Genomic DNA, 48,817 nt, shown 5'->3' with positions numbered 1-48,817 from the left:
CCCCCCCGAGGAACAGGCCAAAGCAAACACGCCGCCCGATCTGAGCAGCGCACCGGGCCTCCGCAACGCCACGATCCTCGACAGCGACGTCACCTACCGCTCGGCCAATGGCGCGTCCTACAGAACCACGCTTGAAAAGGTCACGTTCGCCTCCACCAGCGACAGCAGCCCGTTCACCATGACCCTGACCGGGGCCTATAACGACACCCCCGTCAGCATTTCCGCCGAAATGGAGCCCATCAGCGACCTCCGCAAAACACCCCACCGCCCCTACGCCACCACGGCCCATGTCACCTCCGGCGACATGACCTCGGACTTCACAGGCACCCTCACGGATCCAATGAATTTCGAAGGCGTGGAAGGCCACACCACCGTCACCACCCCCACCTCCGACACCTTGTTCAGCGTCGCCGGAATCACAGGCGACCACGCCCCCGTCAAACTCGCCCTGTCCGGCGATTTCAGCCATTCCGGCGATGACTGGCACTTCACCAAAGCGCACGGCACCATCCAGTCCAGCACGATGGAAAGCGGCGACTTCACCCTGATCGAAGGCAACCATGGCAAACCCGATGACGTCACAGCCAAAACCGGCTTCGGGCGCCTCGACATCAACGGCCTGATGCCCATCCTCGCCCCGCCGGGCGCAAAGGGCACCAAAAAAGGCCCCTCCACCCTGCACGCGGACCTTCTGCTCATCACGCCCCCCGATCCGGACCCGTTGGTCCATTTCGAGCTGACCGCCCGCCAGCTGATCTACAACGCGCTCAATTTTACCAACCTTCGGATTCAGGCCGCCCAGACCTCCAACCGGATCGAAGTTCCCCTTCTGCGACTGGACTATATCGGCGCGTCCCTCAGCGCCGATGGCCGCATCGAAGCCGATGGAAAATCGTCCCGCGTCGCAGCAGACGTGGTCCTGACGCATGGCGACATCGACCGCCTGCGCCGCGTCGCAGGTCTCGCGCCCGTTCCGGTCAAAGGCAGCCTGAACTTCCGCATCACTGCCAGTTCCAAGAACGTCCATACCCTCAACGAAGCCATCAGCCGCGCCGACATGACCGCCGCCGTCAGTATGGAAAAAGGTGAAATCGCAAAGGAAATCGTCGAGGCCGCCTCAATGGATCTGCGCCTGCTGTTCCGTCACGCCAAGGGTGTGACCCCCATCACCTGCCTGCTCGGCGTGCTTCAGATGCATCAGGGCATCGGCACGGTCATCCCGCTCCGCTTGCGCACAGGTGAAGGGACGATCGCGGCCAAAGCGAATTTCGACCTCAACCGCAGATGGCTCGATCTCGTCTTCGCCAGCCGCCCCTTCTCGACGAGCTTCTTCGCGCTCGATGTTCCCGTGCGCGTCAGCGGCCCCTTCGACGCCCCGACCCTCTCCCTCGCCACATGGTCGAAGGTCGGGCGCGACATGCTCGCGGATTCCAACGCGGTCACAAACCTTCCTCCCGCCCTTCAGGGTTTCGCAGCCTCAAACGCCTGCGCCCGCCCCACGCGTTAAGGCCCAATTTGCACCTCATCCTGCCCCCGGCTATGCACGTCGGACCGTAAAAGAGAGGGTCCAGAGATGCGTATTGCAATGGTCGGTGGCGGATATGTCGGTCTCGTCTCGGGTGCCTGCTTCGCCGAGTTCGGAGCGGACGTCGCCATCGTGGAGCGGGACCCGAAAAAGCTCACGGCCCTCCATGACGGGCGCATCCCGATCTACGAACCCGGACTGGACGCCCTCGTCAGCAGCAACGTCGCTTCCAGCCGCCTGACCTTCGGAGACGATCTCGGCGCGGCCATGGAAAACGCCGATGCCGTGTTCATTGCGGTCGGCACCCCCACCCGGCGCGGCGACGGCCACGCGGACCTCACCTATGTCTATGCGGCCGCGGAAGAAATCGCCCGCGCCGCCCGGACGGACCTTCTGGTCGTCACGAAATCGACCGTCCCCGTCGGCACGGGCCGCGAAGTCGCCCGCATCCTCCGCCAAACCCGCCCGGACCTGACCTTCGACGTGGCCTCAAACCCCGAATTCCTGCGCGAAGGCAATGCGATCGACGATTTCATGCGCCCGGACCGGGTCATCGTCGGCATCGACCGCTCCGGCCCGGATGGCGGCAACCGCGCGCAGAGCCTGATCGAACAGCTCTATCGCCCCCTCACAGCCATTCAGGCCCCGATCGTCCTGACGGATCTGGAAACGGCAGAACTGACCAAATACGCTGCCAACGCCTTCCTCGCGATGAAGGTCACTTTCATCAACGAAATGGCCGATCTGTGCGAAAAGGTCGGGGGCAACATCCATGACGTTGCCCGCGGCATGGGCCTCGACCAGCGGATCGGCAGCCGCTTCCTCAGCCCCGGACCGGGCTATGGTGGCTCCTGCTTCCCCAAGGACACCCGCGCCCTGACCGCCATCGCACAGGACGCCGGCGCCCCCACAAAACTCGTGGAAGCCACGGTCGCCATCAACGAAGCCCGCAAAACCGGCATGGCCGAGCGCATCATCACACAGGCGGGCGGAACCCTTGAAGGCAAAACGGTCGGCATTCTCGGCCTGACCTTCAAACCCGATACGGACGACATGCGCGAAGCCGCGTCCCTGCCCATCCTCGCCCGCCTGCACGACGCAGGGGCAACCCTTCAGGTCTTCGACCCCGAAGGCATGGACGCCGCCCGCTCACTCCTGCCTGACGGCGTGCGCTACTGCGAAGACGCTCTGTCAGCCGCGCAGGACGCCGATGTCGTAGTCGTCCTAACGGAATGGAACATGTTCCGCGCGCTCGACCCCCTCCGCCTGCGTGACGCCATGCGCGGCAACGCCATCGCGGATCTGCGCAATATCTGGAGCCCCGACCTCATGCGCGAGGCCGGGTTCGATTACCAGTCCATCGGCCGTCCCTAAAGGAACGGCCTTAAGAACCTGCCTTAGCGGGCCTGAGCTTCAGCCCGGGCCGCAGCGCGATCCACCGGCGCAAACGTCCCGTTCTTCAGACGCCGCTCGAGTTCCTCAAGCGACTGCCCCTTGGTCTCGGGCACATAGCGCAGCACGAACCAGAACGCGAAGGCATTGACGGCGGCAAACAGCCAGAACGTCCATCCCGCACCCAGAACCTGCACCAGAGACAGCGTCGTCAGCGAAATCACCAGATCCGCGCCCCAGTGCCCACCGGCCACAAGGCTCATGCCCTTACTGCGGCAGGACAGCGGATAAACTTCCGCACCCACCAGCCAGATCGCAACCGACAGACTGCCCGTATTGAAAATGGTGTAGGCCATCACGGCAGCGACCGTGATCCATGCCCCGACACCACCCGTCAGATGCATCGCAAACGCCGTCCCCAGAACGACGAGCGCCACCACGGCTCCCGGCAGCAGACGCAGCAGCAGCGTGCGCCGTCCCCAGTTATCAACGGCCCAGCCGCCAAACACCGTCGCAAACACCATGCCCACACCCACGGCCACGGATGTCAGCAACGCCGAATCCTGACCGAAACCCGCATCGGCAAAAATCGTCGGCGCGTAATACATGACCGCATTGATGCCCGTGAACTGGCACAGCAGCGCAATGCCCACCGAAGCCATCAGCGCAGGCCGCACCCACGGCTTTGCCAGCTCGGACCAAGGCGCCTGCACATCGTGGTTCTCAAGAATGCCGTCCAGTTCCCGATCCGCAATCTCGTCGGTCGCACGCACCCGCCGCAGAACCATCCGTGCCTCTTCGGTCTGACCGTTCAGAGCCAGCCAGCGCGGACTATTGGGCAGAAACGCCATGCCCAGAAACAGGATCAGCGCCGGAAGCATCCCGATGCCGAACATCAGACGCCAGCTCGAATCTCGCAGAAGATAGCCGGTGATAAAGGAAATCGTCACACCGGACACCACCGCAAGCTGAAAGCCCACGACAAGGCGACCACGACGCTCGGGAGGGGAGATCTCAGCGATATAGATCGGCACGATCTGCGACGCCCCGCCAATCGCCAGCCCCAGAATAAGCCGAGCAAGAATCAGAACAGCGACGCTATGCGCCGAGGCCACAATAACCGTCCCCACAAGGAACAGCGCCGCCGCAATCATTACCGTCCGCCGACGCCCGAGCCGGTCAGAAATTCCACCCGCCACCAGACACCCGATCAGAGCGCCCAGAATAATGGCGGATGTCACGACTTCCGCGCCAAGCGTATCCAGATGAAACTCATTGCGAAGCTGGAGCAGCGCGGAGGAAATGATGCCGGTATCATACCCGAACAGCAGCCCGCCCGTTGCCGAAATCGTTGCAATGAAATTCGTCAGAGCATTCCCGCTCAACCTCATGGACCCGTTCGTGCCCTGCATCATAAAACCTTCCGCCGCGAAGCCGCAGACCGTTATTGTGTAAACAATCCGTCCTCTTTAACGCTCCATCTCACGGAAGTAACATCACAAAAGTGACGGTTTTCGTTTTTTGCGTGAAATTTTTCGTGTCCACGTCCTTTCCCCAGACATGAAAAAACCCCCTTCCCAAATGGAAAGGGGGTCTGACGCCACATCAGCAGCAAAAAGAGCCTTACGGCTGAACAATCCGCAGGATAAACGCCGTCAGGGTGTTGACGGCATCATGCTCCAGACGGTCCGCAGCCAGACGCAGCTCCGGCGACACCGGCGCCTCGTAAGGGGCAGAAACACCCGTAAACTCCGGGATTTTCCCCGAACGCGCCGCCGCATACAGCCCTTTGGGATCCCGCTTTTCGCAGGTCTGCAGCGGTGTATCGACGAAGACTTCATGGAAGTTCTCGCCCACGATCTGCCGCGCCTGCGCCCGGTCCGCCTCAAGCGGAGACACCAGCGCCACGATCACGACCTGCCCGCTTTCGGCCAGAATTTTCGCCACATGCGCCGCACGACGGATATTTTCCCGGCGGTCTTCCGGCGAGAACCCAAGATCGCTGCACAGCCCGGCCCGCAGCGTGTCCCCATCCAGAACGGTCGCGTTGATCACCTGTTCCGAAAGCGCCAGCTCTGCCGCCCGTGCCACCGTGCTCTTGCCAGACCCCGGCAGCCCCGTCAGCCAGAACACACCGCTCTTGTGGCCCCGCGTCTGGACCTGACGGGCCGCAGACACACGGCTGGCTGTCGGATGAATGGCATGTTCGCCGTCCGCCAGTTCAGCCGGACCAATCAGTGGCGCACCGCCGACGATGCGCTGGTAACGATCCACCAGAACACCACGCCCGTCGCCAAAGCCCGGCGCGAACGGATCGAACAGCACGGCATGCGATGCCGCCAGCGTAATTTCCGCAAATCCGTCCGGCGGCACACTGTCGCCTTCGCGCAGGGTCAGGTCTTCCAGATCCACCACGGCATCGATGGACGCCACCGTCACGTCATGCTCGGCCGTCGCCAGACGTAGCGTAAAGCTCTCACCCACCCGCAGCGGCTCACCGCGCAGCCAGAACAGACGCGTGCGAATCCGGGCCGAACGCTCCGGCATCGCAGCCTTGTCATCCGCCGGGAACAGCAGATCGCCCCGATCCGGCACCAGATCCGGCTCCAGACGCAGCGCGATGGACTCGCCCGCACCCGCAACAGGAAGCTCCGGCGCATGCCAGCGGCAGACTTCCGCCACCGTCGCAACCTGCCCCTGCGCCCCGATCGTCAGACGATCGCCCGCACGCACCGTGCCACGCTCGATCCGCCCCGCCACATAGCGCACGCCATCAAAACGATAGACATCCTGCACCGGCATCCGGAACGGCAACGCAGCCCGCGAGGCCGGCGGCGGCACATTGGCCAGCGCCTCCACCAACGTCGGCCCCTTGTACCAGAGCGCCCGCTCGGAACGGCTGGCGATGTTATCACCATCGCGCGCGGAGGCCGGAACAACCGCCTCAACCTCGATTTCCAGACGGCCCAGAAGCTGACGCACGTCGGACTCGACCTTGACGATCTTCGCTTCGTCAAAGTCCAGAAGATCGGATTTGTTGAGCAGCACGATCACATGACGAATGCCGATCAGACGCAGCAGCATGGCATGACGCCGCGTCTGCTCCTGAGCGCCCTCCTTGGCATCGACGACCAGCACGGCGGCCTCAGCGTCGGCGGCCCCGGTAATCATGTTGCGCAGGAACTGGCGATGGCCCGGCGCGTCCACAATCACGAATTCCCGCGATCCCAGACGAAACGGAATGCGCGTGGAATCAACCGTCACGCCCTGATCGCGCTCGATCTGAAGGGAATCGAGCAGGAAGCTCCACTCCACCGCCAGCCCACGCTTGCGGCTGCTCTCGACGATCTGCGCCAGCTTGCCGTCCTGAAGGCTGTCGGTGTCATACAGCAGACGCCCGATCAGCGAGGACTTGCCATGGTCGACATGCCCGACAATGACGATAGGTGTTGCCGCAGCACGATGGGTCTCGGAATACTGTCCGATCACGATATTATCGCCCATTGTCACAGATACCCCGCCACACGCAGACGCTCGAACACGTCTTCGGATTCATGATCCATCGCACGCCCCGCACGCTCGGACGTCCGGCTGGTTTCCAGTTCGGCAATCACTTCCGCCACGGTGGACGCATTGCTCTCGATCGGATTGGTGATGTCCTGATCGCCCAGCGAGCGATACCGCTTGCCGTCTTTCGCGAAATACAGATCCACCAGCGGGATGTTCTCGCGCTCGATGTAGCGCCAGATGTCGATCTCGCGCCATGACAGCAGCGGATGGACGCGGATATGCATGCCGTCTTCATACGGCGTCGCATACTGGTCCCAGAACTCGGGCGGCTGGTTACGCACGTCCCAGCGATGCCCCGCACCACGTGGGCTGAACACGCGCTCTTTCGCCCGCGTCGCCTGCTCGTCACGACGGATACCCGCAATAACGCCCCGCAGCTTGTGCTTCTCGATCATCGCGGCCAGACCAGCCGTCTTGCGCGCGGCAGAGCGGGCGGCAGGCGGAAGCGACGGGTCGATTTCCTCAACCGGCGGGCAGTAGCCCAGCAGCAGGTCAAGATCCCATTTCTTCGTATATTCGTCGCGGAACGCATACATTTCCGGGAATTTCTTCTCGGTATCGACATGCATGACCGGGAACGGCACACGTCCCATGAACGCCTTGCGCGCCAGCCACACCATCACATTGCTGTCCTTGCCCAGCGACCACAGCAGGGACAGGGGCTTCAGCTTGCGATAGGCCTCGCGCAGAATGAAAATGCTCTGGGCCTCAAGCTGGTCCAGATCATCCATGATGCGTGGTTGTGCCAAGCTTGTGGTGGTGGACTGATCCCGCGACAGGATCGGTGTCTGCGTCATTATCCGCTCCGTAGTCATGCCGGCCTGTGAATGCCACATTCCGTCTTGGCCAGACCGGCCCACCGGCCCGCCCGTCCATCTTCACCATCCTTGACCGCCCTTGTGCACGGAGCACAACCGATCGAGGTGTAACCTTTTGCAACCAGGGGATGCCGCGGCAGATCCCGGCGCTGCATCTGCGCCTCGATCTGCGCCGGGCCCCATCCCGCCAGCGGGTTGAGCTTCACGCTGCCATCAGGCTGCGGGTCCAGAACCGGCAACGCCGTGCGCGTTGCGGACTGGCTGCGCTTGCGCCCCGTAATCCAGACATCGAATTCCGGCAGCACCAGATCCAGCGGCTCAACCTTGCGCAGCACACAGCACGCATCCGGATCGAACGCAGCCAACTGGTCCTGCGGATCACGGTCATGCAACGCTTTGGGCGTGGGCGAGAGGGTCCGCACATCAGACAGACCCAGATTGCGCACCAGAAGGTCGCGATACTCCAGCGTTTCAGGAAAATGCCGCTTCGTATCCAGAAAAAACACCGGAACAGACGGATCGATCTGCGCCACCAGATCCAGCAGAACCGCCGACTCCGCCCCGAAAGACGACACAACAGCCACACGCCCGCGCAGCCGTGTCAGCGTCTCCTGCAAAATCCGGTCTTCCGGGACCTGCCGAAGATGATCCAGTTCCGTCCGTGAAAGAGACATGTGTCGCACCTGCCTGTGTCCAGATCAGTTCGACCGCTCAGGCGGCCTGCCAGAGACATAGGCGCACACCTGCCAAAAATAAACTATTTTGTTTGATATAACTTTTTTGTTTAGTTTTAATTATTCATCACACAAATTGGCTTGAGACCATACAAAATGGCCTCAGACGCCATTTCTGAATGAAGTGAAATGCGCGCCCGCCCCGACGGCCCCACCCAAAACATCATCTGGCACGGTTCCTGCATCAGAGGGTTTCATGGACACGCCCTCACTCCTTCACGCCAAGCGCCTTCCGCGCCTCCTTGTCGGCCAGCCCGTGCAGCCGCAGATGATGGCGGAACTGGTAGTAGGTCAGACCCAGCAGTTCCGCAGCGCGCCGCTGGCTGAACTGCGCCTCGCGCAAAGCAGCTTCCAGCAGACTGCGTTCATGCGTCCTGACATCCGCCCCGAAATCACGCGGAAACGTCAACGCCTCTCCCCCAGCCGGAGCAGCCGGGGCCGCCGCCGTGACCACGCGCTGAACCTGCGCGTCCTTCCAGTCCGGCACAACGAACGGGTCCAGCACGATGTCGTCCAGCGCCTTTTCCGGCCGATCCATCCTGTAAACGCTGCGCTCCACCACGTTGCGCAATTCACGGACGTTGCCGGGCCAGTCATAGGCCTGCAACCGCTCCAGAGCGCGCTCCGTGAACCCCGCAAACATCTTTCGCCCCAGTTCCGCACTCATGCGGGTGGCAAAATGCTCGGCCAGCAGGGAAATATCCTCCGGGCGCGCCCGCAGCGGCGGAATATTCACAACATCGAAGGCCAGCCGGTCCAGAAGATCCGCCCGGAAGCGCCCTTCCCGCGCCATGGCGGGCAGATCCGCATTGGTCGCCCCGATCAGCCGCACATCCACCCGGATGGTCTCGCTGCCGCCCACACGCTCAAAACTGCCATATTCAATCACCCGGAGCAGCTTTTCCTGCACAGCCTGCGACGCGGTACCGATCTCGTCCAGAAACATCGTGCCCCCGTCCGCCCGCTCAAAGCGCGACAGACGCCGCTTCTGCGCGCCGGTGAACGCCCCCGCCTCATGGCCGAACAGTTCGCTGTCCAGGAGCGCTTCGGGCAAGGCCGCGCAGTTGAGCTTCACCAGAGGCCGGTCCCACCGGTCCGACAGCAGGGCCAAACGCGCCGCCACCAGTTCCTTGCCGGTCCCGCGCTCTCCGATCACCAGAACCGGACGCCGCAGGGGCGCCAGACGGGAGACCTGATCCAGCATCCCCAGAAATGCCGGAGCCCGCCCGATCGGGGTCGGCACCTCGTCCATATCGGTGCTTCTCGCCATTTTATGGTCTCTCACGCCCCCGTTCAGGTCTTCAGTTCATAACACCCTCAAAACAGCATCACTGACAAGAGCAGGGATCTGTCCTAAGTCTCTTCAACAGGAAGGAAAGCATCATGGGTATTTTTTCTCGCCTCGCCGATATCGTGAACTCCAATCTGAATGCGATTCTCGCCAATGCCGAGGACCCGCAGAAAATGATCCGTCTGGTCATTCAGGAAATGGAAGACACGCTGGTCGAGGTCCGCAGTCAGGCCGTCCGCACGATCGCCGAGCGCAAGCAGCTCGAACGCCGCGTCCGCACCATGATGCACGAAGAAGACGAATGGCACCGCAAGGCCGGTCTCGCCATCGAACGGGACCGCGACGATCTCGCCCGTGCGGCGCTGGCCGCCCGCCACAGCGTGGAACAGTCGCGCGAAGCACTGGAACAGCAGATCGCCCAGATCTCGGACGGGCTGGACCAGCAGAACGACGACATCTCCAAACTTCAGGCCAAGATCGCCGACGCCAAATCCCGCGAAAAGGCGCTCTCCATCCGCGCCCGCACCGCACAGGGCCGCCTGAAAACCCGCGAAAAACTCTACGACACCCGCATCGACGACACGCTGAACCGCTTCGATCAGGTGGAACGCGCTCTTGATGAGCTTGAAGGCAAGGCAGAGGCGTATGATCTGGGCCGCCGCACCGGCCACCCCACACTTCAGGAGGAACTCGCAGCCCTTGAAACCGATGCCGTCGTGGAAAACGAATTCGAAGCCCTCAAGCGCCGTGTGGCCGAAAAGAAAAGCGCAGGCTGAGAAAAGGCTGACCGAAAGGCCCAAGGCATGAATTCGTCCATCTTCCCCTTCCTTGTTCCCATCACAGCCATCATCTGCTGGTCTGTCGTCAGCATGGTCAAACATGCCAACGGCTCACCAAAAGGCACGCCACAGCCAGACCCCATGCTTCAGGCCGCCCTGACACAGGCCGAAGCCCATGCTACGCGTCTGGAAGAAAGGATCGACCAGCTCGAACGCATCCTCGACGAGGATATCCCGGGCTGGAGAGCAAGGAACGCACGATGACACGCCGCCCCGTCCTCTTTTCCGGCCGCCGCCCGGCGCTTCTGGCCCTGCTGGCGGGTACCGTCCTGCTGTCGCCCGCAGCCCACGCCGCGCGCATGACCCTGTCCGGAGAGGATCTGGACCTGTCGATCCCCTGCACCGGACAGGTCAGGGTCGTGGTCGATCCCAACATGAAGGACGGGGCAACACTTGATTCAAGCAGCCTCGCACAGGTCTCCATGCATACCGGCAAAGAAGAAGCGCAAAGCCGCATCTCCATCGCCACGAAGTCCTGCGCCCCCAACGGAAAGCTGACAATCAGCATCTCCCCCAGCACCGGCCTGACGATCCACGACAGCCACGACACGCATTTCGTCATCGCCGGAAAGCTCGCCTCCCTGGACGCCAGCCTCGATTCCGCCACCATGGACATCGAAAACACCCAGTCCCTAGACCTGGACATGCAGGGCGCCTCCAGCGTCCACATCCACTCCCTCGAACGTGCCGCCCAGATCGTGGCCTCCGGCACCTCGACCCTGACGGCTGATACGGCGCAGCTCGCGGCGCTTTCGGTGCAGTTGACGCAGAATGCGGGCATGACGCTCTCTGGGGGCACCATCGACGCCCTGACGCTGATTACGGCCGATCAGGCCAGCGCCACCATTCTGGCTCACGCCACAGTGGCGACGGTCGCAGCCAACGGAACAGGCGACGTCAATATCGAGGCCGTCACGGGCCCGATGGTCCGTTCGGGCAAAGGCACCGTTCGGGTCGGCGCGGAGAATGGCGTGATCTATCGCCCCACACCGCCACCACCGGCTGCCGTACCGACACCTCCTCCCGCAGCGCCGCAGCCCTCCCTTCCGGTCCAGACGCCCCCTGCCAGCGCGACCACGACCGTTCCGGCCCCCGTGGTCACGCCTCCGGCTGCTTCCGCGCCCGTCATGCAGGCACCTGTGGTTCAGCCCCCTACGGTTCAGGCCCTAACCACGCCAACCGTGGTTCCGGCTCCCGCGCCTGTCCGCCAGCCTTCCGCGCCTGACAGCCCTGCCATCCCGCAGGCGCCCAGCGTTCCGGCTCCCTCAAAAGACGCCGCGTCGAAGGCGCCGCAAACAGCGCAGGCGCCTGCCAGCCTTCCTGTCACAAGCGCGCCCGCCCAGACCGCACCGCAGACAACGATTCCGGCCCCCGCAGTGACTCCCGCCGCCCCGGCAGCAAATCCGACCACGTCCCCGACGACCGGAAAGAGCGCTCAGAACGGCGCTCAGGGAGAATAGGGATGCGCCACCATCTGTATGCGCGCCTGACTCTGCTCGCGCTTCTAAGCTGCGGTGCTGCGCCCGCGCCACCAGCCCCTCCGGCACCTCCCTCGCCTCCAGCCCCGCCGTCCTTCAACGTGTCCTCAACAAGCAGCCCTGACACGCTCGTCATCCCGGCGACATGTCTTGAAAACCTGTCCGTCGTGAGCGGCCCGAATGCGCATATCGTCTCCGGCAGCGGCAGCCTGAAAAAACATGGGGAACGCCTGACTTTCACCACCACTCCGCAGGACTGCGCGGCTCAGGACAGTGCGACCGTCATGGTTCCGGCCCGGACCAGCCTCGATATCCAGTCCTCCCACAACCATACGACGCTCTATCGCATCACCGGCGTCAACGGCGACGTCACGGCGGAGAGCGGACACGGCGATCTCGACATCGATCAGGCCAGCGGCCTGAACCTGACGATGACAGGCCCCGGAGACGTCTCGGTCGGGCGGGTGACGGGGCGGATGACCGTGCAAAGCCTGTCCAGCGGCGACCTGCAAATCGGTGATATCGCGGCCTCAAGTGCCAGCATCACGGCCATGTCTTCGGGCGATATCCGGGTCAGTCGGGGGAGCGCGGATGTTCTGACGGTCCGGGATTATGGCTCGGCCAATATTACGCTGAACGCCACGGCCCGCGATGCGGATCTGACCCTCCTCGGCAGCGGCGACATCACGCTTCAGAAGGTGAGCGAAACGCTGAAGAAGCGTCCGATCGGGTCCGGCACGCTCTCCGTGGAGGACACAGCCGGTGCGAGGATCACGACCGTGACCACACCGGACGGGTCCGCCATCCTCTCCGATGCGACACGCAAGGTTCTTGACCATCTCGATATCCATATGGATACGCCTGAGATCACTTTCGGCAACACATCCACTGTCCATCATTCCAGCGGTCATGGGGTGATTGGGCTGCTGCTGAAAATCTTTCTCATCATCTGGGCCGTGCGTCTTTTCCGACGCTATCGCCGGACAGGCGTTATTCCGTTCCGGGGAACACTGGACAAGGCCGCCGCAGGATATGCGGAGGGTGTGCGAAGCTGGTCCCGGCACCGCGCGGCATGGCAGGAAACACCCGCCGCCAGCGCGACAGCCGTGGTCAGGGATGCCGTGCTCGGTTTCCGGCGTCCGCAGCCCGAAGCCGCGGAAGATTTCTCCCACTCCGTCCCGCCGGGCCATCCGTTGGCCCGACTTCAGGATCGGCTGGCGCGCATGGAGCGCAGGCTCGGCCTGATCGAACGCTGCGTTACATCCTCCGATTTCAGTCTGGAGCGGCAGTTCCGGGATCTGGAGCGGACCGATGGCCGACGCGCCTGAATGCAGGACGGAAACTTTGACGTCCGGATGCAGGCAGGGTAGGGGCTGAAGGGTGAATGCCGTTCTTGACCCCATAGCGGCCCTTGGCCGCGCCGCTCTCGGCCTTATCAAGCAGGCAGGTGCTCTGGCCCTGTTCGCGCTGGAGGCTCTGTCGCATCTGGTGCGACCGCCCTTTTACTGGCGGATTTTCTTCTCCAGCCTGATCGAGACGGGGTTCTTCTCTCTCCCCGTCGTGGCGCTGACGGCCCTGTTTTCAGGGGCCGTGATCGCGCTTCAGTCCTATGTGGGCTTCGGGCAGTATCATGTGCAAAGCGCGATTGCCGGGATCGTCGTCCTTGCCGTGACCCGCGAGCTTGGCCCTGTTCTGGCTGGACTGATGGTCGCCGGGCGCGTAGGCGCGGCCATGTCCGCACAGATCGGCACCATGCGCGTGACCGACCAGATCGACGCGCTCACCACGCTCTCCACCGACCCGATGAAATATCTCGTGACGCCGCGCCTTCTGGCCGGAACGCTCGCGCTGCCCTGTCTCGTGCTGGTCGCCGATATTCTGGGTGTCATGGGTGGCTTCACGGTTTCGGTCGCCAAGCTCGGTTTTTCGCCCTCGACCTACATCACGGCCACGCTGGATTCGCTCAAGACGATGGATGTCGTCGTCGGCCTCGTCAAAGCGGCGGTGTTCGGATTCCTGATCGCGCTTCTGGGCTGCTATAACGGCTATAACAGCCGCGGCGGCGCAGAGGGCGTGGGCTCGGCCACGACAGCCGCCGTCGTGGGGGCCTCCATCCTGCTCCTGCTGTTCGATTATCTCCTGACAGATCTGTTCTTTTCACAATGAGCACGCCCCCCGTAAGCACTTCCCCGGACACTCCCTTGGGCACCCCGAAGATCCGCATCCGGGGTCTGCACAAGGCTTTCGGCTCCAAGATCGTGCTTGATGGCGTGGATCTTGATGTCGAAGCTGGCACGTCCATGGTCATCATCGGCGGGTCCGGCTCCGGGAAATCCGTTCTGCTGCGCTGCATTCTCGGTCTGATAGAGCCCGATGCCGGGACGATCGAGATCGACGGCGAAAACCTGCTGACGGCTTCGCGTTCCAAGCAGGATGCCCTGCGTCGGCAGATCGGCATGCTGTTCCAGAACGGTGCCCTGTTCGACAGCATGAGCGTTGGCGAGAACGTGGCGTTCGGCGTTCGCGCCAAACATTCCGACCGCAATGGCGCGACCCCGTCCCGCACGCAGGCACTGCAAATAGCCGGAGGTCTGCTCGAACAAGTGGGGCTGGACCCGTCCGTTGGCGAACTCAGTCCGTCTGAGCTTTCGGGCGGTATGCAGAAACGCGTGGGGCTGGCGCGCGCCATTGCGGGCAGTCCCAACATCATGTTCTTCGACGAACCCACGACCGGACTGGACCCGATCATGGGCGCCGTCATTGACGGGCTGATCGTGGACTGCGTGCAGAAACTCGGCTCCACCGCCATTGCCATCACTCACGATATGGCCTCGGCCCAGCGGATCGGAAACCGCGCGGCGATGCTCTATCGCGGGAAGCTGATCTGGCAGGGCGAAGCGTCCGAGCTCATGAATTCGGGCAACGCCATGGTGGATCAGTTCACCCATGGCCGACGCGAAGGCCCCATCACCATGGAGCTGCGCAAATGAGCCTCCTGCCCCGTTTCCCGAAAACCGATCCCATTATCTGGAAGCGCATCGGGCTGAGCTATCTGATCGCCCTGCCGCTCCTGTTCATCATGTTCCGCCATCAGCCGGCCCATCCGAACATGGTGCTTCAGCTTCTCGGTTTTCTGCTGATTATTGTGGTCTCGCGGCTTCTGGCGCGGTTGATTCTGCGGACGCGGGAGTAAGGATTCCGGGCTCTGCTTGGGCCCGGCAGGGATCTTGATCCCTGCACCCTGATTCTAAAGGTTTCCAAAGGTCGCGACCTTTGGTGGGGTCCGGGGCAAAGCCCCGGCTGGATCAAGAGCTAGGCACTCCTTATATACTGGGTTTGTTCCCCTCAAATCGAAGAGACCAGCCTTGGCCAAGAAGCCGACCACCCGTTACGTCTGCCAGAACTGCGGCGCCACCTCTCCGAAATGGAACGGGAAGTGCGAGGCCTGCGGCGAATGGAACACGCTAGTTGAGGAGACGGTCGAGCCGACGGCCCGCAAGACCGGAAAGCTGAGTTCAGGGCGTCTGCAAACCGTCCGGCTGGATGGCGAAACACGGCCGCCCCCGCGCATCACGACAAGCATTGCCGAACTGGACCGCGTTCTAGGCGGAGGTCTTGTCCCGGCGTCCGTCGTGCTGGTCGGCGGTGATCCGGGCATCGGCAAATCCACGCTGATGCTCCAGACGACCTGTGCGCTGGCGCGGTCAGGGCATCGCGTCCTGTATGTTTCGGGCGAAGAATCGGTGGACCAGATCCGCATCCGCGCCCAGCGGCTGGGTCTGGACCGCGATCCCAAAATGCTGGACTCGCTGGATCTTGCCGCTTCGATCAATGTTGGCGAGATCGTGGGCTCTCTGGAGCAGGACCGGGCGCATACGGTCGTCGTTATCGATTCCATCCAGACGATGTGGCTGGAGAGCGTGGAAAGCTCACCGGGCTCCGTCTCGCAGGTGCGGGCGAGTGCGTTTGAGCTGATCCGGCTGGCCAAGACGCTCGGTTTTGCGCTGATCCTGATCGGGCATGTCACGAAGGAAGGCTCCCTCGCCGGGCCGCGCGTTCTGGAACACATGGTCGATGCGGTCATGTATTTCGAGGGTGATCGCGGGCATCAGTTCCGCATTCTCCGTGCGGCCAAAAACCGCTTCGGCGCGACCGACGAAATCGGCGTTTTCGCCATGACCGATATTGGCCTGACCGAAGTGCCCAATCCTTCCGCGCTGTTTCTGGCGGAGCGGCGCGGCAATATCGCGGGATCGGCCGTTTTTGCCGGGTTGGAAGGCACGCGCCCGGTCCTGCTGGAAATTCAGGCACTGCTGTCTCCCAAGGCCGGAGATGGGGCGCCGCGCCGGGCTGTTGTGGGCTGGGACACGTCGCGGCTGAATATGCTGCTGGCTGTCCTGGATTCGCGCTGTGGCCTCAAGCTTGCAAACATGGACGTCTATCTGAACATCGCAGGCGGCCTGCGCGTGAACGAACCGGCTGCTGATATGGCTGTGGCCGCGGCCCTTGTGTCCGCCGCCACGGGCCATCCGACCTCCCCTAGTGCCGCCTATTTCGGCGAAGTCGGCCTTTCCGGCGAAATCAGACAGGTCAGTCAGGCCGATCTGCGTCTGAAGGAAGTCGCCAAGCTGGGCTTTGGCGAGGCCATTCTGCCCCGGCGCGTCTCGGCGGCGTCCGCGCGGGTCAAGCCGCCCGCAGGCCTGAAGCTCCGCGAAATCGGGCATCTGACGGATCTGGTCGGGCTGTTTTCCGACAAGGACGAATAACAGAAGCTCTCAGAAGCGGAAGACGACATTGGACTGGGCGTAGCTTCCGCTTTTGCCGCCCGCCGCATGCAGACCGTTCGAGGCCATGAACCGTGCGCCATAGATCTGCCAGGTCAGATGCCGGTTGAGCTGGAGCTTGAGGGACGCCTGCGGCACCACGCCGATATAGCCGCCGTGATAGGTTTTCGAGAATGTGTACGGGCCGGACGAGTTCCAGATCGCGCCATCCGCGTTCTCCCGCCACATGAACGGCACCTTGAACTGGATGCTCGCAAAGCCTTTCCACGGCGTGACGCTCAGGACTGGCGAGAGGCTGACGAGGTTGGAGGGCTGGATGTAGGTCGTGGTGTCCAGATAGTTCGTCTGCGGGTTGAAAGGCGCCATATAGGTGCGGACCGGGCCGTCCGTTCCGTTGGCCCCGCCGGAATACAGATCTGCCTGAACGCCGATGAACGGATGCAGGGGCGAGGGCGTATGCCGGTATCCCACGATCGTATTGACCGAATAGGCCTGCACATCGCTCTTCTTCGCGCTGCCGGATTTCTGGAACGTCCCGTCCTGATAGAGGCCGCCGAACGAATATTCGAAAGATGCGGCGGTACCGTACCAACGGAAACCGACATTCCCGCGTGAGGACGTGCCTTTCAGGGCACCGGATGCAAGCGGGACGACGGACAGGCTGCCGCCATAGCGGTAACCGTAATAGAAAATATCCAGAAAGGAATGAACCGTCTCGCTACCGATGGAAAACTGCGGCACGAGAGCCGTGATGTCTCCGCCATAAAGGCGCGTGTTGTAATCTTCCGTATCGTGAAACATCAGGGTCGCGTCGGTTTTGGTCTGGACGAAATCGAACGCATCCACGCGGATATTGGGCCAGATCGCATAAATGCGGCCGCCATTCCACGACAACGGCACGTTGGGCGTTTCGCGGTTATACAGGACGTAAGACGGCGCATCGAGAAACTGCTGACGGCCAAACATGAAGCCTGTCTGCGCGCCCGCGAGCTTGCCCTTGAACTCGATGAAAGCCTGCTGGAGATCCAGCCGTTTGCGGTACGTCGTATTGTAGCCGAAGCCTTTCCAGCCCCCCGCATCCGCATTGATGAGCTGCCCGAACAGCCGGACGTGTTCGCCTAAATGCAGGTCCGCGCCATACAGGTTCCGCACACCGAAACGCCCCGAATTGCTGTTGCCCTTTTTGCCCAGAAAAGGTGCCTCCTCGTACCAGTTGCGCAGACGCGTCTCGCCGGAAAAGGACAGCCAGATCGTCCTCGCATCGTTCAGTGCGATGAACTTCAGCGGATCGAACGGATCGTCGCGCCGACTCTTGTCGCGCAGAAAGCTCCAGTCTTCCGCCCAAGGGGCTACACCGTAACGTCCGACCGGCCCGAAGCCCGCTGATTCGCCGTTGCCGTAACTGAACGCACCCCACGGACCCTGCCGCCCCTGCGGCGCATGGTTCTGACTGGCCACAACACGGCGCGGCTGGCCTACGACGCCGGCATGGGGATAGTTCTGGATGGGGGGACGTTCTGTGGAGAGAACGTGGATCCATTCTTCCGAGTGTGCGGTCGGGGCGGTGGACGAATCGGCTGCCGCTGCCAGTCGGGAGGTGCAGATTCCAAGCGCCATCATAGCCAGAATGGACCGATTCCGATATGAATGATGACGTAACATGCCCTGAAAACTCCAGACGGGGTTGTCAGAACATTATGCAGCAACAAAAAAACATCAATCCTGATAGTTTTAAATAAAAATAACTATTTTTTTTAGTATTTAATTCAGTCGGGCAATGTCCATCTGCCCCCGCGTCAGATCCCGCAGCCAGTCCGTGATGGCATCCGCCTCTTCGACTGGCACGGCCAGCGTCATCCACGCGCCTTCGGCGTCGAACTCGCATTCGGTCCGGCTTGCCCGCCAGCTTTCGATCTTGGACTCCACCATCGCATAGCTGGAAAACGGGCAGTGAAAGCGCAACGGCACGGTTTCAATCCGCTCAATCCGTTCTGCCTCGCGCAGACAGGCCGACGCCGCGCCGCCATAAGCCCGCACCAGCCCCCCGGCCCCGAGCTGCACGCCACCATACCAGCGCATGACGACGATCATGACATTGTCGAAATCCTGCCCTTCGATGGCGGACAGAATGGGCCGCCCCGCCGTCCCACCGGGTTCGCCGTCATCGCTGCATCGGAAGCGCTGACCGGTTTTGAACGCCCAGCAGTTATGGGTCGCCTCCAGCACGGCGACGTCACGAAAGAAGGCCATGGCGGCGGCTTCGTCTTCCACAGGAGCTGCGGAAGCCCGGAAAACGCTGTTCTTAATCACACTTTCGTAGGTCGCGAGGCCGGGCAGAGTCCATGTCATGGCTTTCCTTCTGCATCAGGATCGCCGAAATGTCAGGATGGGGTAGGGAAACGCTGCCCGTTCTGTTAAGGGTAGCCCCCATGTTTTCGGATCTGACCGGTCGGCTGAATGCCGTCTGCGCGCGTCGTGCGCCCCTCGTTCTGGCGCTGTTTGCACTGCTCTGTGCCGCCTGCGTTGCCCTGAGTGTCACACGCATCAGCGTGACGACGGACACGAGCAAGATGTTTGCCAACAGCCTGCCGTGGAAAAAGCGGAGCATGGAGCTGACGCGCCTGTTCCCGCAGGACAGCAACCAGCTCGTCGCCATCCTCGACAGCCGCATCCCCGAACAGGGACGCATCGCGGCACGGGAGCTTGCGGCCACGCTTTCGCAGGACCACACGCATTTCAAGACGGTCAGTCTCCCCGGCGACAACCCTTTCTATAACAGTCACGGCTTCCTGTTCCTCGATACGAAGGATCTGGAACCGCTGCTGGATTCGATCGTCTCCGCGCAGCCCTTTCTGGGCACACTGGCCGCCGATCCGTCTGCGCGAGGGCTGTTCGGCGCACTTGGCCTGATCGGTGAGGGTATCAAGGCCGGTCAGGGCATCCCCAGCGGCTTCAACGGCGCGCTGGACGGCTTCGCAACTTCTCTGACACAAGCCGCGGACGGCCATCCGCAGGACATGTCCTGGCAGAACCTGCTCATCGGCAAGCTGGCGGAACTGGGCTCGCGATACGAATTTGTCGTCACGCAACCCAAGCTCGATTACAGCTCCTTCCAGCCCGGCGAAGGCGCCACGACCGCCATGCGTCAGGCGATCAATAATCTGGAATTCGTGAAAACGAAGCAGGCCACCGGCATCATCACCGGTGAAGTGAAGCTGTCGGACGAGGAGTTCTCCACCGTCGCGCACGGCATGGTGCTGGGGCTCATCATTTCATTGGTTCTGGTCGCAGTCTGGCTGATCCTCGCGGTCCATTCCCCGCGCGTCATTCTTCCGATCCTGCTGACCCTCATCGCTGGCCTGCTGCTGACGACTGGCTTTGCCGCACTGGCTGTGGGTGAGCTGAATCTGATCTCGGTGGCCTTCGCCATCCTGTTCGTCGGCATCGCGGTCGATTTCGCGATCCAGTACAGCGTGCGCTTACGCGGACAGCGCAACGCGGACGGCTCGTACCCGTCCCTGCATGACGCCATCGTCCTGACGGGGCAGGAAAGCGGCGCGCAGATCCTTGTCGCAGCCCTCGCCACGGCAGCGGGCTTCCTCGCTTTCTATCCGACGAGCTTTATAGGTGTGGCGCAGCTCGGGCTGATCGCAGGTTTCGGCATGCTGATCGCCTTTTTCTGCACCATGACGCTTCTGCCCGCCCTGCTGTCCGTCTTTCGCGCGAAGCTGGGTAGCGGAGAGCCGGGCTTTGCGTTCATGGCGCCTGCGGACGCGTTCCTGCGCCACAAACGTCACAAGGTTGTCGGCATCTTCGCACTACTGGGCATCGTGGGGCTGGCCCTCATGCCGCTCCTGAAGTTCGACGCCGACCCGCTGCACACCAAGGACCCCAACACCGAGGGAATGCGGGCGCTCCATTTGCTGGAAGCCAATCCGCTCACGACGCCCTACAGCGCGCAGGTCCTGACCCCGAACCTGACGGACGCGGCGAAAGAGGCCGCAGAGTTCTCGAAGCTTCCCAGCGTGCATGACGTGCTGTGGCTTGGCGCGCTGGTTCCCGATGACCAGAAAACCAAGCTGGCCATGATCGAGGACACCGCCTCTATCCTCCTGCCGACCATCACGGTGGCCAATCCTGAACCCGCGCCGGACGCTGCCGCCATCCGCGCTGCCGCCATCGCTGCCGTGCAGAAGCTGGACGCCGTAAAGGAGCAGCTTCCCGCACCGCTGGAAAAGATCCGTCAGGCTTTGCACACGCTCTCCACGGCCCCGGACAGCACGCTGCTTCAGGCCAGCACCGCCCTGACGCGCTTCCTGCCGGACGAGCTTTCGATGCTGCGGATGGCCCTTCAGCCCACGCCCGTCACGATGGAAAACATTCCGCAGGATGTGCGCCGCGACTATGTCCTGCCTGATGGCCGCGCACGACTGACAATCCATCCCAAGGGACAGATGTCCGAAACACCGGTGCTGCACCGCTTCGTCAGCGAACTGCGTTCGGTCAATCCGGATGTCGCCGGCCCCGCGATGGAAATCACGGAAAGCGCCAATACAATCGTGCATGCCTTCAAGGTGGCGGCCATCTGCGCCCTCATCATGATCGCCATCATCCTGCTGGTCGTGCTGCGCCGCCTACTGGATGCCGCCCTTGTCATGGCACCGCTGCTGATGTCGACCCTCCTGACCGTCATCCTGATCGTCACGGTGCCGGAGACGCTGAACTACGCCAACATCATCGCCCTGCCGCTGCTTCTGGGTGTGGGCGTGTCGTTCAACATCTATTTCGTCATGAACTGGCGCGAGGGCGTCAAAGGCCCGCTGACGTCTCCCACGGCGCGTGCGGTGCTGTTCTCCGCCCTGACCACCGCAACGGCTTTCGGCTCCCTCGCCCGCTCGGGCCATCCGGGCACGGCGAGCATGGGACGACTGCTTCTGATGTCGCTCGGCTGCACCCTGCTCTGCACGATGGTATTCGTCCCGGCCCTGCTACCCAAACGCCCCACCGACGAGGCCTGATCACAGGCCTCCTCTGCTGACACGGTTTGCCGCAATGTGACGGGCATTCTGGCAACCGTGCGTTTCCTCAGGGGTTGAGATCTTCTGCAACGGAGGATCGCCCCTTGACCACAGAACATTCAGGCCTGCCGCGTGGCATCGACCATGTCGGCGTCACCGTCCCGGACATCAACGCCGCCATCCGCTTTCTTGAGGAAGCGTTCGGGGCAGTTGCCCTCTACCGAAACGTTACCCGCACCGCGCCGCAGAAAGGCCCGGAGACAGAAAAAATTCTCGGCCTTCCGGGGGGCACTGTCGTCATCGAAATGTGTATGATGGCACTCGGTCATGGGCCGGGCATCGAACTGTTCGAAATGAAAGGTCCTGACCAGCGCGAGGCCGCGCGCCCGTGCGACTGGGGCCTTCAGCATTTCGCCGTCTATGTCGATGACATCCACGCCGCCTACCACCGTTTCCGCGAAGCGGGCGGCACACTTCTGACCGAACCACAGGGCCAGCCCTCTCTCGAAGCCGCACCGGGCAACATGTTCTGCTACGGGCGTACGCCCTGGGGCATGATCGTGGAACTGGTCTGCACGCCACATCAGGAACGCTTCAACGACATCGCCCCCATGGACCGATATCAGCCACCCGCGCTGAAAGGATCAGACGCATGACACGCTTTCTTCCCCTAGCTGCGGCACTCCTCGTCGTAACGGCCTTCGGTGCCGCACACGCTGCTGATCCCACTCCGCCAACGGCCTGGTATTGGCATAACTGGACGGACCATGACGGCATCAGTCACATGACCCGCTGCCCGTTCCATAATTACGATCTGAAAACCATGTCCAAACCCGCAGGGCCGCAATGGCAGGACCATGTGCATGAAGGCAATGCCCGGATCATTTCCACCGTGCAACCCGCGCACTGGGACGGAAGCTGGCACCCCGACCCTAAAGTCCAGTGGATCATCCCGCTGAAGGGCTCCTGGTACGTGACGGCCATGGATGGAAAAAAGGTCGTCATGGGACCCGGGGACGTCTCCCTCGGCGAAGACCAGATGAGTCGCAAGGACGCAAAAGGCCATATCGGTCATTTCGCGGGCAATATCGGCGACGGCCCCGTCACCCTGATGGTCATCCAGACGGACGAACAGCCGACCACAGATCAACCCTGCCGTTTTCATTAGGGTTTAGAAATGGTCGTACATTCTGTCGTCAAAAAGTACGACCATCTCTAAAGACAGCAGCCAACGTAAAACCGTAACAACCTTTATGATTCGTTATTAATGAGCAAAAACGGCCCTCGAATCGTTTTTCCTTTGTTTTCTGGTAGGTTCAGGGGAAGAAAAATCTTCCATATGAACGATTATAAATCGCTACTAAGTTACTTTTCGGATTTTATGAAGAATGCCCGATAGTACCTAGATATCAAAAAAGAATTCCATATATACATGAGGATTATTTTTTAGCATTAAAAGAAAAAATATAGATGGATGAAATAATTTTAATTTATCGGTTATTTAGAATATTTTCCTCGATATATATAAATATCATTTAGTTTTTATATTTATTTAAATCATATTGGTTTTTATATTTATTTTTTATATTTATATTTACTTTATTCTTTCTGAATTTATTTGAAATAAAACTCCGAAATACGAAAATGTGACATAAGCGCAACGCCTTTCATGACATGTGTCAAGCATGTTGCATTTTCGTAGCAGAAGCATTGCACACCGTTTCGATTTTCGATGAACATGTCGCCAGAGATACAAAAATTTCATGCGACCTTATCGAGAAGGGACAACGGCCGCGATGACCACCTCTGTGCAACATTCACTCAAAAGACGCACACCTGCGCCCCGGACAGTCGTCCGGATGTTCCTGATGGCCGGCATTTCCTACAGCGTTCTGCCCAGCATCAGCGCTCATGCACAGACCACAACGACAGCCCCTACAAAACATGCTGCCGTTCATAAGAGTGCTACCAAGAAAAAGGCACATACAAAAACCGCCACCGCAACGACCGCCCCAACGGCGGCAGCTCCGGTCGTCGCTCCAGTCACGGCAACAGCAGCAACCAGCACCAACAGTAAGGTCATGCGAGACGCCGAAGCGTCTGCTGAAGCTGAAAATCTGAAGGTTTCTGAAACGGTTACGGTCACTGGCACGCGTCTGTCGCAGACGCGTCTGACAAACGTCATGGCTGGTACGTCACTGTCTGCAGACCAGATCAAGAAGCGCGGATACACCGATATCGGCATCGCGCTGATGCGTGAAAACCCGGCTTTCGGCGTCGGCGACAATACGCCAATCGGTGCCCAAGGCAGCTTCGGCGCCGGTCAGTCCTTCACCTCCCTGCTCAACTTGGGCAGTGACCGGACCCTGACGCTAATCGATGGTATGCGCATGGTAGGTGGCTCGACGGCCTCTCTGTACGGCGCGGGCTCGGGCTCCCAGGTCGACGTCAGCGCCGTTCCGACCTCTCTTCTAAAGGGTGTGGACACCAAGCTTGGTGGCGCTGGCGCTGCTTATGGCGCGGACGCCGTTGCCGGTGTGGTTAACTACCAGCTTGATGATCACTTCACGGGTGTGGACTTCAATGCTCAGGGCAACTGGAGCCAGAAGCTCGACGCCCCCGGCGAAAAAATTACCTTCAAAGTCGGCCATGACTTCGATCACGGCAAGGGAGGCATGGTCTTTGACGTTGAATACCGCAATCAGGGCGGTATGCTGGACAATGACCGTATCAACCTGACCGGTCGTGACCGGATCGGCTATGTCCGCGCACCGTACGGCAGCACAAACTCTCCCTATATCTATAATTTCGACAAGGCTTCCCGCAACATCACTGCTACCGTAACCGGTATTCCACAGCTGACGGGCGAAAGTGTTCCCATCTCGTATGGCAAAGTTGTGGATGGCATTTCGAATGCCGCAGGTCAGCCACTGATGTTCAGCCGGAACGGGCAGTCTCTCGTTCCTGTCACGTGGAACTACGCAACAAAAAGCTCAACAACTGTGGTAGGGGGTAACGGAACTGCCCTTCAGGACTACGGCCAGCTCTTCACCCCGACCAACAAGCTCAACCTGACACTGCTCGGTCATTACGATATCACCGATCATATTCATGCAACGTGGCAAGGCTGGTACGCTCGCGGAACAGCGTCCAGTGAGGTCGCACAGGGCACCTGGAGCACGCCATCATTCAATGAGCCACTGACTCTGGAGAATTATCACAACGATGGTGCCGTAACAGGCGCTTACCAGCTCAGCACGAACAATCCGTTTCTGACATCTGCTGAACAGACAACGATCAAGAACGCACTTGCCGCCAAAGGTCTGCCGACCGACACATTCTATATGTCGCGTCTGAATCAGGACCTGGACGGCGGGATGTTCCAAACAACGATGCAGATGTTCCGCTTCCAGGGCGGCCTGAATGGTGACTTCGACGCCGTCGGTCGTCACTTCAACTGGAAAGTCCAGGGCGAATACAGCCGCTACCTGAACGATACATGGGCACCGTCCATCGTAGCACAGAACCTCATCAATGCGGTTAATTCCACAACGGATGCGAACGGTAACATCATCTGCTCCCCCGGCTACACCAACGCACCTGTAAAGACTCGCAGTGCTACCTGCGCACCGTTCAATCCTTTCGGTACGGGTCAGTCTTCGCCAGCAGCCGTGAATTACATAACGGCAGATGCCCATCAGAAAAATGCCAACGCACAGCGTGATATTCAGGGCGAAATTTCCAGCACAGTCATGCGGCTCCCCGCAGGCGACGTGAAATGGGATATCGGTTATGAACATCGTCGTGAGGGTTATCGCTTCACTCCCGATGCGTTCTCCCGCGGGTGGCTACAGAGCGACGGTTCGTATCTGCAATACGGCAACGCAACCTCACTTCCTCCCACCGGTGGCGCATATCACACGCATGAAGTTTTCGGTGAACTTGACGTTCCTCTGATCTCTCCCAGCATGCATGTCCCCGGCGCCTACAGCCTGTCCGCCACAGCGAACGGCCGTTACATCAACAACAGCATGACCGGCGGCTACTGGACGTACATGTTCGGTGGAGCATGGTGGCCGACACAGGACTTCGGCCTGAGCGGCAACTATGCACGCTCCGTGCGTAACCCATCTGTGACCGAACTATTCGCGCCCCGGAGCACAGACTATGAGTATGGTACCGACCCCTGCTCGACAGCGGGGATCGGCGCTGGCCCAAATCCTGCCATCCGTGCAGCAAACTGCGCAAAGGCCGGAATCAGCCAGCCTTTTGAATCCGACTTTAATAACTTCTCCATCACAGGCACGGCTGGCGGCAACAACAAGCTGAAGAACGAAGTCTCAACCAGCTATACAGGCAGCCTGGAACTTCGCCCGCACTTTATCCGCGGCTTTGACTTCACCGGCTCTTTCGTGGATGTAAAAATCAATAATGCGATCACGTATCTTGGCGCGGAAGATGTCATGGACGCGTGCTATGACTCGACGTCCTATGGTCCGAGCAACGCTTATTGCAATCTGTTCCAGCGTAATTCATCAACACATCAGCTTGAAAACTACCAAGTCGGCTACTACAATATTGCCAACTATGAGACGCAGGCCCTTCAGGCCCATCTCGAATACAACACATCCCTCACGCGTGTTGGCCTGCCTGCTTCTGCTGGTTCTGTTGGCCTCACAGGCACATATGTCCACTACCTGAAGAGCCAACAGTCGTATCTGGGCAGCAGCTATCTTCTGTCTGGTACAACGAGTGCACCAAACGACAGCTTCACGCTGAATGCCAACTACATTCGCGGCCCGCTCTCGGTTCAGTGGCAGACGATCTGGTATGGTCCAACAAAATATGCCGTTCAGGTTCCGTCTAACTATTATGCTGCTAACAACCGTCCTTCCTGGACTTACTTCAACCTGACGCTGGGCTATGACATCACCAAGAACTTCAGCGCCAACTTCATGGTGAACAACATCACCAATGCGCTGCCGAAATATCCCGGTACGGTCAGCCTGAATCGCTACTATGATGCGATCATTGGCCGTTCGTTCCAGATGAACCTCGGCGTTCATTTCTGATCCTGCGATCAGAGGGAACTTTGGAAAAGAGGGGCTTCGGCCCCTCTTTTTTTGTCTCTAATCCGACATAAAAAACGGGACGGATTTTCATCCACCCCGTTTTGGTTTTCAGTGATTCTACAAGATTCAACCCGTTTCTTTGGGCGTATGCTTGATCCTGATGTTGTAGCCCCTGAGCATTCCGTACCAGTAGAGTTTCGGAAAGACTTCCGTCTTGAGGAACCATGCGAAACGGCTGGGTTTGCGCTGGTCATACGGGAAACTCGGCGCAACCTTGCCGCCATACAGGAACTCGGCCAGCACAACCTTCCCATAAGACACCGTCAGCGGGCAGGCGCCATAGCCATCATAGCTACCCGTCTGCGGGCGACCGTCGAGCGAAGCCAGCAGGTTTTCCACAACGACGGGAGCCTGTTCGCGAGCAGCCGCGGCGGTCTTGGCGTTGCTGGTGCCCAGGACGTCTCCGGCACCGAAAATATTGTCATAGGTCTTGTGACGCAGACTGGCCGGATCGACGTCCAGCCACCCGGCTTCATTGGCCAGCGGGCTTGCCTGGATGAAATCCGGCGCACTCTGGGGCGGCACGACATGCAGCATGTCGAATGGACGCACGACGGTCTCGTCCGTCCCGACAATCTGAAACGTGGCCTCGCGCTTCTCGCCATCCACCTTGATCAGGTTTTCCTGCTTGTGCAAGTTCACACCGTAATAGTCGATCTGGCGCTGAAGCGACGGGACATAATAGGACACGCCGAACAGCGCATTGCCCGCCATTGAGAAATCGACATCGGTGCGGTGGAGCGAACCTTCGCGGCGCCAGTGATCGCAGGCCAGATAGACGATTTTCTGCGGTGCGCCCGCGCATTTGATGGGCATGGGCGGCTGCGTGAACAGCGCCTTGCCGCCATCGAGATGGCGGATGCATTCCCATGTATAGGCGACTGTTTCGCGTGAATAGTTGGACGTCACGCCATTGCGGCCCAGCGTCTCGGACAGGCCTTCGATCTTGTCCCAGTCAAGCTGAAGACCGGGGCACACAATCAAGCGGCGGTATTCCACGACGCGGCCGCTTTTCAGTGTCACGGTGTTGGATTCGGGCTGGAAGCTCTCAACGCTGTCCCGCAACCATTCGACATTGCGCGGGATCAGCCCGCCTTCCTGCCGCAACGTTTCGGGAAGCGTCATCACACCAGCACCCACCAGCGTCCAGCCGGGCTGATAGGCATGGGTCGTGGACGGCTCGATAATGGCGATCGAGAGATTGACGCGTTCACGTCTGAGTTGGGCTGCGATGGTGATGCCAGCGGCACCACCGCCGACGATGACGACTGAGAAACGATCCTGATGTGTCGGGTCTGCCATGTTCGGGTCCTCCAACGTCATGATGTGACGGCAAAGACGTTAGTCCAGAAGGGCAAGTCTTTCCGTAAGCAGGGAATAGAAGGCGTCTGCATCAACGTCATTGATCCATAACGCGTTCGGAACGCGATTGGTTACGTTCCACAGATCCACAACACTCTGACCCACGCATAGCGGCGCGTCGACCTCGATCTCCACATTGCAGCGCAGCCCTGCAAAAAGCTGCGGCCACAACAGGAAGCCGATAGTGAGCGGATCGTGCAGCGCACCGCCCTCCCAGCCATATTTCTGCTTCTCGAACCGGTCTTCCGCCCCCAGCATCCGCACGACCATGTCCGTCACGGGCGAGCCAACCGCCGCAATCGGCTTCAGGCGGGCCGGTGTGGCGATGGCGCGATGCGTCACATCCAACGGCAGAAGCGTGATGGGGATGCCGGAACGCATGACGATGCGGGCGGCATGAGGGTCCACGAAGAAGTTAAATTCAGCGGTCGGCGTGATGTTGCCACCCTCGCGCTGGGCACCGCCCATGGCCACAATTCCTGCGATCCGGGACGCGATATCCGGCGCATGGGTCAGGGCCAGCGCCAGATTCGTCATCGGGCCGAGGCAGACCAGCGTGATCGTACCTTCCGGCTCACGACGCAGCAGGTCCACGAGGTAGGTTGCGGCATCAATCGCCTGCGGACGCAGCGTCGGCTCCGGCAGATTGGCGCCCGCCATGCCCGTTTCGCCGTGCACATGCTCGGCGCTGATGGGGGCGCGATGCAGCGGACGCGCGGCGCCCGCGAACACCGGAATATCGGTCCGGCCCGTCAGTTCGAGCAGGGCGCAGGCATTTTTCGTCGTCAGGGCGACGGGTACATTGCCAGCGACAGTCGTGATGGCCTCGACCGCCAGTTCCGGCGAGGCCAGCGCCAGCAGGATGGCCACGGCATCGTCCTGACCCGGATCGGTGTCGATAACGATGCGGCGGGGTGCGGTCCCGGTGGAGCTGGCCTGTGTCATCATGCGTCTTCTTCGGAATCCTTGATCCAGACCTCAACCGGCCCCGTGACCTTGATCGTCATCGGACGGCCACGACGGTCCATGGCTTTGCCGACGGCCAGACGCACCCAGCCTTCGCTGATGCAGTATTCCTCGACGGTGGTGCGCTCTTCGCCCTTGAAGCGGACGCCGATGCCGCGCGACAGCAGTTCTTCGTTGTAATACGGGCTGTCGGGGCTGGCGGAGAGACGATCGGGAATGGTGTCGGTCATGGCTATCCTCGTTGTATCAGATCCGATCAGGTCGGACCGGCGCGTCAATGGTCTTCTCTGTAGCGCCGGATGGGCGGCTCTCCAAGTCCGACACCGAACGCAACGCCGGATATGGCCGCTCCCACAGGACGCGGAGCGCTGCTATGAGGGATGCTTCTTGTCGGAGACAGACCGCCCATGCCGTACCGCTCTTTTCGCCATAAACCGCTGACCACCCTGACGTCGCTCGTCATGCTTCTGACAGCCGGAGCCGCCCTGTCCGGCTGCGCCTCGGATGACGACGGCGACAACTGGTCCGTCAGCGCGCCCGTCTCGGCCGGGCAGGCGATCCGGCTGGATTCCGTGCCGTCCCATGAACCGGCTTCCGTCTATCGCCTGACCTACCGCAGCACGGATGCGCGCAACCCGCATCAGCTCGTGCGCGTGTCGGCACAGGTTCTGGTCCCGCGCGGTCCGGCTCCGGCGGGGGGCTGGCCTGTTCTGGCCTGGGCGCATGGAGAGAGCGGCCTGCACCTGACCTGCGCGCCGTCCGTGATGGGAATCGGCACCGTTCAAGCCCGTTTCTATGACGGATGGCTGCGTCAGGGCTTTGCGATCGTCGCGACCGACTATCCCGGCATGGGCGAGCCGGGCGCACCGCTTCTGCTGAATGCGCGTTCGGAAGGCATGAGCGTGCTGGATTCTGTACGCGCGGCCCGCGAACGCCTTCCAGATCTGTCGGACAATGTGGTGCTGAACGGCCATGCACAGGGTGGGCAGGCGGCTTTGGCGGCTGCGGCCATGGCTTCGACCTATGCGCCGCATCTGCATATTCTGGGCACGATCGCCGCCGCGCCGCCCTATCTGGACGAACAGGCAGCGCAGGAACTTCTGCATCCCGCCAATCCGCACAGCTTCTCCCCCGCCGTGCCGGAACTTCTGACGCTCGGGGAGTCGCTGGTCGAGGCCGATCCGTCCACCGACATCAACGAGGCCTTCACGCCCCGGGGGCAGCGCCTTTTGCATGATGCGGGCTCCATGTGCGCTTCGGATTTCTTCCCGATCGCCAAACGCTCCGGCCTGACGCCCGCAACCCTGCTCGAACCCGAAGCGGGCCGCGTGCTGGCCCCGGCATTTGACTGGGCGAAATATCCGGGCTTCTCCCTGCCCTCACCTGTTCTGATCGAATCAGGCGCGCAGGATCTGCACACCTCCACAAGCCAGCAGAAACGCCTTGTCGCGCGTCTCTGTGCCGCTGGAACGCCCGTAACACACCGGATTCATGACGCCAGCCATAACGGCACACTTGCCGCCATGATTACGGAAGCCCACAGCTTCGCCGGGCAGCTTCTTGCGGGCACCAAACCCCGTTCGGACTGTAATTCCGCGAAGTAACCTGACGGAGAAGAGATGTTTTCGCCCCTTCGGGGGTCGCATCCCGGAAACACTCTGTTAAAATCGGCCCCATGAATATCCTGATTACAGGGGCCGCATCCGGGATCGGACGCGGTCTTGCCCTGAAACTGGCCCGTCCGGGCGTTTCCCTGCATCTGTGCGATCACGCTGAAGATGGCTTGATGGAAACAGCCCGGCGCTGTGAGGGGCAGGGAGCCAGAGCGGTCCCAGCTGTGCTAGACACGCGCGATCGGCAGGGTATGGCCGACTGGGTTGCCGCCGCATCGCAAGAGCGGCTCGATATGGCGTTTCTCTGTGCGGGCATCACGGGCGGCCTGCCGCATACCGACAGCGACGGCCTACTTTTGGAGCGTGAAGAGCGCGTCCGCGACATGCTGGACATCAACCTGACTGGAACGCTCAATACGTTCTTTCCGGTTGTCGCGGCTATGCGCGGCCAAGAGCGGAATGGCGAAGACCTGCGCGGGCGGATCTGCGTTATGGCGTCCGTCGCGGGGTTCGTGTGTTACCCCGGCACGCCGTCCTATTCCGCATCCAAGGCCGCGCTGGACCGTTTCATCGTGGCCAATGCGGCCCGGCTGGGTAGTTTCGGCATCAGCCTGACCAGCGTATGCTGCGGATTTGTGGATACGGCCATGGTGAGGCAGAACCGCTTTGCCATGCCGGGTCTGGTGTCCACGGAAGAGGCCGTGCGCCGGATCCTGCGCGGAACGCTGCGACAGACGCGCCGGGTAATCTTTCCGGCATGGCTGGTCATGGGATCCCGCCTGATGGATCTTCTCCCGCCCCGCCTGGCAGAACGCTATTACGTCACCCAGCCCTCCGCCAAACCGGCAGGCATGCCGGACTTCTGACGGCCCGCACACTGAAGAACTGACATTTTGTGTCCTATCAGTAATGACCTGAAACGCGGTTTTGTGGATAAACTGACCGTATGAATTTCTGCCGCCTGTTCATAGACCGCCCGGTCGCGACGACACTGATGTCCATTGCCATCTTCATGGCGGGACTGATCTGCTATCCGCTCCTGCCCGTCGCCACGATGCCGGACATGACCACGACCTCCATCATGGTCGTGGCGACCCAGCCGGGCGCTGACCCACAGCAGATGGCAACCTCCGTCACAACGCCTCTGGAACGCAGGCTCGGGTCCATCGCGGATCTGGAAAGCATCGAATCCGACACCAGTGCCGGACAGGCCCAGATCTTTCTGGAATTCTCGTCGTCACGGAACATCGACGGCGCCCTGCGCGACACACAGGCGGCCCTGCGCGCCGCGCGCGCCGACCTGCCGACGGGGACCATGGATGCCGACCCGCAGGCCTTTAAAATGGATGGCGGCGGCTTCCCGGTCTATCTGATGAGCCTGACCGGGGACCAGAAAACACAGGCCGAGCTCTACGATATCGCCAATATCCGCATCAAGCCGCTGCTCGCCGAGGTCAAGGGCGTGGGGCGTGTGGAGGTCGTGGGGTCGACAAATCCCGCCGTGCGCGTCGAACTCAATCCCAACCCGCTCTATAAATGGGGCATCGGGCTTGAAGACATCCGCACCGCCCTTGCCTCGGCCAATGCCTTCACGCCCAAGGGTTTTATCGACAGCAATGGCCAGCGGATGATGCTGTCCACCAACGATCAGGCCGTCAACGCAGCCCAGTACCGGGACCTGATCATCGCATACCGCAACGACTTCTATCCCGTCCGGCTGAGCGACATCGCCACCGTCACGGACAGCGTGCAGGACGTTTATCAGACCAGCTACATCAACGGACACCGCGCCGTCACACTGGTCGTGACCGCCCAGCCCCATGCCAATACCGTGGCCATCGTGGACGGCATCAACGCCAACCTGACGCATCTGCGTGATGCGCTGCCTGCGGATGTCAATCTGGTCGTGGGCCTCGACACGTCCCGCTCCATCCGGGCATCGCTTGCGGATGCGCGACTGACGCTGATCCTGTCCGTCGTGCTGGTCGTGCTTGTGATTCTGCTGTTCTTCCGCAGATTCGTCACGACCCTTATCCCGGCCGTGACGGTCCCCATCGCGCTCTCCGGCACACTGGCGGCGATGGCGGCGTTCAACTTCACGCTGGATGTCCTGTCGCTCATGTCCCTGACCATTGCGGTCGGTTTCGTGGTCGATGACGCCATTGTCGTGCTGGAAAACATTGCCCGGCATATGGAGGAAGGAAAAGACCGTTACACGGCCAGTCTGGTCGGCTCTTCGGAGATCGGCTTTACGGTCCTGTCCATCAGCGCCTCGCTGGTCGCCGTCTTCATCCCGCTGCTGTTTTTGCCGGGCGGCGCGGGTTCGATCATGTTCGAGTTCTGCATGACGATGATTTCCGCCATCGTCATTTCCATGTGGCTCTCCCTCACGCTGACGCCGATGATGTGCGCGCGGATGCTGGAAATCGACCACGGCGATCAGCCCCGCAAAGGCTTGATCGGCTCTATCGCGTTCCTCACGGAAACCTCGCTGGACTGGACACTGAAACAGTACGGCCGCTCCATGCACTGGTGTCTGCGTCACCCGATCCTGATGGGTATGACGCTACCGCTGAGCTTCGTGGTGCTGATCGGCTCCATCGTGCTGATGCCCAAGGAATTCATCCCGTCACAGGACATGTCGCTACTGGCGGGACGCATCAAGGGCGACCCCACGATGTCCTTTCAGGAAATCGACCGGCGTTTGCGGGAAATCGGCGCCATCGCCCAGACGGACCCCGATGTCACATCCACCACCATTTTCAGCGACGATAAAAACAGCGGTGAGCTTTATATCCATCTGAAGGAAAAGGACGAGCGCGTCTCCGCCGAAACTATTCTGGACCGCATCCGCAAACGCGTGCCCAACGAACCCGGTGCGGACGTCTCGTTCTGGAGTGTGGGCGGCAGCAGTCAGGGCGGCAGCAGTTCCAAGAACACCGGCAGCTACCGCTACGTCCTGCGCGGAGACAACGTCTCGGACCTGTTCGGCTATATCCCGATCCTGCTGAACGCCCTGCGCGCCTCGGGAAAGCTGGTCAACATTTCGTCCACGACCGAGGGGCAGTCCGTCGCGGCCTACATCACCGTCCAGCGCGATACGGAAGCGCGCTATGGTGTCACTCCGCAGTTGATCCAGAACGTTCTGTATGATTCCTACGGTCAGGCCATCGTCTCCACGATCCACCTGCCCACGACCGAACACCGCGTGGTCATGGTGCTGGCGCCGAAATACCGGATGGACCCCGAGACGCTTCATCAGGTCTGGATTTCCACCTCCGCAGGGACAGCAGCGGGCGGAGTGGCCTCCAACCTGATCCGCGCCCGCAGCGACTCCAGCACCTCCGCCAGCAGCTTCACATCGCTCGCGACAGCCTCCATCCAGAACTCGCTGGCCAACCAGTTGTCCGGCAACACCTCCAGCGGTTCCGCCGTCTCATCTTCGATCGAAACCATGATCCCGCTGATGAACGTCGCGTCCATCCTGTGGAAGCCGCAGCCGCTCGATATCACCCATCGCGGCAACTATTATTCCGCCAACATCTCGTTCGATCTGGCGACGGGTGTGAGCTACAACGATGCGGTCGCGCTCATCAAACAGACCATGCAGAGCACGCACGCCCCCGATGGCGTGCTGGGTGACTTCACCGGAACAGCGGGCGATACGCGCAAGCTCATGATCAACGGCGCACTGGCGTTCCTCGCCGCCATTGCCGTGATGTATATCGTGCTGGGCATTCTGTATGAGAGCCTGATCCATCCCATTACGATCCTCTCCACCCTGCCCTCCGCCGGGATCGGCGCGGTTCTGGGGCTGTGGATCGCGGGAGAGTCCTTCAGCATCATCGCCATGATCGGCATCATCCTGCTGACGGGCATCGTCAAGAAAAACGCCATTCTCGTCATCGACTTCGCCATCCATGCCGAACGTGTCGAAAAGCTCTCCCCGAAAGATGCCATCTTCAAAGCCTCTATCACCCGCTTCCGCCCCATCCTGATGACATCCCTCGCTGCTGCACTCGGGGCGGTCCCGCTCATCATCAGCAATGGCTACGGTGCGGAAATGCGCCGTCCGCTGGGTGTTTCCATCCTCGGTGGCATGGTCGTCAGCCAGCTTCTGACCCTTTACACCACACCAATCGTCTATCTTTGGATGGATGCCATCGGTGCGAGAACGAAGCGCCTGTGCCACTGGCTGCTCGGCCTGCTACGTCGCCACAACACCTCCGCCCCTTCCGTCAGACGGACCTGAAAACCATGATTCCTTATCGTCGCGTCGCCCTGCTGGCCGCGCTGTTCCCCGCGATGGCCTTTGCCGCCCCCGTGCAGCTTTTCGACCACATCTCCATCTCTCCCGATGGAAGCCGACTGCTGTCATTGCAGGAACCCGTCGGAGAACCTGCAACAAGCACCATTTCCCAGCCTGTGCTGTATACCCTCCCCTCCGGAGCCCGCAGCAATCTGGCTCTGTGTCATGGCTGTGAAGCAAGCGCGTTCGCCTGGCGTCGGGACGGGCAGGCACTGGCCTATGTTCTGAAAGATCCTTCCGTCAAAACCCTGTCTGTCTGGCAGACGGACAAGGATGGTCACCATGCAACACAGGTCCTGACCTTCAAGGGAACCCTTCAGTCGCTGTCCTATGGACCCAAAGGGCAGCTTGGCGTTCTGGCGATCGAAAACGCCCATCGGCAGCCCGGCGCCATGGAAGCAGGCGCAGCCCCGACCGGGGAAATCAATGCACAGATCGACGAACAGCGGATCGCTACGATCGAAAATGGCCATCTGAACTGGCAGTCGCCCGCCAATCTGTATGTTTATGAGTATGACTGGCGCCCGGACGGCGAAGGCTTTATCGCCACGGCTGCGCCGGGAAACGGAGACGATCACTGGTGGATTGCAAAGCTCCACGCCATCGCAAATGGGACGGACACCGTTCTTTACACCCCGCCTCAGGAACAGCAGCTCAACCTTCCGCGTGTCTCTCCGGATGGAAAACAGGTGTCCTTCATCGGCGGCCTGATGAGTGACTACGGAGCGATCGGCGGCGATGCGTACAGTCTGGATCTGACCAAAGCTGGCGCGAAACCCGTCAACCTGACACCAGGGCTGAAGGCCACCGTCACCGACCTTTCCTGGGAGTGTGGCCCGGGCCTCATTGCAACCGGTCTCAAGGGAGACCGCAGCGTTATCTGGTCCCTTCAGGGAGGCCAGAGGTCGTTGTGGGAAGAGACCATGATGCTGTCCAATGGCCGCTCGGAACCAAGCCTGTCCTGTGCCGGGCAGCACACCGCCATTATCCGGCAGAGCTTTGAAAAAGCCCCTGAAATCGCCGCTGGTCCCATTGGGCAATGGAAACCCGTCAATCAGGACAATAAAGCCCTTCCGGCACGTCTCAAGGCGCGCAGTCTGACGTGGAAAAGCGATGGCTATTCCGTGCAGGGCTGGCTTCTGGAACCCCTGACGCGCAAGCCGGGCATGGAGAAGAACGGTAAGGTCCCGATGATCGCCTATGTTCATGGCGGACCGTCCAGCGCCTCCAACCCGCGCTATTTCCGCGATAACAGCAAGCTTGCGATGGCGCTTCTGAATGCGGGTTATGACGTCTTCATGCCCAACCCACGGGGAAGCTACGGACAGGGCGAAGCCTTTACCGCAGCAAACCGTCGGGATTTCGGACATGGCGATCTCCGCGACGTCCTGCGCGGGATTGATGCGGTTGAGAAAATCGCGCCTGTCGACGACCACCGTCTGGGCCTGACCGGATTTTCCTATGGCGGCTACATGACGATGTGGAGCGTCACCCAGACAAACCGCTTCCGGGCAGCTGTTGCCGGAGCCGGAATTTCAAACTGGTTGTCCTATTACGGTGAAAACAACATCGATAGCTGGATGGTACCCTTCTTCGGAAAATCCGTCTACGACGACCCGGACATCTACGCCCATTCCTCACCCATTCTCTATATCCGACAGGCTCATACTCCGACCTTCATTTTCGTCGGCTCTGCGGATGAGGAATGCCCAATGCCCCAGAGTCAGGAATTTTTCCATGCGCTCCAGACCCTGCATGTGCCGAGTTCGCTCGTCATCTATCCGGGACAGGGCCACGGCATGAGCGATCCAAAGTCCTGGGACGATGCCGTACAGCGGACCATCCACTGGTTCGACACCTATCTGACGCAGTAAAAAAACCGGCCTGACGGGCAGCGGCGGCTGCCCGTCAGAGAGACGGAAGAGCCGTCGTCTGCTGATGGGTTCTGCTGTCAGCGGAAAGTGGCATGATGCCGGGAATGACTTCCACTTCCGTCCGGTCCACAACACGCCCTGTCAGCACCATATGGCTACTGGCATTGTAAACATGCACGGTATCGCCCTTCCCGCCTGTTTCCAGGACAGTTCCAGACACCGTCAGGTGAAGGCTCTCGCCGGAAAACGTCGCCACCACCGGCGAACCGCGATGGACAAGCTGAGGATGTGCGAGTTGCGACACACTGAGAACCTGACCGGCGGCAAGCACGCCACGCGCTTCCAACCCAACCGCATCCTCAGGGTTCTGTAACGCATCATCCGGAATCAGACCGACGCGGACAAACGTCATGGTGACATCGTCTGGCAGGATGGGCTGTCCCAGATGCATGGCGTGACGCAGGGTTACCGCACGCACCTCCATGGTTGCCGTGCCACTCACATTGAAAGCCGTTCCCTGCCCACCTTTGGCAGAAGGCACCTCAAGCCGAGCCGTAAAATGCTCGCTGCCATGCGGCGGACGGTCAATATGCAGAATGGCGGGTGCGCCCTGATCCGCAACCGGAACTGGCACCGGCTTGAACCCGGTCAGCGCCACTTCCACCCGTGCCTCGGAAGGCAGTTCCAGTCCTTCGCGGACAACAGGCAGGACATCATCTGCCGTAATCATCCGCGCCGTGTGGGTTACGGTCACAGATACCAGAGGCGAAGCATCCGGCCAGTCCACGCCGAACTGAGCGGCAATGGCGGTCAATTGAGGGCCACCCACCACATAACTGGCTCCAAGCGCCGGAGCATCTCCGATTTCGGTGTCCTGCCCCTTGCCCAGATCGTCGAACAGATCCGACAAACGCACGCGTGGGTGATCGACATTGACGGCCGTGCGTAACGTCGCCGCCGACGAAAAGGAAAATGCCTCGCACCCTGCCAGCAGTAGAATGCCACCCGTCAGCAGGGCGCGGTTCATCTTTTAAGCGCCGCCCAGATTGGTGACGGTTTTCAGCATGTCATCAGACGCGGTGATGACCTTGCTGTTCATTTCATAGGCGCGCTGTGCCGTAATGAGGTCAGTGATTTCGGTCACGACATTGACGTTCGAGTTTTCGACATAACCCTGCATGATACTGCCGTAGCCGACGGCTTCAGGGTTGCCCATCATGGCATCGCCAGAGGCCGTCGTCTGCGTGAACAGGTTCTGCCCCATCGCGGCCAGACCGTTCTCGTTGGTGAAGATGCCAAGCTGAAGCTGGCCGACGAGCGTCGTGTTGTTCTGCCCGGCGATCTGCACACTCACCTGACCGGACTGATCAATCGAAATACTCTGGGCATTGTTGGGGATCGTGATCGTCGGGCTGATGAGATAGCCGTCTGCGGTCACGAGAGAACCGTTATTGTCCATCGAAAACGTGCCGTCGCGGGTATAGGCAAGCTGTCCCGAAGGAAGCTGGACCTGAAAATAACCGCGCCCCTGAACCGCCATATCAAGGGAGTTGCTCGTCTGCTCAAGACTGCCCTGATCGTTAATGCGATAGATCGCCGCCGTCTTCACACCAAGGCCGACCTGCGCGCCAGCGGGAATGGTCGTCCCGGTATCGGACGAACTTGCGCCCACGCGACGGAGGTTCTGATAGATCAGATCCTGAAACTCGGCGCGGGAGCGTTTATATCCCGTGGTGCTCATGTTCGCGATGTTATTGGAAATCGTTTCGACGTTGGTCTGCTGGGCCTGCATGCCCGTTCCGGCGATGTCGAGTGCGCGCATGGAAAATTATCCTTGTCCCGTCAGGGGAAATAATCAGGCCGAAACCTGAACGATCTTGTCGATGGCGTTTTTCTGGCGCGTGGCTTCGGCATCTACGAACTGCGCCATGAACTGGAAATTCCGCTGGATTTGCATCATTTTCGTGACTTCGGTCATCATCTGGACGTTGCTGCCTTCCACCATGCCCTGCACGATATTGGGCCGTTCCACAGCGGTTGTGGGCTGCTCCGTCCGCAGAAGCCTGCTGCCTTCGGCCTGAAGTTTGTTGTCGTCCTGTGCCGTCACGATGCCGATCTGACCCTGTTCGCCCGTTTCGGTCGAGATCACGCCATCGGCGGAAATGGTGATGCGGTGGTCGGTCTGGGGAATAACGATCGGCTGTCCGTCCCGGTCCAGCAGGGCATTGCCGCTTTCATCAACGACGGCGCCGTCCTGCTGTTCCTCAAACCGCCCTGCCCGGGTCAGGCGCACACCATTGGCGGTACGGACCTGAAAATACCCCTCGCCTCCAAGCGCCAGATCCAGCGGATTGCCGGTGGACTGCATGTCGCCCTGCTGAAAGTCCCGATATGTCGCACGGTCCTGCGTATAGGATTCCGTATCCGCACCTTCGGCCTGTTTGGAACCGTGCTGATGGGACAGGAAGTCACTGAAGAGGACATTTTCGCGTTTGTAGCCCACGGTCGATGCGTTCGACATGTTGTCCGCAACCACGGACATGGCGCGCTGCTGGGCATCCATGCGCGAAAGCGCGATATAGGTACTGTTCTCCATGGGCGTTACAGGCTCCGGTCAATCCCGATTTCGAAGCACAGCGTAGCGGCACAAAGCTTTCCCAATCGTTAAACGAACGCCCTCAACCCGACTCGCCGTGACGATATGGTGAAAGAGTCAGCAGTTCCGCCGCCTCTGCCTGCAAGGCCGTCCGTTCCTCTTCCACGAAGGCTGCGACCGCCTGTCGCAGACCGGGATCGAGTATGGCATGGGCGGAATGGGTGAAGCTCGGGAGATAGCCGCGCTGAATCTTATGCTCCCCCTGCGCCCCGGCTTCGACACGGGAGAGGCCGTGTTCGATGGCGAAGGCAATCGCGCGGTAATAACACAACTCGAAATGCAGGAAGGGCCAGTCCCCTTCGCAGCCCCAGTTCCGCCCGAACAAAGCGTCCTTCCCCATAAGATTCAGGGCCCCGGCAACGGCTTTTCCGTCATGATGGGCCATCATCAGAACCACGCGGTCTCCGAGGCGTTCGGACAGCATGGAGAAGAAGCGTTCAGTCAGATAGGCGCTGCCCCATTTGCGGTCGATCGTGGACTGGTAGAAGCGATAGAATGCTTTCCAGTCTTCCGGCGTGATGTCGTTTCCTCGGAGCGTGCTGAAGGTCAGGCCGCAGGATTGGGCGGCGCTGCGTTCCTTGCGGATGGATTTGCGTTTGCGGGAAGACAGGGCGGCCAGAAAATCGTCGAACGTCGTGTAGCCGTTATTCTGCCAGTGATATTGAAGGCCTGTTCGCGGCAGATACCCGGCGTCGGTAAAGGCATTCAGCGAAACCCCGTCGCAGAAATTGGCATGCAGGGAAGAGAGGCCGAGCTGCGCCGTCGCCTGAATGAGCGCGGCGGCAAGGGCCTGCGCCACACCCTGCGCGTCAGGGAGACCGGGGCGCAGCAGCAGCCTCGGTCCGGGAACCGGCGAGAACGGGACGGCACAGACGAATTTGGGATAGTAGCGCCCGCCTGCGGCTTCATAGGCGCGGGCCCAGCTCTGGTCGAAGACATACTCGCCCCAGGAATGGGATTTTCCGTAAAGTGGGGCGAGAGCCGCGATCGTGCCATCCGGCGCGCGCAAGGCGGCATGACGAACCAGCCAGCCGGAGCGGTCCGCGACGGAACCGCTGTCTTCAAGGGCGGACAGGAAACCGAAAGAGACAAACGGATTGTCCGTTCCCGCACAGGCGTCCCAGGCTTCGGCCCCGATCTCATGGATCGAGGCATGAAGGCTCAGGCTCCAGTCGGGGGACGGCATGGTGCCCGTTTCTCCCATTCGGTCTCTCCCGTATCAGGCGATTTCGAACAGCGCCTCGACTTCGACCGGGGCATTCACGGGCAGGCTCGGCACACCGATGGTGGAGCGTGCATGGCGTCCGGCGTCACCGAACACATCGACAGCTAGATCGGAGGCACCGTTCATGACGGTGGCGTGGTCGGTGAATTCCGGCGTGCAGGCAATGAAGCCGCCCAGACGGACAACGCGCGTGATACGGGAAAGATCGCCGTCGAGCGCAGCCTTGGCCTGTGCCAGAACATTGATAAGGCAGGCGCGGGCACAGGCCACACCGGCATGGGCCGAAACTTCGTCACCCAGCTTGCCGGTGATAAGCAGCTTGCCGTCCACCAGCGGGAGTTGGCCGGACACGACGAGCAGGTTTCCCGTCCGTACGGTCGTGACGTAGTTCGCAACCGGAGCGGCTGCGACCGGCAGCGTGATGTCGAGGGCGGCGAGGCGGGATTCGGGGGTCGCGGTCATGGGAAAATCTCCGGTTTAGGGCGCCCGGAACGGGCATCTGATAGGACTATATGTTGAAGCGGGAACGACCCGATGCCAAGGGGGAAAGGCTGGAGCCGGGTCAGGTCGGCAGGCTATCGTCGCCCGCCAGGCTCCTGCGGCTGCGTTCGAGTTCCTCGGCATAGCGGCGCAGGGCGTGCTGTTCGGTCAGGGTTCCGATCACCTGCCGTGATTGTGGATCTTCGACGACGACAAGTGCATCGGCCTCGGCTTTTTCGAACAGTTCGATCGCCTCGCGGACATTCATGAGCGGTGTGAGCATGGCGTTACGGAACAGGGCCAGCGTTCTGATCGGCGTCTGATCCGAAGGCGCGGCATGCAGTTCCGCCAGATGAACGATGCCGTCATAATGACCCGCTTCGTCAAGCAGCACGATCCGCTGGGCCGCACCGGGCGGAAACAGCGTCTGAGCCCGGCTCACGGACGTCTCTGCCGGAAGCGTCCGGACCTGTCCGCGCATCATCCGGCGCACATTCAGAGAGCGCATCCAGCCGATATCGACTGCAGAGCGGATGGATTCGCCCCGCAGATGGAAACGCCATGTTGCAAAGCTGTAGCCGAACAGGCGCCGCACCGTGAGCAGGGAGAGCACTGCGGCCACCAGCGTGGCACCACTCATGGACACGCTGCCGGTCAGTTCCAGCATCAGGCACACCATCGTCATGGGACTACCAATGACCGCCACGGCCATCGCGCTCATACCAATCAACGCGCAGGCCGTAACGGAATCCGGCGCAACGCCCAGCGGCGCCAGAAGCGTGCCATAGATCGTCCCGGCCAGTGATCCGAGATACAATGAGGCGAAAAACAGCCCCCCGCGAAACCCCGACCCGATACACAGGCACGATGCCAGCGCTTTCAGGAGCAGAAGAACGACGGCCATTCGCGCGGTAACATTCCCCGCAAAGACTGTCCGCATTGCTTCATGCCCTGCGGACAGAACGGACGGATGGAGCGTTGCCAGCCCTCCCACGATCAGCCCGCCCACCGCCGGACGTAGCCAGACCGGGCCGGGCATGCGCCGGAACAACCCCTCCGTCTGTGTAACGCAGAACATCAGCCCGATGGCCGTCAGCGCCGTCAGAACACTGATGAGGACCGCCCCGGCCGTTCCTTCCCAGGACAGATCTCCGGGAGACGGAATAACGATGCCCGGCGGCACACTGCCCAGAAAGCGCGTCACGCCCACACCTGCCAGCGCAGCCACGGCCACAGGGGACAAACTGCCCAGAGAATAAGACCCGATCACCAGTTCGAACGCATAGAACGCGCCCGCCACCGGCGCATCGAACGCCGCCCCGATCGCGGCCCCGGCCCCGGCTCCCACCAGAACCCGCAGATCTTCCCGGCGCACCCGAAATGACCGACCGATCCGGGAGCCAAATGCTGCCGCGATCTGGGTAAATCCGGCCTCAAGCCCGATGGAACCGCCCACGCCGTTGGACAGAACCGTCTGACAGACAATGACCAGACTGTCCCGTACCGACATACGTCCGCCATGCAGCGCATTTGCCTCGATGGGGTCCACTGGGCTGCGCGGCATGGTTTTTGCGATCAGCACCCCGAACAGGCCGATCATCAACCCGCCGCCGCTTAGTACGACAACTGTCCGGATAGGGGGCAAAGCGTTCAAACCGGACAGATGACCGCCGGACACGCCCGAAACACCAAAAAGCAGTCTGTGCATCCAGAAGGTGAGATGGGTCATGACGACCACACACAGCCCTGACAGAATGCCGACAAATCCCGCCAGAACGCTCAACCAGATCTCGTTGCCACGCACCAGTGTCCGCAGATTCAGGGGGGCGTGAGGAAACAGACGCGCCTGTAAGCGGTTCAACCGCTGGCGCAGGATGCGCGAACGGTCCTGAAAAGGGGCGGGACTGGTGGACAAGCGGGCTCCCGGGCGGCAGGTGTGATCCTGTTTGACGGCAAGCGCGCTGCCGATCAACAGCTGTCATGGAAGGATCACCGATGAAACTGCATGCCATCGAACGCGGCGAAGGCCCGGAGACGGTCGTTTTCCTGCACGGGCTGTTCGGACGGGCCCGGAATCTCGGCTTTCTCCAGCGCGGCGCGGCTGCGACCTTCCGAACGCTGGCGTTGGATCTGCGCAATCATGGCCACAGCCCGCATGGTCCCACCAGCTATGCCCTCATGGCACAGGACGTGCTGGAAACGCTGGACGATCTGGGAATCGAGCGCTTTGCGGTCGTCGGACACTCCATGGGTGGCAAAGTCGGCATGATGCTCGCGCTCGCCGCCCCGGAGCGCGTCACGAAGCTGCTCGTTGCAGACATCGCCCCGGCCCGAACAGGACATGGGCAACGCGAGATGATCTCGAAGCTCGAAACCCTCACATTCCCTCCCTCGCTGGAGCGGCGGGAAGGGCTGGCTCTTCTGGAGCCCATCACAGGCAGCCGTCCCGTCGCCGAACTCCTGCTGCAAAACATCCGGCTGGGCGATTCTCCGGGCTGGAGCATCGGTTTTGACGCGCTTTCCCGCGACATTCATGACATCGAAAGCTGGCCCGACCTTCAGATTGCCCCTTACGAAGGGCCTGTTCTTTTTCTGCGCGGCGGAGCCTCGCCCTATGTCCTGCCCGAACATCACGATCATATCCGGGCGCTCTTCCCGCAGGCGCTGATCCGCTCCCTGCCCGATGCCGGGCACTGGCTGCATGTGGAACAGCCCCGGGCTTTTCTGAAAGAAATGATGGAATTTCTTCAGATTCCAGCCCGGTAAAATACGTTACGAAATCAAATCAATCAGATAGACGGCAGTTTTTCAGGAACCAAATCGTTACGATTAAGCAACATAGTGAAAATCTAATATATTAATATTTTGGTAATTTAAAAAAATTCAATTATAATTAAAGTAAAAAAGTTACTTTTCTGAAAAATTAACGACTACAACATCACTGCCGGAACGGCGCATGTAATAAACTTCTTCAGGATTACGCGGATGTACGCTCTACTGTTCTCCGAGCCCTTGGTAAATCGTGCCGAAATGCGTGTCTTTACACGGGAGAAAATCTATTCTTCCGCATTGGCCCGGGGCGCAGCCCATGGCGATAAAGAGACTATTAAGGCCATGATGATCGGCTGGTGGCCTTTTATTCAGGCTTTCGAGCGCGCTATTGACGTGCGCGTCGGCCATCTTCCCATCAAACCGCTCGTCCAGCGCTTCGGGCAGACCCGGATCAAGACCTTCTTTTCAGAAGCGCGTGAAGCCGTGCGGGAAATGAAGGAAGAGGAAGGCTCACACGCCATTCTCTGGGCCGATGGCGCAAAAGAATTCGGCCTCGACCTGTACGGAACGCATTACGACACGCTTCCCACGGTCCAGAAGCTGATCGCCAATGCCGACAGTGAAGATCCCGTGGTCTTCTTCTCCTGGCTCGCAGCCGTCGAATACATCGCCGAAGAGCTGGCCGCCTATCTGTGCCACGCACCGAAATTCACCAACCTGTTCGCAAAGAAGCACTGGACATGGGGTCTGGCGCATGATGAGCACGAACATGACGGCCCGTCCCATCTGGAAATCGATGAGGATCTGGCCCGCGGGTATTATCCGTCCAACGACCCGGACATCACCCGCGCCGCGCTGACAGCCAATATGCGCGAATGCATTGAAATGTTTGAAAAAGCCAGCCACGAGATTTACGCCACGACGCCGGAAATGGCACACTAACGAAACCTTAACTCTTTAACAGCTATCTCCGTGTCCGGGGCGCCATACCCGAGGCGCGGAGATGTTGCCTGCAACAGATTCGCTCTCTGCAAAGAAAAACTTCATAAATTCCTGTCATCGTGGCCCCCTCCTCCGCTATTGGGAAGGTTCATGATGTCTTTGCCTGTCTCACCGGCTCCCGTTGTCGCCTTCCCGCCATGCGCGACATAATGACAGCCGTCCTGACCCTGCTGAAACAAATGCGGTTTGCGCGACTTTTTCCCTTCCGGGCCGAGATCCCGGCAGGCGCAGAAGAAGAGATCCGCCTTTCGCGTTGCAGAGTTCTGCGCGGTCTGAACTTCTTCCATTTCGTCCCCCAGATCAGCTGTGGCCCGATCGCAGGCCTTTGCCTGATGCGGAACTATCCTTTTTACGGCGCGATTCTGTGCGGAACAGTCCTGCTCCTGCTCGCACTTTACAACATCTGCTTTTATGCAATCCCCACCGAAAAACTGGTCGACACCCGGCAGTCATGGATTCTCAAGGGTCTGAATTTCGCATTCGCCCTGTGCTGGGTCACCCTGCCTCCGGTCGTATTTCCTTACGGAGACGCGAATGACCGGGTTCTGGTCGCCGGCATCATGGTCGGGTTGACCGCGACGACCATTACACTGGTTCCTCTGACGGGCATGGGGGAAATCATTGCCTCCATGCTCATTCTGTCCTGCGGCGGTGCCCTGTTCGAAGCATGGACGATCGACCACGGTATTTTCTATTTTTACATCGCCATCGAAATGGCGGTTTATCTATTCTTTGTCCTGTCCCTGACGATGGCCGTCCGCACCCTGTTCACGGCTTTTCTGGTCAGCCGGTATTCCCTCGAACAGCGCAACAGCATCGTCCAGCTCCTGCTCCGCAACGCGGATGACGACACTGGCGACTGGCTGTGGGAGACCTGCGCGTCCGGAAGCCTGCGCAATGTGTCAGCCAGTCTGGCCTCGGCCTTCGGCAACAGCCGCGAGTGGCTTGAAACCCGCATCTTCTTTGACATCCTGTCTGATCTGGCCGGCCCGGCCGCTTTTGACGGCGATGAACGGACAGGGCTTGGACGTCTGCGGCAGTGCCTCGACAACCGGATTTTCTTCCGCGACATCGTGGTGTCCGGCACCCTGCAGGGTCAGCAGCGCTTCTGGTCGCTCAGCGGGCGTCCGGTTTTTCAGGACCGCATCTTCGTCGGCTATCGTGGCGTTGGAACGGATGTGACCCAGACGCACTGGGCGCAGGAAAGCGCGTCTTTCAGGGCACGGCATGATCTGCTGACCGGTTTGCCCAACCGCGGTGCTTTCCTCGATGACATGGAAACCTACCTCATCGAGGCCGCACGCACGGGAGAAGCGTTCGCACTGCTCAATCTCGATCTGGACGGCTTCAAACAGATCAACGACCGGCACGGCCATTCCGCCGGCGACGAAATGCTCCGGAAAGTCACGGTTGTCCTGAGCCGCACCCTGAGCGAACGCCACAGGCTCTACCGTTTTGGCGGCGACGAATTCATGTTGCTCGAACGCCAGACAACACCGGCCCAAGCTTCCGCCACCGCGTCCGGGCTGATCAATGCGCTGACGAACGTGCCCATCCGGGTGGGTGAAGGTGTGCGCTGCGCAGTCGGCCTTAGCGTAGGAATCGTGCTGTCCATCGGCGGATCTGAGCGCGTGGGAAGCCTGCTGGAAGCCAGTGATCTGGCGCTCTACGAGGCCAAGAGCCTCGGAGGCCACACGCATCGCTTCTACAACCCGGAGCTGCGAACCGTCGCCAAACGAAACCGGGACCTGATCCGTGCGCTCCCCCAGGCGTTGGAGGAAGGCGGTCTGGGCATTGTCTATCAACCTTTCTTCAACACCCAGAGCCAGAAGCTCTGCGGGTTCGAGGCGCTGATCCGCTGGTCCCATCCCGAATATGGCCGCGTCCCCCCCGAGCGGATCATCCAGCTTGCCGAGGAAGCGGGGCTGATCCAGAAGCTCGGCGTCTATGTCATGGAACGGGCCTGCCTCTTTGCCAGCGAATGGGAAGACGGGTTGGTGCTTTCGATCAATGTCTCCGTCGGGCAGCTTGAGGCCCCGACCTTCCTCAAGGACACGTTCCGGGTTCTGGAAAAAACCGGCTTCCCAGCCCGCTGCCTTCAGATCGAAATGACCGAAAACATCTTCATGGAGCCGGATGCCGCAACCTTCACGCTGCTCAGCCGCCTGCAGAACGCCGGGATTTCCATTGCGCTCGACGATTTCGGCAAGGGCTTCTCGTCTCTCGGATATCTGCGCTTCTTCCCGTTCTCGAAAATCAAGCTGGACGGTCTGTTCGTCAGGGACATGCTCCGCGAATCCCGCGCCGCTTCCATTGTGCGCGCCGTGGTGGATCTATCGATCGATCTGGGCGTGGCCGTGACTGCGGAAGGCGTGGAAAGTCAGGAACAGCTCTCCTATCTCAAGCGTCTGGGCTGCACGGAGGTTCAGGGCTATCTGCTGTCACGTCCCCTTTCCCCCGAAGATACCCGTCAGTTCATGACGACGATCCCGGCCGTGATGGAAGCGTCCTGAACTGCTTCAGGCCGTCAGGGGATTGGGAGCCGTTTTCTTCCCTTCCTCCGCCACGCGCCAGCAATACCAGGCCAGCGTCGATCGATAGGGGGAAAAGCGGGCCGTTTCCTCTTTCAGCGCCTTTGGTTTGGGAGGCAGTTCCAGCCCCCGCAGGCGCCGCCAGCCTTCCCGAACGCCAAAATCATCGACGGGCATCACATCCGGGCGATTCAGCGTGAACATCAGCAGCATTTCGACTGTCCAGCGTCCGATCCCCCGCAGAGTGACAAGACGCGCGATCAGCTCTTCATCCGTCATGCTCCGGGCCTCGGCGCGGCTGGGAACGGTTCCATCCAGACGGGCCTGTGCGACACCGCGCATGGCCAGAAGTTTGTTTCCCGAAAGGCCGCAGGCACGCAGGCTTTCCTCAGACAGTTCCAGAAGCCGTCCGGGCGCTGGCGGCGGCCCGTCCACCGTGCCCTGTTCTCCCAGCACGCAGAGGCGCCCGAAAATCTTCCGCGCCGCCGCTCCATGAAGCTGCTGCCCGGCGATGGCCCGAAGAAGGGCATCGTAAGGCTCCTGCCCGTCATCGCCCCGCAGGGTGCAAGGTCCGATACGCGCCATGGCCGCCGCCAGACCGGGATCGGAGCCAAGAAGTGTGGCATAATCAGCCATCAGGCATACGCCTTTCCGGAAGTTAAGGTTCGGGTGACTCTTTGTGTCTTTCGTGGGTCTCGCATTACTGCCATGATATGCCAAGACAGACGCCCACCCCCAGCCCCGGATAACCAGCCTGCCGGATGACAACCCCGACCGCCCTGGTGCAAAAGGTCTGGCGATGATGCGACGCCACCTTCTCCTTGCCGACCGGCTGTTTTCTGCCAGGTCCTTTCCCGACGGACGGCCCCGCCTATGAGCGGAACAGCCACAGTTACGTCCGGAAAGCCGCAGAAGCGCGAGCCGCAGCTCTTCGCCCCCTCGGCGCGGACTGCCCCCGCACGTCCGCAGCACGCCCCGGCCGGGACGCGCGAACGCCTGAGAGATTACGTCCCGCCCGCAATCCGGGTCCGTCCGGTGCTGACGCCGATGATGCGTCCGCAAACCATTGTCGAGAACGGTCCTACGGTTCCGTTCATTTTCTCGGCGGGACTTCACGCAGCCATTCTGGCCTTCCTGCTGATGCAGCATCAGGGCATGCATGGCTCGCCTGCGGGGCAGGAGCAGCCGCAGGTCGAGATGGTTTTCGATACGCCGCCTTCGAAAAGCAGCATGCGCGGGCCACGGGCGCATGAAGAAGGCGGTGCGCCCCCTCCTCCCTCAGCCCAGAGCCCGCAGGAAACACAGGAAGACCAGCAGCAGCCGCAAAAGGAGCAGTCCACTCCGACGCCTGCCGTTCCGACGCCTGAGACACCGTCCGCGCCTGAAGTGCCAGAAGAACCCTCAGCCGAACTGCCCAAGACAGCCCCCACCCCGGCCCCCATTACC

Annotated in this window: 38 protein-coding genes and 1 pseudogene; 22 read left to right on the top strand and 17 right to left on the bottom strand. The window is 60.8% G+C overall.

The genetic code is table 11. From position 1 onward, the window contains the following. Both JK176_RS14385 and JK176_RS14380 read left to right on the top strand, forming a co-directional pair. The coding region (locus JK176_RS14385) for an AsmA-like C-terminal region-containing protein (protein ID WP_211588332.1) at positions 1 to 1,507 on the top strand (1,507 nt) is incomplete at its 5' end. Positions 1,508 to 1,573: 66 nt separating this feature from the next. Next, positions 1,574 to 2,899, top strand: coding sequence for a UDP-glucose/GDP-mannose dehydrogenase family protein (locus JK176_RS14380; protein WP_211588331.1), 1,326 nt, complete (start codon positions 1,574 to 1,576; stop codon positions 2,897 to 2,899). 23 nt (positions 2,900 to 2,922) lie between these two features. On the opposite strand, the gene JK176_RS14375 is transcribed toward JK176_RS14380, so the two are convergent. From JK176_RS14375 to pspF, 5 genes are all read right to left on the bottom strand, one after another. Further along, positions 2,923 to 4,332, bottom strand: a complete 1,410-nt coding sequence (locus tag JK176_RS14375) for a sugar porter family MFS transporter (RefSeq protein WP_241009395.1) — start codon at positions 4,330 to 4,332, stop codon at positions 2,923 to 2,925. A 208-nt stretch (positions 4,333 to 4,540) separates the two neighbouring features. Continuing rightward, entirely contained in the window at positions 4,541 to 6,421 is a 1,881-nt protein-coding gene (gene cysC, locus JK176_RS14370; RefSeq protein WP_211588330.1) for an adenylyl-sulfate kinase, read from the bottom strand. Between the two features lie 2 nt (positions 6,422 to 6,423). Next, complete coding sequence (gene cysD / locus JK176_RS14365) at positions 6,424 to 7,218, bottom strand: sulfate adenylyltransferase subunit CysD (RefSeq protein ID WP_099285886.1); 795 nt, start codon at positions 7,216 to 7,218, stop codon at positions 6,424 to 6,426. A gap of 80 nt (positions 7,219 to 7,298) precedes the next feature. Next, complete coding sequence (locus JK176_RS14360) at positions 7,299 to 7,979, bottom strand: phosphoadenylyl-sulfate reductase (protein WP_211588329.1); 681 nt, start codon at positions 7,977 to 7,979, stop codon at positions 7,299 to 7,301. A gap of 268 nt (positions 7,980 to 8,247) precedes the next feature. Beyond that, positions 8,248 to 9,309, bottom strand: a complete 1,062-nt coding sequence (gene pspF, locus JK176_RS14355) for a phage shock protein operon transcriptional activator (RefSeq protein ID WP_211588328.1) — start codon at positions 9,307 to 9,309, stop codon at positions 8,248 to 8,250. A 113-nt stretch (positions 9,310 to 9,422) separates the two neighbouring features. Between pspF and pspA the strand changes: the two genes are divergently transcribed. The 8 genes from pspA to radA all read left to right on the top strand — a co-directional run bounded on the left by pspA (position 9,423) and on the right by radA (position 16,413). Further along, a complete protein-coding gene (gene pspA / locus JK176_RS14350) occupies positions 9,423 to 10,106 on the top strand; it encodes a phage shock protein PspA (protein WP_099285830.1) in 684 nt (227 codons plus the stop codon). A gap of 27 nt (positions 10,107 to 10,133) precedes the next feature. Then, positions 10,134 to 10,373: an envelope stress response membrane protein PspB gene (pspB, locus tag JK176_RS14345; RefSeq protein WP_211588327.1), complete on the top strand. Its 240-nt coding sequence runs from the start codon at positions 10,134 to 10,136 to the stop codon at positions 10,371 to 10,373. Then, on the top strand, positions 10,370 to 11,629 hold the full coding sequence (locus JK176_RS14340) for a hypothetical protein (protein WP_211588326.1): 1,260 nt from the start codon (positions 10,370 to 10,372) through the stop codon (positions 11,627 to 11,629). The genes pspB and JK176_RS14340 overlap by 4 nt, the downstream gene beginning before the upstream one ends. Before the next feature lie 2 nt (positions 11,630 to 11,631). Further along, on the top strand, positions 11,632 to 12,975 hold the full coding sequence (locus JK176_RS14335) for a GIN domain-containing protein (RefSeq protein ID WP_211588325.1): 1,344 nt from the start codon (positions 11,632 to 11,634) through the stop codon (positions 12,973 to 12,975). Between the two features lie 52 nt (positions 12,976 to 13,027). Further along, positions 13,028 to 13,813 carry an ABC transporter permease gene (locus tag JK176_RS14330; protein WP_062029251.1) on the top strand — a complete coding sequence of 262 codons (786 nt, stop codon included), beginning with the start codon at positions 13,028 to 13,030 and terminating at the stop codon, positions 13,811 to 13,813. Further along, the gene (locus JK176_RS14325; RefSeq protein ID WP_211588324.1) at positions 13,810 to 14,637 is read left to right on the top strand and encodes an ABC transporter ATP-binding protein; all 828 of its coding nucleotides are present in this window, start codon (positions 13,810 to 13,812) and stop codon (positions 14,635 to 14,637) included. The genes JK176_RS14330 and JK176_RS14325 overlap by 4 nt, the downstream gene beginning before the upstream one ends. Beyond that, positions 14,634 to 14,840, top strand: a complete 207-nt coding sequence (locus JK176_RS14320) for a hypothetical protein (protein WP_194267490.1) — start codon at positions 14,634 to 14,636, stop codon at positions 14,838 to 14,840. The genes JK176_RS14325 and JK176_RS14320 overlap by 4 nt, the downstream gene beginning before the upstream one ends. Before the next feature lie 172 nt (positions 14,841 to 15,012). Continuing rightward, positions 15,013 to 16,413 (top strand): DNA repair protein RadA, encoded by a 1,401-nt coding sequence (gene radA / locus JK176_RS14315; RefSeq protein WP_211588323.1) that lies wholly within the window; start codon positions 15,013 to 15,015, stop codon positions 16,411 to 16,413. Positions 16,414 to 16,422: 9 nt separating this feature from the next. Here the strand turns inward: radA and JK176_RS14310 are convergent, their stop codons facing one another. Both JK176_RS14310 and JK176_RS14305 read right to left on the bottom strand, forming a co-directional pair. Then, a complete protein-coding gene (locus JK176_RS14310; protein ID WP_249194529.1) occupies positions 16,423 to 18,051 on the bottom strand; it encodes an alginate export family protein in 1,629 nt (542 codons plus the stop codon). A 141-nt stretch (positions 18,052 to 18,192) separates the two neighbouring features. Continuing rightward, positions 18,193 to 18,780, bottom strand: coding sequence for a YigZ family protein (locus JK176_RS14305; RefSeq protein ID WP_211588321.1), 588 nt, complete (start codon positions 18,778 to 18,780; stop codon positions 18,193 to 18,195). 80 nt (positions 18,781 to 18,860) lie between these two features. On the opposite strand from JK176_RS14305, the gene JK176_RS14300 reads away from it, so the two are divergent. The 4 genes from JK176_RS14300 to JK176_RS14285 all read left to right on the top strand — a co-directional run bounded on the left by JK176_RS14300 (position 18,861) and on the right by JK176_RS14285 (position 26,521). After that, a complete protein-coding gene (locus tag JK176_RS14300) occupies positions 18,861 to 21,449 on the top strand; it encodes an MMPL family transporter (RefSeq protein ID WP_211588320.1) in 2,589 nt (862 codons plus the stop codon). A 104-nt stretch (positions 21,450 to 21,553) separates the two neighbouring features. Continuing rightward, a complete protein-coding gene (locus JK176_RS14295) occupies positions 21,554 to 22,105 on the top strand; it encodes a VOC family protein (RefSeq protein WP_211588319.1) in 552 nt (183 codons plus the stop codon). After that, a complete protein-coding gene (locus JK176_RS14290; protein ID WP_206033987.1) occupies positions 22,102 to 22,617 on the top strand; it encodes a cupin domain-containing protein in 516 nt (171 codons plus the stop codon). Before JK176_RS14295 ends, JK176_RS14290 begins: the two co-directional genes overlap by 4 nt. A gap of 700 nt (positions 22,618 to 23,317) precedes the next feature. Beyond that, complete coding sequence (locus JK176_RS14285; protein WP_249194528.1) at positions 23,318 to 26,521, top strand: TonB-dependent receptor domain-containing protein; 3,204 nt, start codon at positions 23,318 to 23,320, stop codon at positions 26,519 to 26,521. A 126-nt stretch (positions 26,522 to 26,647) separates the two neighbouring features. Here the strand turns inward: JK176_RS14285 and JK176_RS14280 are convergent, their stop codons facing one another. From JK176_RS14280 to JK176_RS14270, 3 genes are read right to left on the bottom strand one after another with little or no spacing between them, the layout of a single operon-like run. Beyond that, positions 26,648 to 27,883, bottom strand: a complete 1,236-nt coding sequence (locus JK176_RS14280) for an FAD/NAD(P)-binding oxidoreductase (RefSeq protein WP_211588318.1) — start codon at positions 27,881 to 27,883, stop codon at positions 26,648 to 26,650. A gap of 39 nt (positions 27,884 to 27,922) precedes the next feature. Beyond that, entirely contained in the window at positions 27,923 to 28,891 is a 969-nt protein-coding gene (locus JK176_RS14275) for a nucleoside hydrolase (RefSeq protein ID WP_194261078.1), read from the bottom strand. Further along, entirely contained in the window at positions 28,888 to 29,139 is a 252-nt protein-coding gene (locus tag JK176_RS14270; RefSeq protein ID WP_099285842.1) for a DUF3297 family protein, read from the bottom strand. Before JK176_RS14270 ends, JK176_RS14275 begins: the two co-directional genes overlap by 4 nt. A gap of 177 nt (positions 29,140 to 29,316) precedes the next feature. Here JK176_RS14270 and JK176_RS14265 point away from each other — a divergent pair, with 177 nt between their 5' ends. From JK176_RS14265 to JK176_RS14250, 4 genes are all read left to right on the top strand, one after another. Next, the gene (locus tag JK176_RS14265; RefSeq protein ID WP_211588317.1) at positions 29,317 to 30,513 is read left to right on the top strand and encodes a lipase family protein; all 1,197 of its coding nucleotides are present in this window, start codon (positions 29,317 to 29,319) and stop codon (positions 30,511 to 30,513) included. Positions 30,514 to 30,584: 71 nt separating this feature from the next. Next, positions 30,585 to 31,388, top strand: a complete 804-nt coding sequence (locus tag JK176_RS14260; protein ID WP_211588316.1) for an SDR family oxidoreductase — start codon at positions 30,585 to 30,587, stop codon at positions 31,386 to 31,388. Positions 31,389 to 31,468: 80 nt separating this feature from the next. Next, positions 31,469 to 34,774 (top strand): efflux RND transporter permease subunit, encoded by a 3,306-nt coding sequence (locus JK176_RS14255; RefSeq protein WP_211588315.1) that lies wholly within the window; start codon positions 31,469 to 31,471, stop codon positions 34,772 to 34,774. A 5-nt stretch (positions 34,775 to 34,779) separates the two neighbouring features. Continuing rightward, a complete protein-coding gene (locus JK176_RS14250) occupies positions 34,780 to 36,705 on the top strand; it encodes a S9 family peptidase (RefSeq protein ID WP_211588314.1) in 1,926 nt (641 codons plus the stop codon). A gap of 34 nt (positions 36,706 to 36,739) precedes the next feature. Here JK176_RS14250 and flgA read toward each other — a convergent pair whose 3' ends face one another. From flgA to JK176_RS14220, 6 genes are all read right to left on the bottom strand, one after another. Continuing rightward, on the bottom strand, positions 36,740 to 37,732 hold the full coding sequence (gene flgA / locus JK176_RS14245) for a flagellar basal body P-ring formation chaperone FlgA (RefSeq protein WP_211588313.1): 993 nt from the start codon (positions 37,730 to 37,732) through the stop codon (positions 36,740 to 36,742). A 3-nt stretch (positions 37,733 to 37,735) separates the two neighbouring features. After that, positions 37,736 to 38,527: a flagellar basal-body rod protein FlgG gene (flgG, locus tag JK176_RS14240; protein ID WP_194261072.1), complete on the bottom strand. Its 792-nt coding sequence runs from the start codon at positions 38,525 to 38,527 to the stop codon at positions 37,736 to 37,738. Between the two features lie 33 nt (positions 38,528 to 38,560). Beyond that, positions 38,561 to 39,301, bottom strand: a complete 741-nt coding sequence (flgF, locus tag JK176_RS14235; protein WP_211588312.1) for a flagellar basal-body rod protein FlgF — start codon at positions 39,299 to 39,301, stop codon at positions 38,561 to 38,563. A gap of 82 nt (positions 39,302 to 39,383) precedes the next feature. Further along, a complete protein-coding gene (locus JK176_RS14230) occupies positions 39,384 to 40,547 on the bottom strand; it encodes a GNAT family N-acetyltransferase (RefSeq protein WP_249194527.1) in 1,164 nt (387 codons plus the stop codon). Positions 40,548 to 40,580: 33 nt separating this feature from the next. Next, a complete protein-coding gene (locus JK176_RS14225; protein ID WP_062027944.1) occupies positions 40,581 to 41,048 on the bottom strand; it encodes a RidA family protein in 468 nt (155 codons plus the stop codon). A 100-nt stretch (positions 41,049 to 41,148) separates the two neighbouring features. After that, complete coding sequence (locus JK176_RS14220; protein ID WP_211588333.1) at positions 41,149 to 42,927, bottom strand: chloride channel protein; 1,779 nt, start codon at positions 42,925 to 42,927, stop codon at positions 41,149 to 41,151. A 134-nt stretch (positions 42,928 to 43,061) separates the two neighbouring features. Between JK176_RS14220 and JK176_RS14215 the strand changes: the two genes are divergently transcribed. The 3 genes from JK176_RS14215 (at position 43,062) to JK176_RS14205 (ending at position 47,353) form a co-directional block, all read left to right on the top strand. After that, positions 43,062 to 43,832: an alpha/beta fold hydrolase gene (locus tag JK176_RS14215; RefSeq protein ID WP_211588310.1), complete on the top strand. Its 771-nt coding sequence runs from the start codon at positions 43,062 to 43,064 to the stop codon at positions 43,830 to 43,832. 264 nt (positions 43,833 to 44,096) lie between these two features. Next, complete coding sequence (locus JK176_RS14210) at positions 44,097 to 44,780, top strand: hypothetical protein (RefSeq protein ID WP_228125285.1); 684 nt, start codon at positions 44,097 to 44,099, stop codon at positions 44,778 to 44,780. A 209-nt stretch (positions 44,781 to 44,989) separates the two neighbouring features. Beyond that, the gene (locus JK176_RS14205) at positions 44,990 to 47,353 is read left to right on the top strand and encodes a bifunctional diguanylate cyclase/phosphodiesterase (RefSeq protein ID WP_211588309.1); all 2,364 of its coding nucleotides are present in this window, start codon (positions 44,990 to 44,992) and stop codon (positions 47,351 to 47,353) included. A gap of 6 nt (positions 47,354 to 47,359) precedes the next feature. Here JK176_RS14205 and JK176_RS14200 read toward each other — a convergent pair whose 3' ends face one another. Beyond that, positions 47,360 to 48,007, bottom strand: a complete 648-nt coding sequence (locus JK176_RS14200; RefSeq protein WP_211588308.1) for a DNA-3-methyladenine glycosylase — start codon at positions 48,005 to 48,007, stop codon at positions 47,360 to 47,362. Between the two features lie 237 nt (positions 48,008 to 48,244). Between JK176_RS14200 and JK176_RS14195 the strand changes: the two are divergent. Further along, positions 48,245 to 48,817: pseudogene (locus JK176_RS14195) on the top strand (energy transducer TonB); the annotation flags it as partial.

This window comes from Gluconobacter sp. Dm-73 (genome assembly GCF_018256215.1).
GTDB classification, from domain to species: Bacteria; Pseudomonadota; Alphaproteobacteria; order Acetobacterales; family Acetobacteraceae; genus Gluconobacter; species Gluconobacter cadivus.
This window is presented reverse-complemented; position numbering and strand designations above follow the sequence as displayed.

Excerpts from the sequence above, each read along its gene's own strand:
- JK176_RS14380 (WP_211588331.1), top strand. The coding sequence starts at position 1,574 with ATGCGTATTGCAATGGTCGGTGGCGGATATGTCGGTCTCGTCTCGGGT.
- JK176_RS14375 (WP_241009395.1), bottom strand. The coding sequence starts at position 4,332 with ATGATGCAGGGCACGAACGGGTCCATGAGGTTGAGCGGGAATGCTCTG.
- cysC (WP_211588330.1), bottom strand. The coding sequence starts at position 6,421 with ATGGGCGATAATATCGTGATCGGACAGTATTCCGAGACCCATCGTGCT.
- cysD (WP_099285886.1), bottom strand. The coding sequence starts at position 7,218 with ATGGATGATCTGGACCAGCTTGAGGCCCAGAGCATTTTCATTCTGCGC.
- JK176_RS14360 (WP_211588329.1), bottom strand. The coding sequence starts at position 7,979 with ATGTCTCTTTCACGGACGGAACTGGATCATCTTCGGCAGGTCCCGGAA.
- pspF (WP_211588328.1), bottom strand. The coding sequence starts at position 9,309 with ATGGCGAGAAGCACCGATATGGACGAGGTGCCGACCCCGATCGGGCGG.
- pspA (WP_099285830.1), top strand. The coding sequence starts at position 9,423 with ATGGGTATTTTTTCTCGCCTCGCCGATATCGTGAACTCCAATCTGAAT.
- pspB (WP_211588327.1), top strand. The coding sequence starts at position 10,134 with ATGAATTCGTCCATCTTCCCCTTCCTTGTTCCCATCACAGCCATCATC.
- JK176_RS14340 (WP_211588326.1), top strand. The coding sequence starts at position 10,370 with ATGACACGCCGCCCCGTCCTCTTTTCCGGCCGCCGCCCGGCGCTTCTG.
- JK176_RS14335 (WP_211588325.1), top strand. The coding sequence starts at position 11,632 with ATGCGCCACCATCTGTATGCGCGCCTGACTCTGCTCGCGCTTCTAAGC.
- JK176_RS14325 (WP_211588324.1), top strand. The coding sequence starts at position 13,810 with ATGAGCACGCCCCCCGTAAGCACTTCCCCGGACACTCCCTTGGGCACC.
- JK176_RS14320 (WP_194267490.1), top strand. The coding sequence starts at position 14,634 with ATGAGCCTCCTGCCCCGTTTCCCGAAAACCGATCCCATTATCTGGAAG.
- JK176_RS14310 (WP_249194529.1), bottom strand. The coding sequence starts at position 18,051 with ATGATGGCGCTTGGAATCTGCACCTCCCGACTGGCAGCGGCAGCCGAT.
- JK176_RS14305 (WP_211588321.1), bottom strand. The coding sequence starts at position 18,780 with ATGACATGGACTCTGCCCGGCCTCGCGACCTACGAAAGTGTGATTAAG.
- JK176_RS14300 (WP_211588320.1), top strand. The coding sequence starts at position 18,861 with ATGTTTTCGGATCTGACCGGTCGGCTGAATGCCGTCTGCGCGCGTCGT.
- JK176_RS14290 (WP_206033987.1), top strand. The coding sequence starts at position 22,102 with ATGACACGCTTTCTTCCCCTAGCTGCGGCACTCCTCGTCGTAACGGCC.
- JK176_RS14285 (WP_249194528.1), top strand. The coding sequence starts at position 23,318 with ATGGCCGGCATTTCCTACAGCGTTCTGCCCAGCATCAGCGCTCATGCA.
- JK176_RS14280 (WP_211588318.1), bottom strand. The coding sequence starts at position 27,883 with ATGGCAGACCCGACACATCAGGATCGTTTCTCAGTCGTCATCGTCGGC.
- JK176_RS14275 (WP_194261078.1), bottom strand. The coding sequence starts at position 28,891 with ATGATGACACAGGCCAGCTCCACCGGGACCGCACCCCGCCGCATCGTT.
- JK176_RS14270 (WP_099285842.1), bottom strand. The coding sequence starts at position 29,139 with ATGACCGACACCATTCCCGATCGTCTCTCCGCCAGCCCCGACAGCCCG.
- JK176_RS14265 (WP_211588317.1), top strand. The coding sequence starts at position 29,317 with ATGCCGTACCGCTCTTTTCGCCATAAACCGCTGACCACCCTGACGTCG.
- JK176_RS14260 (WP_211588316.1), top strand. The coding sequence starts at position 30,585 with ATGAATATCCTGATTACAGGGGCCGCATCCGGGATCGGACGCGGTCTT.
- JK176_RS14255 (WP_211588315.1), top strand. The coding sequence starts at position 31,469 with ATGAATTTCTGCCGCCTGTTCATAGACCGCCCGGTCGCGACGACACTG.
- JK176_RS14250 (WP_211588314.1), top strand. The coding sequence starts at position 34,780 with ATGATTCCTTATCGTCGCGTCGCCCTGCTGGCCGCGCTGTTCCCCGCG.
- flgA (WP_211588313.1), bottom strand. The coding sequence starts at position 37,732 with ATGAACCGCGCCCTGCTGACGGGTGGCATTCTACTGCTGGCAGGGTGC.
- flgG (WP_194261072.1), bottom strand. The coding sequence starts at position 38,527 with ATGCGCGCACTCGACATCGCCGGAACGGGCATGCAGGCCCAGCAGACC.
- flgF (WP_211588312.1), bottom strand. The coding sequence starts at position 39,301 with ATGGAGAACAGTACCTATATCGCGCTTTCGCGCATGGATGCCCAGCAG.
- JK176_RS14230 (WP_249194527.1), bottom strand. The coding sequence starts at position 40,547 with ATGCCGTCCCCCGACTGGAGCCTGAGCCTTCATGCCTCGATCCATGAG.
- JK176_RS14225 (WP_062027944.1), bottom strand. The coding sequence starts at position 41,048 with ATGACCGCGACCCCCGAATCCCGCCTCGCCGCCCTCGACATCACGCTG.
- JK176_RS14215 (WP_211588310.1), top strand. The coding sequence starts at position 43,062 with ATGAAACTGCATGCCATCGAACGCGGCGAAGGCCCGGAGACGGTCGTT.
- JK176_RS14210 (WP_228125285.1), top strand. The coding sequence starts at position 44,097 with ATGCGTGTCTTTACACGGGAGAAAATCTATTCTTCCGCATTGGCCCGG.
- JK176_RS14205 (WP_211588309.1), top strand. The coding sequence starts at position 44,990 with ATGACAGCCGTCCTGACCCTGCTGAAACAAATGCGGTTTGCGCGACTT.
- JK176_RS14200 (WP_211588308.1), bottom strand. The coding sequence starts at position 48,007 with ATGGCTGATTATGCCACACTTCTTGGCTCCGATCCCGGTCTGGCGGCG.